The 57671-nt window shown below is 45.5% G+C and carries 43 protein-coding genes and 1 tRNA gene (1 of these 44 cut by a window edge); 25 read left to right on the top strand and 19 right to left on the bottom strand.

Annotated elements, in window-relative coordinates:
• Nucleotides 1–383: 383 nt before the first annotated feature.
• Nucleotides 384–1748, top strand: a complete 1365-nt coding sequence (locus DWB79_RS01985; protein ID WP_016522391.1) for a Na+/H+ antiporter NhaC family protein — start codon at nucleotides 384–386, stop codon at nucleotides 1746–1748.
• A gap of 103 nt (nucleotides 1749–1851) precedes the next feature.
• Nucleotides 1852–3186 carry a tetratricopeptide repeat protein gene (locus DWB79_RS01980; protein WP_016522390.1) on the top strand — a complete coding sequence of 445 codons (1335 nt, stop codon included), beginning with the start codon at nucleotides 1852–1854 and terminating at the stop codon, nucleotides 3184–3186.
• Between the two features lie 401 nt (nucleotides 3187–3587).
• Here the strand turns inward: DWB79_RS01980 and murJ are convergent, their stop codons facing one another.
• Nucleotides 3588–5174: a murein biosynthesis integral membrane protein MurJ gene (gene murJ / locus DWB79_RS01975; RefSeq protein ID WP_016522389.1), complete on the bottom strand. Its 1587-nt coding sequence runs from the start codon at nucleotides 5172–5174 to the stop codon at nucleotides 3588–3590.
• Nucleotides 5175–5245: 71 nt separating this feature from the next.
• Entirely contained in the window at nucleotides 5246–6793 is a 1548-nt protein-coding gene (gene pheS / locus DWB79_RS01970; RefSeq protein ID WP_016522388.1) for a phenylalanine--tRNA ligase subunit alpha, read from the bottom strand.
• Nucleotides 6794–7039: 246 nt separating this feature from the next.
• Here pheS and tyrS point away from each other — a divergent pair, with 246 nt between their 5' ends.
• Nucleotides 7040–8266 carry a tyrosine--tRNA ligase gene (gene tyrS / locus DWB79_RS01965; protein ID WP_040859344.1) on the top strand — a complete coding sequence of 409 codons (1227 nt, stop codon included), beginning with the start codon at nucleotides 7040–7042 and terminating at the stop codon, nucleotides 8264–8266.
• 62 nt (nucleotides 8267–8328) lie between these two features.
• Here tyrS and DWB79_RS01960 read toward each other — a convergent pair whose 3' ends face one another.
• From DWB79_RS01960 to DWB79_RS01925, 8 genes are all read right to left on the bottom strand, one after another.
• Nucleotides 8329–8742, bottom strand: coding sequence for a bacteriohemerythrin (locus DWB79_RS01960; protein WP_016522386.1), 414 nt, complete (start codon nucleotides 8740–8742; stop codon nucleotides 8329–8331).
• Nucleotides 8743–9082: 340 nt separating this feature from the next.
• Nucleotides 9083–11863 (bottom strand): helicase-related protein, encoded by a 2781-nt coding sequence (locus tag DWB79_RS01955; protein WP_016522384.1) that lies wholly within the window; start codon nucleotides 11861–11863, stop codon nucleotides 9083–9085.
• A 41-nt stretch (nucleotides 11864–11904) separates the two neighbouring features.
• The gene (gene murA, locus DWB79_RS01950) at nucleotides 11905–13191 is read right to left on the bottom strand and encodes a UDP-N-acetylglucosamine 1-carboxyvinyltransferase (protein ID WP_016522383.1); all 1287 of its coding nucleotides are present in this window, start codon (nucleotides 13189–13191) and stop codon (nucleotides 11905–11907) included.
• Nucleotides 13192–13368: 177 nt separating this feature from the next.
• Entirely contained in the window at nucleotides 13369–13632 is a 264-nt protein-coding gene (locus tag DWB79_RS01945; RefSeq protein ID WP_016522382.1) for a hypothetical protein, read from the bottom strand.
• Between the two features lie 15 nt (nucleotides 13633–13647).
• Nucleotides 13648–14241 carry a hypothetical protein gene (locus tag DWB79_RS01940; protein ID WP_016522381.1) on the bottom strand — a complete coding sequence of 198 codons (594 nt, stop codon included), beginning with the start codon at nucleotides 14239–14241 and terminating at the stop codon, nucleotides 13648–13650.
• Nucleotides 14242–14302: 61 nt separating this feature from the next.
• Complete coding sequence (gene fliD, locus DWB79_RS01935; protein WP_016522380.1) at nucleotides 14303–16282, bottom strand: flagellar filament capping protein FliD; 1980 nt, start codon at nucleotides 16280–16282, stop codon at nucleotides 14303–14305.
• 288 nt (nucleotides 16283–16570) lie between these two features.
• Nucleotides 16571–17428 carry a flagellin N-terminal helical domain-containing protein gene (locus DWB79_RS01930; protein ID WP_016522379.1) on the bottom strand — a complete coding sequence of 286 codons (858 nt, stop codon included), beginning with the start codon at nucleotides 17426–17428 and terminating at the stop codon, nucleotides 16571–16573.
• Nucleotides 17429–17709: 281 nt separating this feature from the next.
• Nucleotides 17710–18570, bottom strand: coding sequence for a flagellin N-terminal helical domain-containing protein (locus DWB79_RS01925; protein WP_016522378.1), 861 nt, complete (start codon nucleotides 18568–18570; stop codon nucleotides 17710–17712).
• A 530-nt stretch (nucleotides 18571–19100) separates the two neighbouring features.
• Here DWB79_RS01925 and DWB79_RS01920 point away from each other — a divergent pair.
• The 6 genes from DWB79_RS01920 (at nucleotide 19101) to DWB79_RS01895 (ending at nucleotide 28881) form a co-directional block, all read left to right on the top strand.
• On the top strand, nucleotides 19101–20207 hold the full coding sequence (locus DWB79_RS01920; protein ID WP_016522377.1) for a tyrosine-protein phosphatase: 1107 nt from the start codon (nucleotides 19101–19103) through the stop codon (nucleotides 20205–20207).
• Between the two features lie 254 nt (nucleotides 20208–20461).
• A complete protein-coding gene (locus DWB79_RS01915) occupies nucleotides 20462–23377 on the top strand; it encodes a VCBS repeat-containing protein (RefSeq protein WP_016522376.1) in 2916 nt (971 codons plus the stop codon).
• Nucleotides 23378–24084: 707 nt separating this feature from the next.
• Entirely contained in the window at nucleotides 24085–25719 is a 1635-nt protein-coding gene (gene groL, locus DWB79_RS01910; RefSeq protein ID WP_016522375.1) for a chaperonin GroEL, read from the top strand.
• 767 nt (nucleotides 25720–26486) lie between these two features.
• Nucleotides 26487–26753, top strand: coding sequence for an RNA-binding regulator (locus tag DWB79_RS01905; RefSeq protein ID WP_016522374.1), 267 nt, complete (start codon nucleotides 26487–26489; stop codon nucleotides 26751–26753).
• A 273-nt stretch (nucleotides 26754–27026) separates the two neighbouring features.
• Nucleotides 27027–28178, top strand: coding sequence for a tetratricopeptide repeat protein (locus tag DWB79_RS01900; RefSeq protein WP_016522373.1), 1152 nt, complete (start codon nucleotides 27027–27029; stop codon nucleotides 28176–28178).
• Between the two features lie 178 nt (nucleotides 28179–28356).
• Nucleotides 28357–28881, top strand: coding sequence for a hypothetical protein (locus DWB79_RS01895; RefSeq protein WP_016522372.1), 525 nt, complete (start codon nucleotides 28357–28359; stop codon nucleotides 28879–28881).
• A 153-nt stretch (nucleotides 28882–29034) separates the two neighbouring features.
• On the opposite strand, the gene pta is transcribed toward DWB79_RS01895, so the two are convergent.
• A complete protein-coding gene (pta, locus tag DWB79_RS01890; protein WP_016522371.1) occupies nucleotides 29035–30042 on the bottom strand; it encodes a phosphate acetyltransferase in 1008 nt (335 codons plus the stop codon).
• 331 nt (nucleotides 30043–30373) lie between these two features.
• On the opposite strand from pta, the gene trxB reads away from it, so the two are divergent.
• Genes trxB through thyX form a run of 3 tightly spaced genes read left to right on the top strand, consistent with a single transcriptional unit; the run spans nucleotide 30374 to nucleotide 33863 of the window.
• Nucleotides 30374–31300 (top strand): thioredoxin-disulfide reductase, encoded by a 927-nt coding sequence (gene trxB / locus DWB79_RS01885; RefSeq protein ID WP_040859340.1) that lies wholly within the window; start codon nucleotides 30374–30376, stop codon nucleotides 31298–31300.
• Between the two features lie 5 nt (nucleotides 31301–31305).
• A complete protein-coding gene (locus DWB79_RS01880) occupies nucleotides 31306–32994 on the top strand; it encodes a glycoside hydrolase family 3 protein (protein WP_016522369.1) in 1689 nt (562 codons plus the stop codon).
• A 32-nt stretch (nucleotides 32995–33026) separates the two neighbouring features.
• Nucleotides 33027–33863: an FAD-dependent thymidylate synthase gene (gene thyX / locus DWB79_RS01875; RefSeq protein ID WP_016522368.1), complete on the top strand. Its 837-nt coding sequence runs from the start codon at nucleotides 33027–33029 to the stop codon at nucleotides 33861–33863.
• Between the two features lie 293 nt (nucleotides 33864–34156).
• On the opposite strand, the gene DWB79_RS01870 is transcribed toward thyX, so the two are convergent.
• Nucleotides 34157–36181 (bottom strand): putative glycoside hydrolase, encoded by a 2025-nt coding sequence (locus DWB79_RS01870; RefSeq protein WP_016522367.1) that lies wholly within the window; start codon nucleotides 36179–36181, stop codon nucleotides 34157–34159.
• Between the two features lie 81 nt (nucleotides 36182–36262).
• Here DWB79_RS01870 and DWB79_RS01865 point away from each other — a divergent pair, with 81 nt between their 5' ends.
• A complete protein-coding gene (locus DWB79_RS01865) occupies nucleotides 36263–36928 on the top strand; it encodes a CAP domain-containing protein (protein ID WP_016522366.1) in 666 nt (221 codons plus the stop codon).
• A gap of 172 nt (nucleotides 36929–37100) precedes the next feature.
• On the opposite strand, the gene DWB79_RS01860 is transcribed toward DWB79_RS01865, so the two are convergent.
• Nucleotides 37101–38162, bottom strand: coding sequence for a helix-turn-helix domain-containing protein (locus tag DWB79_RS01860; RefSeq protein WP_016522365.1), 1062 nt, complete (start codon nucleotides 38160–38162; stop codon nucleotides 37101–37103).
• A 183-nt stretch (nucleotides 38163–38345) separates the two neighbouring features.
• Between DWB79_RS01860 and DWB79_RS01855 the strand changes: the two genes are divergently transcribed.
• From DWB79_RS01855 to secF, 12 genes are all read left to right on the top strand, one after another.
• The gene (locus DWB79_RS01855) at nucleotides 38346–40571 is read left to right on the top strand and encodes a SpoIIE family protein phosphatase (protein ID WP_016522364.1); all 2226 of its coding nucleotides are present in this window, start codon (nucleotides 38346–38348) and stop codon (nucleotides 40569–40571) included.
• 244 nt (nucleotides 40572–40815) lie between these two features.
• Nucleotides 40816–40888, top strand: a tRNA-Met gene (locus DWB79_RS01850).
• 355 nt (nucleotides 40889–41243) lie between these two features.
• Nucleotides 41244–41399, top strand: a complete 156-nt coding sequence (gene rpmH, locus DWB79_RS01845) for a 50S ribosomal protein L34 (RefSeq protein ID WP_006188846.1) — start codon at nucleotides 41244–41246, stop codon at nucleotides 41397–41399.
• Nucleotides 41400–41411: 12 nt separating this feature from the next.
• Complete coding sequence (locus DWB79_RS01840) at nucleotides 41412–41798, top strand: ribonuclease P protein component (protein WP_016522363.1); 387 nt, start codon at nucleotides 41412–41414, stop codon at nucleotides 41796–41798.
• Nucleotides 41770–42015 (top strand): membrane protein insertion efficiency factor YidD, encoded by a 246-nt coding sequence (gene yidD, locus DWB79_RS01835; protein WP_084762258.1) that lies wholly within the window; start codon nucleotides 41770–41772, stop codon nucleotides 42013–42015. The genes DWB79_RS01840 and yidD overlap by 29 nt, the downstream gene beginning before the upstream one ends.
• An 11-nt stretch (nucleotides 42016–42026) precedes the next feature.
• Nucleotides 42027–43784 carry a membrane protein insertase YidC gene (yidC, locus tag DWB79_RS01830; RefSeq protein WP_016522362.1) on the top strand — a complete coding sequence of 586 codons (1758 nt, stop codon included), beginning with the start codon at nucleotides 42027–42029 and terminating at the stop codon, nucleotides 43782–43784.
• Entirely contained in the window at nucleotides 43781–44461 is a 681-nt protein-coding gene (gene jag / locus DWB79_RS01825; protein ID WP_016522361.1) for an RNA-binding cell elongation regulator Jag/EloR, read from the top strand. The genes yidC and jag overlap by 4 nt, the downstream gene beginning before the upstream one ends.
• A gap of 3 nt (nucleotides 44462–44464) precedes the next feature.
• On the top strand, nucleotides 44465–45268 hold the full coding sequence (locus DWB79_RS01820) for a DUF6675 family protein (RefSeq protein WP_016522360.1): 804 nt from the start codon (nucleotides 44465–44467) through the stop codon (nucleotides 45266–45268).
• Between the two features lie 10 nt (nucleotides 45269–45278).
• Nucleotides 45279–46349: a peptidylprolyl isomerase gene (locus DWB79_RS01815; RefSeq protein WP_016522359.1), complete on the top strand. Its 1071-nt coding sequence runs from the start codon at nucleotides 45279–45281 to the stop codon at nucleotides 46347–46349.
• 85 nt (nucleotides 46350–46434) lie between these two features.
• The gene (gene yajC / locus DWB79_RS01810; protein WP_016522358.1) at nucleotides 46435–46872 is read left to right on the top strand and encodes a preprotein translocase subunit YajC; all 438 of its coding nucleotides are present in this window, start codon (nucleotides 46435–46437) and stop codon (nucleotides 46870–46872) included.
• A gap of 157 nt (nucleotides 46873–47029) precedes the next feature.
• Nucleotides 47030–48775, top strand: a complete 1746-nt coding sequence (gene secD, locus DWB79_RS01805) for a protein translocase subunit SecD (protein ID WP_016522357.1) — start codon at nucleotides 47030–47032, stop codon at nucleotides 48773–48775.
• Complete coding sequence (secF, locus tag DWB79_RS01800) at nucleotides 48772–50010, top strand: protein translocase subunit SecF (RefSeq protein WP_016522356.1); 1239 nt, start codon at nucleotides 48772–48774, stop codon at nucleotides 50008–50010. Before secD ends, secF begins: the two co-directional genes overlap by 4 nt.
• Before the next feature lie 70 nt (nucleotides 50011–50080).
• Here secF and DWB79_RS01795 read toward each other — a convergent pair whose 3' ends face one another.
• The 6 genes from DWB79_RS01795 to glgX all read right to left on the bottom strand — a co-directional run.
• Complete coding sequence (locus tag DWB79_RS01795) at nucleotides 50081–50863, bottom strand: ComFC family protein (protein WP_016522355.1); 783 nt, start codon at nucleotides 50861–50863, stop codon at nucleotides 50081–50083.
• 120 nt (nucleotides 50864–50983) lie between these two features.
• Nucleotides 50984–51715, bottom strand: coding sequence for a hypothetical protein (locus tag DWB79_RS01790; protein WP_016522354.1), 732 nt, complete (start codon nucleotides 51713–51715; stop codon nucleotides 50984–50986).
• Between the two features lie 100 nt (nucleotides 51716–51815).
• Nucleotides 51816–53141 carry a signal recognition particle protein gene (gene ffh / locus DWB79_RS01785; protein ID WP_016522353.1) on the bottom strand — a complete coding sequence of 442 codons (1326 nt, stop codon included), beginning with the start codon at nucleotides 53139–53141 and terminating at the stop codon, nucleotides 51816–51818.
• Between the two features lie 113 nt (nucleotides 53142–53254).
• Nucleotides 53255–53698 carry a nucleoside-diphosphate kinase gene (gene ndk, locus DWB79_RS01780; protein ID WP_016522352.1) on the bottom strand — a complete coding sequence of 148 codons (444 nt, stop codon included), beginning with the start codon at nucleotides 53696–53698 and terminating at the stop codon, nucleotides 53255–53257.
• Nucleotides 53699–53757: 59 nt separating this feature from the next.
• Nucleotides 53758–56208, bottom strand: coding sequence for a glycogen/starch/alpha-glucan phosphorylase (locus tag DWB79_RS01775; RefSeq protein ID WP_016522351.1), 2451 nt, complete (start codon nucleotides 56206–56208; stop codon nucleotides 53758–53760).
• Nucleotides 56209–56218: 10 nt separating this feature from the next.
• A protein-coding gene (gene glgX, locus DWB79_RS01770) for a glycogen debranching protein GlgX (protein ID WP_040858943.1) crosses the window boundary here: on the bottom strand, nucleotides 56219–57671 show its 3' portion. The gene runs 692 nt beyond the window's last position; 1453 of the gene's 2145 nt are visible here — the last part of the coding sequence; its start codon lies off the right edge, out of view — the gene reads right to left on this strand; the stop codon is at nucleotides 56219–56221.

Raw genomic sequence — 57671 nt, 5'->3', positions numbered from 1 at the left:
TACGCGCCGGCTTAATACAAACAACAGCTAATCCCGGTGATAGTCATTGTACGGCCTTTACATCTCTCCTTTAGCCGTACCGTGATTATCACCTTTTTTTTGCCTTGATGAGGTTTTGCCTTCCTTTTGTGCGAAATTTTGAATAAAATTTCGCACACTTTATTTTTGAGAAAAAGGACAATTGCATCAGACAAATACATCAAAATCGCAGAATAATGGAGATTGGGTAAGCATTTGAACCGCGAAGAGGTTCAACTCTGCTTGGACGATCTCCATTATTCTGCGGGCTTGCCAAGAACCACCTGATGCAATTGCCTTGCGCCTTCCTCATTGACAGATAGGTATCTCTGCATAATAATGACAGAAAGGAGCGTAGAACATTTATGCTCGAATTATGTATTCTATTGCTGTTTTCCGTCAGTTTAATTATCTGCGTTATTCTTCACTATTCAATTTTATATGCACTGATATTCGGCTATGCGCTCTTCTTTGCATTTGGTCTTATCAAAGGCAAAACACGGAAGGAGATGCTTTGCTATTCCTTCCGTGGAATCCTCACCGTAAAAAATATTCTGATAATCTTTGTGCTGATAGGTTGTATCACTGCAATATGGCGTGCATGCGGTACTATCGCCTTTATCGTGTACTATGCGTCTATGTTTGCGGTACCACAGGCTATGGTGCTGATTTGCTTTTTACTATGCTGCTTTGTGTCGTTTTTGATGGGTACCGCCTTCGGAAGCGCCGCCACCATCGGTGTTATCTGTATGACATTGGCAAACAGTATGAATATTCCCGTTATATATGCAGGGGGCGCTGTTATTTCGGGGATATTTTTTGGAGATCGCTGCTCGCCGATGTCGTCGGGAGCGCATCTCATCAGCGGATTAACGCATACTGATGTCTTCAATAATATCAAAATGATGGTGAAAACCGCACTTATCCCCTTTATCGTAACAGCTGTTCTGTATGGCATCATCGGGATTATCATCAATCCCAGCGCGGGAAATAGTATTATTGAGACTATCATTAATTCCGGCACAGAAAGCAATATGACTTTCCGTATCTTCACCGATTATTACAACCTTTCGCTTTTTACGACTATCCCTGCTGTTATCATCATCCTTTTTTCGTTATTTAAAATCGATGTAAAAATAACGATGGCGATAAGCTGCCTTGCAGGGTTGTTCTGCGCCGGATTTTTGCAGCATATACAGGTGGCAGAGCTGATAAAAATAGTCTTTTTCGGTTTTCATCCTCAAGATACGGAACTGGCAAAACTTATGGCCGGCGGAGGGATTGTTTCGATGATACGGGTATCTGCAATTATCTGCATTTCGTCTTGTTATTCGGGAATGTTTAAGGGAACTCATTTTTTCGATGGAATGCAGCGAATTATGCGGTGGCTCAGCAGCCGTATTACCGTATTCGGCAGTGTTCTTACCGCCTCCGTATTTGCTTCGGCGATTGCCTGCAATCAAACATTGGCGATTATGCTGACTCATCAAGTGTGTGATGATCTTATAGAAGATAAAAACATCCTTGCATCTTACTTGGAGAATACCGCCGTTGTCGTAGCGCCGCTGATGCCGTGGTCGATAGCGGTAAGCGTTCCGTTGACTTCAATCGGTGCACCTGCAACAGTGCTTTTAGCGGCCTTTTTTCTTTATTTAATCCCGCTGTGGAATCTTTTTCTTGAAATTCGACAATCGAAAAGATTATCAAATCTTGAAGATTGCCGAAGTTAAACCTTGGTGAATATCGTACGACACCGCACACGTAAATAAGCAATACTTCAGAAACTAGGCTTGTCTTGACAGTTATCCAAATAGATAAGATAATACCTACAGTATGTCTGTTGTAATTATCTCTCTTTTCATCATTATCGCAGTTGTTGCTGTCGTAACGGTTGTTATGACGGGGCTTAAAGGTCACGGAACGTTATCGATCGGCAAAAAAAATAAAGCCGCAGTGATACGCGAGGCAACAAAACGGCTTGCGCAAAATCCGAATGACAGCACCGCTCTTTTAATGGTTGGAGATATATACTTTCAGGATCAAGATTGGGAAAAAGCCTATGCTTCGTATGCGCCGCTTTTGGATCAGATGAGTGGGCGTATTCCGTCGGAGCAATTTGAAATCAGCTTACGGTACGGTATCAGCGCACTGAAAACAGACCGATTCGTAGAAGCTAAGAAAGGGCTTTTACTGGCAAAAAATATCAATCCCAATCATTTTGAGATAAATTATAACCTCGGATATATTTACTATATTCAAAAAGAATATGAAAAAGCGGTTCCGTTTTTGCGGAAAGCCCTGCTTGGTCAGCCCGATAACGTGATGGCGTTAAAATATCTTGGCTATACGCTTCAAAGTTTACGAAAATATCAAGAGGCACTTCCCAGTCTGAAAAAAGTATTGGATGTGCAGCCGGATAATAAAGAAGCACTTTTTGCGATGGGGGAATGCTTTTATGAAGTCGGTTCAAATGATCAGGCTTTAAAGATATTCACTCATTTGCGGGTATCTCCCGAAGTAGGACCGCGCGCTGCGCTCTATGCGGGTTTAATACGGATGCGTGCAGGTCAATTAGAAAAGGCAATCGAAGATTTTGAAATCGGCTTAAAACATGACAGCATCCCGTTGGATATCATGAATGAACTGCGCTATAATTTAGCTGCTGCGCGGATTAAGACGCAGGACTTGCAAAAAGCACTGATTCAATTAAAGGAAATTCAGAGCATCAGTCCGGGATATAAAGATGTCGCATCTCTTATTATGCGCTATCAGGAATTAAATCAGAATAAAAATCTCCATACATATTTGATGGCAGGACAAAGTGAATTTGTCGGATTATGCCGCAAAATCGTTTCGCGTTTCTTTCCTAACGCTAAAGTGAAGATACTTGATATCAGCGTTCTTGCAACCTATACCGATATTGTTGCTGAAATTGATACTTCTAAATGGGCGGATCTCGTGATATACCGTTTCTTCCGGTCACAAGGCTCGGTTGGTGAGCTGGTACTGCGCGATTTTCACGGTAGGATTAAAGAGATGAAGGCCGGTAAGGGGATTTGTATGACTGCCGGTACCTTTACCGAAGAAGCACGCCGCTTTACGGAAGGTCGCCCGCTGGATCTTTTTGATAAGAACCGCTTGAACAAAGTCTTAAACGCAATCGGATAGTTTCCCAGACAAAAACTGCCACGCCCCCAGCAACCACATCATAAGTATTTTAAGTGGGTGTTTTCCTTCTATGCGAAATTTCATAGGTATAAGGTGAGCGTCTACAATGGCGCCGCTCACCTTAACCGTCAAGTTTTCTTTCGAAAACTTGCGCATTGATGTGTGCGCTTTTCGCGCACGAATGCAACAGTTTCCAAAATTCATATTTTGTTCAACCGTTGCATTTTACGGAAATAAAATTTCGCATATTTTTTCTAACAGGTGGTAAATGCATTAGGCCGAGTATATAAAAATCGCAGAAAAATTGAGGCTGTGAGACCATTTGAACCGCGAAGTGGTTCAACTCTGGTTGAACAGCCTCAATTTTTCTGCGGAGCTGTCAAGAATAAGGCCTAATGCGTTTACCGCCGCCGTATTTTTTGTACGGCAGTCTTTAATAAAGAATCTCCCGTTATCAAAAGTAACGTCAAAATAATCAGTGAAAAAAGCGCGGCGCTGATAAAGAGTGGAAGTCCCTGTGCGATAATGCGGGGGTACGCCGCTAACGGATCGTAGAGCCGTGCTCCGAAAAAATACAGCGGTGCGGCGGCAATCAGTGAAAAAAGCAGCATTTTAACGGTAAAACCTGCGGCTGATGTAAGCAAGGTACGCACATCGATTGAATCGCTTTTGGTAAGAAAATACAGCAGAAGGCCGGTGTTGACAGCGCTCGCAATCGTCAGTGCCAACGCGATGCCGCCGCCTTGCATAAAGCCTGCCAGAGCCGTAGCCAGCACAATATTGATTCCGAAACACGCAATACCTGCAATCGTGGGACGTTTGGTATCGCTTTGCGCATAAAAAGCCGAGGTCAAAATCCTGTTTAATGCGATAAAAAATAACCCTGCGATATGCCACTGAAAGGCCTGCAAGGTGAGCCGGACGGACTCGTTGGTAAAGCGGCGGCTCTTATACACCAAAATGATGACATGCTCTCCCGAACAGAGCAGGAAAATCGTTGCAGGAACGGTTACGAGTGCAATAATCTTTGCGGCATTCAGCAAAAGTTTTTGAAATACTTCCCATTGCTTATTAACCGCATGGGCGGAAAGATCGGGCAGGATAACTGTGCCGACAGAAACAGCGAAGATGCCGAGAATAAGTTCTTGTAAACGAATTGAATACTGTAAACTTGCGGCGACCCCAACTCCGGAGTATGTCGCGAGCGCTGTAGAAACGAGGTCGTTGATTTGATACACTGCCGTTCCGATGAGTGTCGGCACAATCAACCGCAGTATTTTTCGCGCTCCGGCATTATGTACACAGCGCCGGAACGGTATCAGCTTAAACGAAAAGCCTGCGCGCAGCACAAAGGGGAGTTGAAACAACATTTGGCAGGAGCCGCCGATTACCACGCCGATTGCCATTGCAAGCGCCGGATTGCCGCAAGGCTTTGCGAGTACAAAGGTGCAGCCGATAACGGACAGGTTAAACAAAATCGGCGTAATTCCCGTTGGTAAGAAACTGCGGACGCCGTTCAATATCCCCTGAAAGAATGCCGCAATGGAGATGAGCAGCAGGTACGGAAACATGATGCGCGTTAAGAGTACCGTTGCGGAAAAGTCGCCGATTTTCGGAAAAAACACCGCAATAATCAGACCGCTGCACAAAATCCCGATGATGACGGTACCCGTTACGGCAAAAGACAGCATGGTGAATGTTGCGGAAAGAAACTCCTTCATCGCCGCCTTGGCATCGGGCGCATTGCACTTCTCACCCTCCAGATAGGTCTGGAAAGTAGGGATAAACGCAACGGTCATGCTGTTTTCGGCAAAGATGCGCCTGAGTAGATTGGGAATCATAAAGGCAACGGTAAAGGCGTCCGCAAGAGGGCCGGTGCCGAGGAAGGCTGATTTGGTCATTTCCCGTATCAGCCCTAAAACCCGCGACACAAGGGTCAGTACGGATAGGCTGATACCGCTTTTGAGTAAAGAAGATTTCCGGTTCATATCGTTTTTGTGTTACGTGCGCTTGGGACTGTCGAAAAAGCAACCGACTTTTGAGGCATCCCTGCCTTGTGCTATCTGCGGAGCCGGACGCCTTCGATATCGGTGCTGAACAGCTCGCGTAAATCGTTGAGCCCCAATGCCATCAGCGCCATACGGTCAATGCCGATACCCCATGCCAGAACGGGAACGTCGATGCCCATCGCCTTGGTAACTTCGGGGCGGAAAATGCCGGAGCCGCCCAACTCGAACCAGCCGAGTACCGGATGCTTGATATGCACTTCTATAGAAGGTTCCGTAAAAGGGAAGTACCCGCCGACATATTTCACTTCGGTAGCGCCGGCAATTTCGACGGCAAACATCTTGAGGATACCGAGCAGCGTCCGCAGGTTGACCTGTTCGCCGAGGACGATACCTTCCGTCTGATAAAAGTCGGAAAGGTGCGTTGCGTCTACCTTATCGTAGCGGAAGCAGCGCGCAATACCGAAGTATTTGCCCGGGATTTTTGCCTTTGCCAACTGATGAGCGGACAATACTGTGCCTTGGCTGCGGAGCAAGAGTTGCCGGGTAAAATCGCGGTCAAAGTGATAGTTCCAGCCGCGGCTGCCGCTGTCCCCGCCCGTTTCGTGAATTTCCGCAACACGGGAAAGGAAGGGTTCCTCGATCGCTTTGGCGTGCGTAGGATTTTTTAGGTAATACACATCGTGAATGTCGCGGGCTGCGTGGAATTGCGGCATAAAGAGCGCATCAGAGTTCCAGAAATCCGTTTCGACCAGCGGCCCATCAAATTCCTCGAAGCCGAGCGACGTGAGTTTATCTTTGACGCTCTCTAAAAAATCAACGTAGGGGTTTGTCCTGCCGGGGATAACGCGGGCTGGCGGCAGCTGGATATTGTAGCTGCGGAAGGTTTGCGTTTTCCACGCGCCTGTTTTAAGGCTTTCGGACGTCAGTTGTCCGGTTTCATCGCCGGTAATACCCGCCGCATTCAACGCCTTCTGTACTGCGGCAACCATATCCGTAAAGGCGTAGACAATCTCGTCCCGTTCAATAATCTTGAATGCGGCATCCGCAGCGCCGCGCTTTTTCGCAATATCGGCAATGCAGGTTTTTTCATCATCCGTTAAAGAGTCCTCAGGCAGACGGCACTCGGCAGCCTCTGCTGCACGTTTCAGCAGCGCTTTTTTCAATAGAAAGTTTTTATCGTCAGGGTCTTTTATATATGCCGCTTTTTTCTCATCATTCATCGCGGCACAGCCCGCTTTTGAAAGCTCCCCGAAGGAAGAGCCGACATCCTTATTCTGCAAACCGAGTTTCTGCGCGATTTCGGGCAGCTTGAGCGGCCCTGCTTCCTTTAACAATAGGATAATCCGCTCGGCAGGCAATCCGTTTTTTGCATAGTCTTTGCCAAGCTCCGTCAATTCATAGACAACGGTTGTCTTTCTCGTTTTTTCTTTTACTAATTCTTTGAGCTTGAGCCATGAAAAGGCCTGATTTGCATGACCTTCTTTATACTGCAAAACCTCCTGCAGTTTTTTCGCATATAATCCTTCGCCTATCTTAAAGTTCTTTAATACCTTGATTTCAAGCGGGTGTAGATTTTTTAATACCGATTGAATATCCATAACGGATTCCCCCTTTTTTTCATAAAACGGCTAAAATGATACCTCATTTAAAGATTTTAGTGAATAGGATAATCGGCTTTTGTAAAGGAGATGTCGAACTACTGATGTAATTTATCATTATGAATTTATGATGTGAATTATCGAAATCATACGTTGAGTATTTTCAGAATCGAAAACCGGTTTTTGTATCGCGCAGTCATGCGGTCAAAAGTTGCATTTATTTATAAAAAAGAGTATCATCCGTTTATGAATAAAGCTTTACAAACGTTAATGGATCGCGGATTTTTTCAGCAATGCACCAATGTGGAAGCGCTGTCCGCGTTAATGGATAAAGGTCCGGTTACGTTTTATACCGGTACCGACCCAACCGGCGGTAGTTTGCATATCGGGCACCTCGTACCTCAATTTGCAGTTCGGCATTTACGTGATGCAGGTCATATCGGTATTGCGCTGCTTGGCGGCGGCACGGGACGCATCGGAGATCCTTCGGGGAAGACTGAGATGCGCAAAATGCTGGATTATCAGCAACTTGATGAAAATGTTGAAAAAATAAAAGCGCAGCTCGATCGGTTTATCGGATTTGACGGAAAAACAGCCTTTGCCGAAAACAATAAAAACTGGCTGGCCGATTTAAACTATATCGATTTTCTTCGAGACATCGGCTCCTGTTTTTCGGTTAACAAGATGCTTTCGTTTGAGGCGTACAAGATACGGATGGAAACGGGACTGTCTTTTCTTGAGTTCAATTATCAACTGCTGCAAAGCTACGATTTTTTAATGCTGCACCAAAAACATCACTGCTGTCTGCAAATAGGCGGAGACGACCAGTGGGGCAATATCGTCGCAGGGGTCGATTTAGTTCGCCGCAAGACCGGTGATGAGGTGTTCGGGCTTACTTTCCCCCTCATTACTCGCAGCGACGGTAAAAAAATGGGAAAGAGCGAAAAAGGCGCACTCTTTTTAGACAAGGAGATGACCCCCGTATTCGACTTTTTCCAGTATTGGCGGAATGTTGACGATGCCGATGTACGCCGCTTTATGCTGCTGTTTACCTTTTTGCCGATCGAAGAGATTGACCGTATTTGTGCAGGCAATATCAACGAGGCGAAAGAGCGGCTTGCATGGGAAGTCACCAAAGAGATACACGGGAAAGATGAAGCAGATACGGCGCTTGCCGGTGCTAAAGCCGCATTCGGCGGCGGCGGCGATAAAAGCGCAATGCCGACCGTAGAAATGAACCGTACCGTTTTTGAGCAGGGGATTTCGATTGTCGATTTATATGTACAAAGCGGTTTATGTGCTACAAAGAGCGATGCCCGCCGTTTAATAGAGCAGGGAGGGGCGCTTGTCGCAGGAGAATCAGTTACTGACTTTAAAGCCGTCATTACCGCCGCCGCCTTGGACGAAACAGGAGAACTCATTCTCCGCGCCGGAAAGAAGCGGTTTAGCCGTATCGTTACCTGCTCAGTTTAGTTTGTTAATGTGCGAAAGGCTGTCCTAAAAGTGTGCAGCTTTTAAGACAGCCCTTTTCTGTTTTATTTTTTAAGTGAGAAGTAATAGCGTGCCCATGCTTTATCATCGATTAAGATATGATTAAACAGCCAGTCACGCAAAAAGCGGACAAATGAGTTGGGAACGAATTGTTTGCCGTTTGTATAGGCATTAACTGATTTTAAAATTTCTTTAACGAACAACTCATGTTTTTGTTTATGTTCTTTTAACCCCGGATAATTCATTTGCTCCATGATAGCTTCTTCATCTTTAAAGTGAATCATTACATAGTCTACCAATTCTTTCATTACATCTCTAAATGTCTCTTCAAGTTCTGCTTTTTCTCCAAGGCAGGCATTATATAAGCTATTGATTAAATCTACTAAGTGGCGGTGTTGTTTATCGACGCTCGGAACTCCCACATCATAACTAACATCCCACGAAACAAATTTCTCCATCATTGACTCCCATAAAAAGTCAAGAAGAAAGTATCAACTTTCGATTGACTTTTTACGCACGTTCGCAACGAAGTGAGAACGTGCATATAATATACAAGTTTGCGTTTGAGCAAACTTGGGTAAATAAAAGCCGTGCTATGTGTACGGTTTTTATTTTACGCTTCTCGTATTCGCAACTATTACACATTTTACCGGTGATGTAAAGACCGTCTGACAGAGCAATCGCATTAGACTGATAGGCAAAACGCCGGAGAATAAGAGGCTGCTGCATAAATGCCTTGTCTGAAAACAGCCTTTCTGTTAGCTTTTGCAAATGGAATCTGATGCAGTTGTCCTTTGCCTATATCAGTTTTGCAATTTTGCTGTAGAGCCTGTTGACAGCTGCTGTTTGCGCTTCATCCAATCCTGCTCCTGCACTGTCGATAAGCTGCTGCAGTGAGGCAAGGTTTTCGTGCAACGCAGTGTGGAAACCTCGTGACGTTTTCAGCCAGAAAGTACCGTTACCGTCGTTGAACAGGGTGATAAAGCCGAGCTGCTTGCTCTTCTGCTTTGCCGCTACCGTGCGGAAGATGAGCGGCAGCTGCTCCAGCAGGGCTACGGTATCATCCGGCAGCATAAAATTTTTAGTCCGCGGGAACGGCATTTCCGAATCAAGGGGCTGAAGCGGAAAGGCTTCAGCGATGCTTAACACCAAGCCGAGTTTTTCTCCGGCAAGCAGCTCGTAGCTGCCGAAGGTAATTTTTGCACGCAGGTTTTTGAGCTGCTCAAGTCGGCCGTCGTAGACTATCGTGCAGTTTTCAAGCTCTGTGCCTCCTTGAGCATTGCCGGAAGTTTTTGCCGGAACTCCGCTTTGTATGTCCCAATCGGTATCCGACTTACCGGCTCTTTGGAGCTGCCGCTCTGCCCGCAGCTGCTCCACCGTATGGCTGAACTGCTCCCACGGTAGCAAGAGCTGCTTTTTCCCTTTTATCTTTTGTACAATATAAGGTGTGCCGCAGATAGATACTGTCTGCGCTTGCTTTTCGTTTGCAGAACCGCCGGTAGCGTTGCCGGAGTTCTTTCCGCCTGCGGTTTCCGATGCAGCTGCGAATCCGTGCGGTACAGCCTTTCCTACGTTGCCGGATAGTTTACCGACCGCACCGGCTCCCAGTGCGTTTTTACCGCCGCCTTTTCCGCTTACAGCCTTGCCGCCACCAGCAGCCCGCTCAGCTCGTGTCCGCGCTTCCTGCGCCGCTTTTTTGTCAAGGAGCGCAGGGGCGACCAGCGCTACAATGCCTTTGGAAAGAGGCGAGACCGACATGGCATACATCCGCGAAGTACGCACAATCTCCCCCGCAACGATAAAGGCTTGGTGTTCCTTATACATACAGGAACCCGGATGGATGGAAATCTTTTCGGTGGTAAGGCTGCGGTACACATCCCGCCCCTGCGCAGCGCACACAAATTGGATCATGCCGCGGGCAACCGCCGTCAAGTAATCCGCCGGTTTTCCGCCGGAGAGGATCGGCACGCCCATATCGGAGACAATCAGCTCCAGCTGCTCTTTGATGTTGGCAATTTCCGCCATAATCCGCTCGTCGAGGTAAAAGCGTTCACAAAACTTCTTTTGGTTTTCAGCCTGCATATATTGCCGGTAGACTTTAAGGAAGGACACAAAGTCGCCGAGCGGATCGCGGAATGCTGCATGGGCTTTTCTCGCTTCAAGCTCATGCCCATCGGGGAAGAGGAAGGGGCTGCGTGCCGATAAAAAGCCCGCGGCAATCAATACATCCTCAATCGATTCGGGATAATAGAGCACCGCCTCTACAATCATACGGGATTGGCGCGGGCTGAGCGGGAAGAGGCACATCATCTGCCCGATTTTACTCAGGCTGTTATCGCTCTCCAACGCGCCGAGCATATTGAGCGTATCCACCGCACCGATAATGCCCTTCTTGCCGGGCGGGGAAATAAAATCGAAGTTCGCAAAGTCGTAGATACCCAGCTCCGCCATCCGCATCACCACCTCCGAGAGGTCGGTGCGGTAGATTTCTTCCGTGGTGTACATAACGCGGGTTTCAAAATCCTTGCGGGTGTAGAGGCGGTAGCATACCCCCTCCTGCGTCCGTCCGGCGCGTCCCCGTCGTTGATTACACGATGCCTTTGACACCGGCGCTTCGTCCAAGCTTGAGGTGTAGGTGAAGGGATTGTAAAAATTCAGCTTTGACAAGCCGGAGTCGATGACGGCGGCAATATCGTTGATGGTGATAGAGGTTTCGGCAATATTTGTTGCGATAACAATCTTTTTTTTCCCGAACGGCGGGGACTTAAATACCCGCTCCTGCTCTTCCTTGCTCAAGCGCCCGTACAGCGGCAGCGGATAGAGCTTGCGGAACCACGACTCATGCGAGAGCCGTTCAATGCAGTTTTTAATCGCCCGCTCACCGGGGAGAAACACAAGAATTGCTCCGGGGCGGCCCTCGCTTAAAATCCGCCCGACAATCACTGCGATTTTATCGAGCAGCGCGGTTTCGGCGGCAAGCGTCTCTGTGGAGGCGGTGATGGCAGGCGGGTCAAAGATGAGCGTAACTGGATAGGTCATCGCATTGATTTTAATCACCGGACACTCGTTAAAATACATCGAAAACATATCGGTGTTGATGGTTGCCGACGAGATAATCACCTTAAAATCCTGCCGCTCCTGCAAAATCCGCTTGAGCAGCCCGAGGATAAAATCAATATTCAAACTGCGTTCATGCGCCTCATCTACCATAATAACGGAATACTTGCTGAGCCATGGGTCAAGTTTAAGCTCCTGCAAGAGAATCCCGTCGGTCATAATCTTTATCTTAGTGTCCGGCGAAGTGTGATCTTCAAACCGCATCTTGTAGCCCACCGTATCGCCGAGCGGAACCTTTAGCTGATGCGCAATAAATTCGCTGACGGAAAGAGCTGCAATCCGTCGCGGCTGGGTAACGCCGATCATACCGGTTTGTGTATAGCCCGCCTCGTGCAAAATCACCGGTAGCTGGGTCGTTTTTCCCGATCCGGTAGGGCTTTCGACAACAATAACCTGATGGCGTTCTAAACTCTCTAAAATCCGTGCCTTTTGTTCATAAACAGGCAGCTGTGTATATTTCATAATCGGAAAAAGTATAGCGAAGTAAGCATTTGTATGCAATGTTATACGCAGAGCGGCTTGCGTTCAATCTGTACGCCGAGCGCTTTAAACCGGTCGACGAGGTGTTCGTAGCCGCGTTCGATCTGGTACACATTCCGGATGAGGCTTTCACCGCGGGCGCAGCAGGCGGCAATAACGAGCGCCATTCCTGCACGTACATCGGGCGAAACCAATTCGGAACCATGCAGGGTACTGGGACCGGTAACGACGGCGCGGTGCGGGTCGCAAAGCGTAATACGTGCGCCCATACCGATCAGTTTATCGACAAAGAACATACGGGATTCAAACATTTTTTCATGGATAAGCACGGTGCCTTCCACCTGTGTGGCGATAACCGCCATAATGCTGGTAAGGTCGGCGGGGAATCCCGGCCACGGTGCGTCATCGATTTTAGGGATCATACCGCCGAGGTCGCAGTTTACCTTTAAACTCTGCTGTGCAGGAACGGTTAGGCTTGTGCCGTCGATTTCCCAACGGATACCCAGCTTGTTAAACGCAAGCTTTATCGGCCGCATATCGGGTGGGTTGATATCGGTAATGGTAAGCGAGCCGCGGGTAACTGCCGCAAGTCCGATAAACGAACCGACTTCCATGTAATCCGCACCGATGCGGTACTCCGCGCCATGCAGCTGCGGTACTCCGTGAATAGTCAGAATATTAGAGCCTATACCGCTTATCTTTGCACCCATCATGTTCAATAGCTTGCAAAGGTCTTGAATGTGCGGCTCGCTTGCTGCATTGGTGATAACGGTTTCGCCCTCGGCGGTTACCGCAGCCATCACCGCATTCTCGGTAGCGGTTACGGATGCTTCATCCAAAAAAATATCCTGCCCGATGAGTTTATTTGCTGTAAATAAAAAATGACCGTTTATTTTTACCTGTGCGCCGAGTTCCGTCAGCGCCAAAAAGTGCGTATCCAGCCTCCGCCGTCCGATAACATCCCCGCCGGGCGGAGTCATCATAACTTTTCCGTGGCGTGCAAGCAGCGGGCCTGCAAACAAAATAGAAGCCCGTATCTTTTGAGCCAGCGGCGCCGGTACTTCATAACCGGTTACGGTTTTTAATTGTAGCGTATATTCATTTTGTGCAACTTTAACAATTGTTCCGCCGAAGGATTCAAATATCTTAAACATTACGGAAACATCTTCGATTTCGGGAAGATTCTTTAAGGTAACGGGCTGGTCGGTAAGGACGGCGGCGGCAATACATGGCAATGCCGCATTTTTATTTCCGCTTGCCTTGATGGTACCCTTTACGGGGAAACCGCCTTCAATATGATATTCATACATGAGCTGCTCCAAACATAATAGGACACGTTGCATCCATCCTAAAAGAAATCGCTTTCAGGATAACTTTATGTCCTTGATAAATTCCCTGCACTCATCGCCTGACGGTAAACTACTTAAAAGGGCAGCGCTATCTTAAAGATAATCTTAAAGCGAGCCTGCATCTTCAGCATTTTTTTCCTAAAGCGGTAGAGCGGCAGAGTCAATTAAATGCTGTATTTTTTCTTTTAATGCAAGACGAATAGGTAATATAGGGTAGTCCGGTTTATCGATAAGCTGTACGAAGAGTTGTTTTTGACCGATAGGATTAACTTCGATTAAAAAGTCTATTTTTCCCTTTTGTTCTCTTTCCAGAATATTGTAAACGGCGGTAGCCTCAAATTCCTCCCGATAATAGATGAGAGAATTCTTTTTTTCAATATCGATAATATCCTCTACAAGCACTGCTTCCGTCTCCGTCTAATTTAGAGTTGATGATACCCCATTTATCAAAGTTTTGACAAGGGGCGCTAATTCATATTCGGCTAAATCGCCGACTTGAATAATATCTTTTTCTTCAATACTCGTTACAATATCGTGCAATAACGCTGTTATTTCTTTCTGATACTCATGAACTGATTTATCTTCGATTTGTATATCGATCGGAAGCTCCGTTACATCAGATAAGAGTAATGATCGATATAACTCTTTGAGTTTTTCCGAAAAGGTTCCAAGTAGATTTAAAACCTGCACATCTTTTCCGGTCTGCATATATACTGGAATCTGCTCAAAGTCTTCTACATATTGGGATAGCTCTTGCGTTAAGCCTTTCATGTAATTACGGATTTCCGCTCCGGAGAATGTTGAAAGTTCAATAGTAATATCAGTATCAACAGGCTGTTTAAAAAGTAGGTCGAGTTCATGGGAACTCAATTCTTTTCCGTCAACCGCAACCTGTACGATTGTTTCATGTTCACGGCAGCATGCTTCTTCAATGCTACCCAATACTTCGCCAAGGGTCTTTTCATTTTCCAGCGTGTATGAAAGTTCTTCGCCGTTAATTTTTATCACCATTTATAGTCATACTCCTCAAATTATCATCTTTCCGGCAACTATGCGGATTATTCAGCGTGCGCTAGTTGTCAGAACCGCCTTTATTCTGTCTGCTGAAATTATTGATCATATCCGATTGCTTTTGCAAATTCCGCAAAGCCCCGTCCATATTCCCATATTTTTGCCGCAGTTCCAGCTCTTTTTTTTCAAGCGCCTTATCGTACCGCGCAATTTTATCTTTGCTCGATTTAATCTGAGCAGCCAAACCGTTTGTTCGGGTTGAAAAAATACCGCCCCGCTGCACATAAGGATCTATCTGTTTAAACACCTGAAATGCAACACCGTCATCGATTAACACATCGTTATCGGTATCATAGCCGAAAAGATAGCGGACATCTTCAATAGAATTTTTTAAAGCCTCATCGAGTTTTTTTTCGTCAATTTCCAAATATCCGCGTAACCGCGCTTCGTTAAGTCCTGAGCTTGTGTCAGACTTTGTTGATATGCCGATTTGAGATAACGTTCTTATCGGGGTATCCGTATTTTTGCGGTACACATTGGCAACGATTTGGCGCAGGTTATTCTTTAAGGAAGATAGTGTCGAATCTCCGAAAAGAGCACCGAGATTTTCTTCCGCCGTCTTACGTTCATCATCAGTGAAATATTCGAGTTCATCAATAACTGTCTGCTGATTACTCGTTACAATATTGATTTCCGCCAAAAGCCGGTTGTATTTTGCAACAAATTCGATGATGGCATTCTTTGCCGGTTGAGGATCCGGTTTAATACTGATACTCTCCGGTTTATCGGTTTTATCTTCAAGCTGAAGCGTTACCCCCGGAATAAGATCGTCAATCTTATTGGTACTCCGCTTTACAGGGATGCCTTCAAAGGTGAGCGCTGCCTCCTGCGCCTGCGAGACGGGATTAACCGGTATGTATTCGCCCGTCGCTTTAGGGTCATATACTTTGATCTGTTCTATCGATACGGTTTTATCGGTATTGTTATTATGCACGGTAATTCCGCTAATGTCGCCGTATTCGCTAAGCGGAATACTAAAGGTTTGAACTTCGGTTGTATCAGCCAGTGCAGGCAGCGGAATAAGTGTCCCGCGCGGAGAAACTAACGAAAGCACATTATAATCTTCTACAGGGGCAGTTGTTTGCTGATTTAAGCCAAGAGTCTCAGGCAGGATGCTTGAATCGCTTGGTGCATTACTAACGGTTACTCCCTTGTATGATGCAGAGCCGACTTGCTCATAAATCGGTTCTCCGCTTGGGGATGTTGTCTCTCCTTGAGAAGAAGGTGTCTCGGAGACTTCGGCATTGTTCTGTAAGGATACAGTATATTCCAACACATACTGTTGCAATCCGCGTACCGGTTTGGAAAACATAATACGTTCGGTTTTCTGTGCAGGAATTGCAGCCTCCGTCTTTTCGGCATCCACCGCAGGGCGGTCGTTCTTTTTTATCAGGCCGTTTTCGAGTGCAAAGGATAACGCATCATCGGAAAACTCCAGTTTATTCGCCTCTCCTGTCAACTGCGATTCAAAAAGCAACGAAACGGCACCGGGCGAAGTTTTTATTTCCGAAATTCGGATAACATCTTTTCCTTTTTTATTAACGGCATCGATAAAGCTCCGGTATTTTCCACCTTGCCAATTCACCGAAAATTTTTTTTCTCCGACGGTAAAAGTGTATACCCCTTTTGGAACTTGAAAATCTTTTGCCACCTCGGTTGATAAAAAAGAATCCGCTTGAGCAATTTGCTTGATAGAAATTTTAAAGGTTTGTTCGCGGGCATCCCGTGAAGCGGTTGCCGTTACCACCCGTTCGTTGGAAGATGTTACAGTCTTTTCCACAAAAGGGTTGTTAAAGGAATAGAGTTCCCGTGTTTTTTCGCGGATTTCGGTAGAGAATTGATTTATTTTTCGCCAAATAGCATTTTGCCGTTCATATTTTTTTAAATCTTCAGCAGCTGAATCGCGCGGGGCACGCTCTTTTTTCATCAGCGTTTCAATGAGATTATCATATTTACCGGCTCCTATGCCGGGAATATTCATATCGGACACTCTAACCCCTTTACCGTTAAGCCGGATAAACCTTTTCTACTACATTTTCGGCTGTAGTATCAATAATCTTTACGAAGTTACATTAGTTACGTGATTTGTATATTAAATTTACGGATTTTAACCGTTTGGAGATTTTTAGATAAAAAAAAGGAAGAAGAAGGGCGCGGCTTCTTCTTCCTTTTAAGTCGCGGGAAAAAGAGATAACATCCAGAAATCTCTCTTACTCAAACCCTCACTGTTGATTTAGGTTTGCGTGTTTTCTCCCGATTCTCTTGAGCACTATTGAAGGAGGCGGATAACCGACTGGGGTTGTGTGTTCGCCTGTGCAAGCATTGCTGTACCTGACTGCATCAAGATTTGATTCTTGGTGTACTCAACGATCTGTTTTGCCATATCAGCATCGCGGATGCGTGATTCAGCAGCCTGCAGGTTTTCAGCAGCAATTGCAACACCATTGTATGCAAGTTCAAAACGGTTCTGGTATGCACCGAGGTCTGCTCTCTGCTTGTTGATCTGCTTTAATGCATTGTCGATAGTACCGATAGCCATATTAGCACCTTCTACAGAGGAGATGGTGATCATATCGCCTTCGCCGCCCTGCATACCACCGGTAAGACCGAGAGCCAAAGCTGTCATCGTGCCAACAAAGAGCTTTTCAGACTGATCCATATTTGCACCGACATGCAACTGCAACTGATTGTCAGCAGCATCTCTTGCGAAGCGTCCGGTCAGCAAGTTCATACCGTTGAATTGGGCATGGCTTGCGATGCGGTCTACTTCATCCACAAGTTGAGAAACTTCAACCTGAATCTGCATGCGGTCTTCTGCGGAGTAAATACCGTTCGCAGCCTGAACTGCTAACTCGCGTAAGCGCTGCATAATATCGGTGGTTTCAGCTAAATATCCTTCTGTTGCTTGGATAAAGGAAACACCATTCTGTATGTTCTGGCCTGCTTGATTTAAACCGCGGATCTGGCTTCTCATTTTTTCGGAAACTGCAAGTCCGGAAGCATCATCGCCTGCGCGGTTAATGCGCATACCGCTGGAAAGCTTTTCTATGTCTTTTACGATGCTGGTCTCGACGATACCTGTGTTGCGCTGTGAATACATAGCGCTCATATTGTGGTTAATAATCATATAACCCTCCTTGAAGTCTGCTCCCGGCATCCATGCCGGAAATGGTCACTGTATAAAAACATTACGGAAATTGGTTGCGCCTTTCCCTTCTGTTTTTTACACAGTATTATTGGCTTTCGATGTACTAACCGAAGACCAATAATACTGTTATACAGGGCTTCTTAAGGGTGTTTTTCAAAGATCATGTTAACGGGATACCGGAGGCATCCCGCCGGTTCTCGTTATTACTGTGGCAAGTATACCCTCTTGTCGAAAAAAAGACAAGAGAGTTATACAAGAAATTACCGCAATAATGAGAGTACAAGCTGGGTGTTTGAATTTGCCTGAGCCAACATTGCCGTACCGGACTGATTGAGTATTTGATTTCTCGTATACTCGACCATCTGCTTGGCCATATCGGCATCGCGGATACGTGATTCGGAGGCTTGCAGATTCTCTGCGGCAATATCGATTCCGACAACGGTCATTTCCAGTCTATTCTGGTATGCACCGAGGTCTGCCCGCTGCTTGTTGATTTTCTTTAACGCTTCATCGATTGTACCGATGCTGTGGTTCGCTTCTTCTGCAGTTTCAATCGTCATTGTGCGGTTATCGCTCAGATCGCGCACGCCAAGGGCATGAGCAGTCATAGTACCGATGTACACGCGGATGCGTTGATCCATGTTAGCGCCAATGTGGAACCACATTGATCCTGTTACGGCGTTTTCTCCGCCTTCACGTGCAAAGCGTCCGGTCAGCATATTCATACCGTTAAATTGAGCTGAACTCGCGATACGATCAACTTCGGCAACAAGCTGGGAAACTTCGACCTGAATTTGCATCCGGTCTTCCGCGCTATAAATGCCGTTTGATGCCTGCACCGCCAGCTCGCGGATACGCTGCATAATGTCAGTCGTCTCCTGCAAATATGCTTCGGCAACCTGAATAAAGCTGATTCCGTTTGATGCGTTTGTCGAAGCTTGATTTAAGCCGCGGATTTGAGCGCGCATTTTTTCGGAAACTGCGAGACCGGAAGCATCATCGCCTGCGCGATTGATGCGCAGACCGCTGGACAGCTTTTCGATGTCCTTACCGATACGTACATCAGTAACACCCAATGTACGCTGTGCAAACATTGCACTCATGTTGTGGTTGATAACCATAGCATTTCCTCCATGAAATGTAGTACTGAAAAGCATCCGTGCTTTTCAGGAAAATAGAGAATCTCTAAAAGTTCGGTTCGATTTTTAGAGATTCAAGGCAGAATATCTCCATATCTTTTATCGGTGGTATAAGCTAAAAACTTTAGCCTTTATGCAAAAATTTTTAAAATTTCGTGTTTTTTCAATCAACATACCCCGACGCAGAGCGTTCGTCAAAACTATACATCCGTGTATAGTTTTGACTGCAATGGTGTGGCTCTGTCACATCATTGCTACTGCGTGGAACAACCGCTATCCGTGGCGGTAGATGAACGGCGGGTATTAAACCCTCCGCATGAATAAAAGGTGAGGACGGCTCAGATAGATCGATTACATTCCGCGGAATAAAGGCTAACCTTTTGACGGTACGGATGTCCGGTATATTGTTAAAAGTCTTGTTTATCACCCCATTAGCATATATACTTATACTCAATATACTAAGAAAGAAGTTTGCACTTTTTCTGCGTGAGGCTTCAATTTTTGGAGGTTTTATGATTCACAAACGTTTTATGCATCTATCGATTGCAGTATTGTTCAGCCTTTCCGTGCTGATGTCATGCGCTACTACGGACGGCGCACGTGCGCAAGAACCGGTCTATGAGCCGCTGCAGGGAACCGTTTCGTCGGTTGACAAGTACGGTAACCTTACAACGGACATTACCGAAGCGGCTTTAAAAGAAAAAGGGTATGAACTCGGTGATGTGCTGCTCGCAAAGCTGGGAGACAAAACCGTAGCAGCTCCCTTTGTTGCAACCTACAGCGATGTTAATAGAGGAGATTACCTGATTAGAATTTCACACGGGTTTACCGCTATCGCGATGAGCTATGATAACTGCAGCGGCAAAACCGGCGCAGTCGAGGGAAGTCCGGTAACGCTATCTCTTTCCAAAAAGGGTGCATATTTACAGGAATACGAAATGCGCCACTTGGTTAAATCCGAAAAACGTGAGGATTATGCTTCCGATGCAATATTTGCAAATTTCCGCGCCGTTCAAGCGGGTTCCATTGCAGCGAATCGGCTGTACAGAGGATGCAATCCGGTACTTGGTGATGCCCGCGCCCCGTATGCGGCAAAGCTCGTTGAAGAAGCAAAAATCGTAACCGTTATCAATCTTGCGGATAGTGCCGAAAGCATGGCACCATATCTTGCCGCAGCGCCTTACTACCAGCAGTTGGTAAAAGACGGACAGGTTATTACCCTTAATATGGGAATTGACTTTAACGACCCTGCATTTATCGCCAAACTGAAGGATGGACTGATCTTTATGGGACAGCACGAAGGGCCGTTCTACGTTCATTGCAATGAAGGAAAAGACCGTGCCGGTATGGTTGCCGCCGTTCTGGAAGCCTTGATGGGCGCCACAGTGCAGCAGGTTGCCGACGACTATATGCTGTCATATATGAATTACTTTAACGTCAAGAAAACCGATGCGCGGTATCCGGTTATTGCGAAGATTATTACTGATATGTTCGTAAAGATGAACGGCGGCAAAGCTATTACCGATGCCAATTTAAAAGCCGTTGCGGAAAATTATCTGACTAAGACCGTCGGGCTGACCGCACCGCAAATTAATGCACTCAAACAAAAACTACAGTAACGAAGCGATCTGAGCAACCGCATCGGAAAGATTTAAAGCGATTGCTTTCCTTTTGCGCAAAATTTTGAATAAAATTTTGCGCAGTTTATCTTAGAAGAAGGGCAAATACATCAGAGAAATAAAGCAGATTCCGCAGAATATATAGGCAGGGCAACCATTTGAGCCGCAATGCAGCGAAATTCTGGTTGAACAGCCTATATATTCTGCGGGCGTACTGTAAAAGCTGATGCATTTGCCCTGCGAAACGAGGCTCTATGGATACCGACGATTTAAATACCAACGAACACATTCACTCAGCAGAAGGGCACGATATGCCGCCCGCTCCGAACCTCGATACGGAGATAAGCCCGGACACCACGGCAAGCGGTACTGCCGAAATGCCGCCCGAAAGGTCGTCTGATATGCAGCCTATTGAAAACGTTGATACGGTAGGCACTCATCCGGCAGAGCGGCAGACGGCGGCGCAGAACGCCGATACGGTACAAGCCTCTCCGCATACCGGAAAAAAGCGGAAGAAGAGCGGATTTTTTAAAAAAGTCGGTATCTTTCTCCTTGTTCTTATTCTGATTATCATGATTCCGCTGGTCGGGTTAATCGGATATTCATTGATAAACCGGACGAATCCTGCGCGGCATATTGCGGATGGATATTACGCTGCGGTTACTATTCGGTCTGCGAGCGATACACTGCAAAAAGGACTGTACCTCAGCGCTGTCGATTCGCTCCTTTCTTCACCCGAAACGGCAGCGTTACAGGGCAATCTCCGTGCGCTGCGGTCGAATACGACACTTCAATCGAATTGGTTTAAGCGGCTACTGAATGTTCCTATTAATATCGCCGTTTATGAGGGGCGTAACGCAGCGATTGTTGCGAATATCGGTATCCGATCCGCTGCCGTTCAGCTGCTTCCCCTTATTACTGCCGTTAAGCCGGAACTGCTTGATTCGGTACCGAACCTTTCGCAAACCGAATTTGACATAGACGGTAGCACAAAAAAAGGCTTTCTTTTTGAACTAACCCAAGATCAGCGGCTCTACATCTGTTTTTATAAAAATCTTATTATTGCGGCAACCTCGGAAGATATGTTGTATTCCTGTTTAGCCGAAAACTCCGAAGCGAGCGGTAAACGGTTGACTGCACTGCTGCGCAATTCAAACCGCGGAGCCGTCAGTGTATATGCGGAACCGTCGTATTTTATTTCCGGTATTGCAGCGAAACAAGATATCGTCGGCAACATGATACGGGAACTCGCCTTCCCCGATCCGGCGGCGCTCAACGTCAATTTTGACGAAACGACCGTTTCCCTTCACAGTCTTATCAATTGGATCTCGGAACGAAGCGAGGTAAATGCCATCCTGCAGCGCCGCTCTACTCTGCCGGCTATTTTATCCCGTCTGCCGGAAGGAACCGCCTATTTGACGCTGCTCAACCTTGGCGATCCTCAATTCCTCTACGAAAACACCAAAGCCTTTTTCTCTCCGGAACTGACAAAGACGTTCAATTCAACGAATAAAAACAGCAAATTCTTTTTTAACAAAGATTTGAATCAGCTTATTTTTGAATGGATGGGCAGTGAGGTCGGTGTATTCGGGCATCGAGATTCTCAAACGCCCGTGTTCTTTATTTCATTAAAAGATGAAGCCAAATGTCGCTATCTGCTTGAAGATTTGTTTAATACGATATTCATCGATCGCAGCACCGCTGCAGTAGTTGACGACAACCGGATCCCGCGTATCGTATTCCCCTCGTGGCTGTTAGGTTTGTTACGCGCTTTTCATATCGACCTGCCGGAACCATTTTATATGATACAAGACGGCTATTTGTATCTTTCTAATAGTGCGGAAGCGCTCGGTATGTGTAAAAAAGAGACTGATACGGGTAAACTCTTGGTAAAAACCGATGAATGGAAGAAGATTTCAAAGACCGTTTCTGCCGAAACGTCTTTCTTAGTATACTATTCACTGGATCGGAGTATTCCGTTCTTCTTGGAACAAAACGCGCTGCTTAAAACCGCCTTTAAGAATTACGGTAAAGGCGTGTTGTCGCTTCGTTTTGCGGCCGGACGCCAAATTTATTTGGATTTCTATACGCAAAAAACCGATGCGCGTAAATTGGAAGAAATACCGGCCTTTCCGCGCTCCCTTTCCCAGCGACCCGAAACCGATATTATCTGCACAAAGACCGCGGACAATGTTCCCTATATCTTTTGGACAAACGGTTCAAATGTGTATGGTATGAATCTTTTAACCGGAAATGAGTCAGCGCTTTCGCTTGACGGAAAAGCGGGAATCGCCGCCGAAATAAAATACTCAAAACTGCAAGCGTTGTGGGCTGTTTCGGCTCGCGGTTCCATTTATCGGACAAATGAAAACTTGGAACCCTTTGCAGGTTATCCCGTATTGACAGCGGAAAAGCTCCTTCCCAAACCGGTTGTTTTTAACGGCGGTATAGCTGCACCGCTTTCTGCTGACTCAGCACTGCTCTTTGCCGATGCAACAGATAATTGGTTTATTTCTGAGCCGATGAACGCTAAATTGCGAGCTGCTCCTGTTATATTTAAAGATGGTATTGCAGCGCTTCCGCGTTCTTTTGAAAGCTGTTTATACCTATTTAATAAAGAAGGAAAAATCGTTGAAGGGTATCCCATTGAGCTTGACGGAATCTTTGCTGCAGCGCCGGTATTCTTTGAAGAAACAAAGGGAAATCCGGCAGTTGCTTTTGTAAGCGAAGACGGCCGGTTTTCTATCCGCAGCTTATCGCAGGATTATGCAGAGACCGCCTCGTGCGACCTTAACACCGTGTGTAAGGCGGATTTAGCGTATTCTGCATCTTTGCGGGCGTTCTTTGTCGTTTCGCAAGACGGGCACCTGTTCAAATTCAACACTGCCGGGGCGATAACCGACTCGCTACCCTTAAAAACAGGCGCTGCGGATGATTATCGTATCACCTTGCTCGATGTAACCGGTGACGGGAAAGATGAAATATTTGTTTCCGGCGGAGGAAACGCCCTTTACGGGTATACCTCCGGCTTTGCCCCGCTGGATGGCTTCCCCCTTGCCGGTACGGGAACCCCATATTTACTCGACATTGATGGAGATTCGATCCCTGAACTGATTACGCATGGTATCGATTCAAAAGTTCATGCATATCGGGGCGCGGCACTAAGGTAAAACTAATTTGCGTATAACAAGGTATTAGACCTATTCGATAACTGCGTTTTCGAATAGGTCGACGAGTTCTAAATCGCACAAATAGCACCCTAAAATGCAACAGTTGAACAAAGTGTGAACTTTGGAAACTGCTGCATTGATGCGCGGAATGCGCATACGTTAATACGCGACAAACGTCAATTTACAACATCCGTGTTGTAAATTGACTTGCGAGTTTTACAAAAATATGATTTTTGTAAAACGTCGGGGCTTCTTTATTAAACTGCCCTCCGTGGCAGTTCTGTGCAAACTCGACGTGTTTTTCAGCCGCGCTATTTCAGCGGCTGAAAATAAACCTACGATTTAGAACATCGCATTTCAAGGTAACCTGTTCAGAAACGGAAGTTTCCGAACAGGTTTATTCTTAAAATTCAGTGGATAACTCTAAAAACTGATTCGAAATCCGTATTAGCGGATACGATAATTACGTCATTACAGAACAAGCCGATAAACTTGCGGTTTTTAGAGGTTATCCGATAAGATTTTTAGGAATACCCGTCGATTTTATAACTGGTTTCTGGAATCACTTGCCGGTTTAGCTTTTTTTTTGTATGTTACTATCATATCTTTTTAAACGTTTACGAGATTTTTAACCCAGTGAACGTTGAATCGTTAAAAACTACAGTACGTAGCATAATTTCAGTTATAATGATGAAGGAGTTCATAAGATGGCAAAACAACTGCTGTTTAATGAAGAAGCACGGAAAAAGCTGCTTTCCGGTGTTGAACAAATTTCAAGTGCGGTAAAAGTTACATTAGGCCCCAAAGGGCGCAATGTCTTACTGGATAAAAGCTTCGGCGCTCCGACCGTTACCAAAGACGGTGTATCGGTTGCCCGTGAAGTTGAATTGGAAGATCCGTTTGAGAATATGGGAGCACAGCTCTTAAAAGAAGTTGCCACAAAGACCAACGATGTCGCCGGTGATGGAACCACAACTGCGACTGTTTTGGCTTATTCTATGGTACGCGAAGGCTTAAAAGCCGTTGCCGCCGGTATGACCCCGCTTGAATTAAAGCGCGGTATGGATAAGGCTGTTGCAATTGCTGTAGACGACATTCAGAAAAACGCCAAAGAGATTAAAGGCTCCGAAGAAGTTGCGCATGTTGCTTCCGTTTCCGCAAACAACGATCAGGAAATCGGTAAAATCCTTGCCGATGCCATTGCCCGCGTAGGAAAAGACGGTGTTATCGATGTCGGCGAAGCGCAGACAATGGAAACTGTTACCGAATATGTTGAAGGTATGCAGTTTGACCGCGGCTATATTTCTTCCTATTTTGTAACCGATCGTGACCGTATGGAAACCGTATACGACAATCCGTATATCTTAATCCACGACAAGACGATTTCTACAATGAAAGACTTGTTGCCTCTTTTGGAAAAAGTCGCACAGTCCGGCCGCCCGCTTTTGATTATCGCAGAAGATGTTGAAGGCGAAGCATTGGCAACTTTAGTTGTAAACAGCCTCCGCGGTGCGTTAAAAACTTGTGCGGTAAAGGCTCCCGGTTTCGGCGACCGCCGCAAGGAAATGCTCGAAGATATCGCTATTTTGACCGGCGGACAGGTTATCTCCGAAGAATTGGGATTAAAGCTGGAAACAGCCGATATCAGCCAACTCGGTCAGGCGAAGAGCGTCAAAATCGATAAAGAGAACACAACGATTATCGACGGTGCAGGCGATAAAAAGCATATCAGCGACCGTGTCGCTCAGATTAAGAAGCAGATTGAAAATTCTTCTTCCGAATATGACACCGAAAAACTCAAGGAACGCCTTGCGAAACTTGCAGGCGGCGTTGCGGTTATTAAGATCGGCGCCGTTACCGAAGTGGAAATGAAGGAAAAGAAGCACCGCGTAGAGGATGCCTTGAACGCTACTCGCGCTGCTATCGAGGAAGGTATTGTACCGGGCGGCGGTCTTGCATTGATTCAGGCTGCTGACGCACTCAATAAGGCTGATATTTCCAAGCTGACTGAAGATGAAAAGATCGGCTTTAAGATTGTAAAGCGCGCTCTTGAAGAACCGATCCGCCAGATTGCGGAAAACGCTGGAGTTGACGGCGCTGTTATTGCGGAAAAAGCAAAAGAGAAGCGCGGCGTCGGTTTTGATGCTGCAAAAATGGAATGGGCAGATATGATGAAGGTCGGTATTATCGACCCCGCCAAGGTTACCCGCTCCGCATTGCAGAACGCCGCTTCTATTGCGAGCCTCCTGCTGACCACCGAGTGCGCTATCACGAACCTTCCTGAAAAGCACGCTCCGGCAGCTCCCGCTCCCGACATGGGCGGTATGGGCGGAATGTATTAATCAATCTCCCCGACGCAGCGCATTGACGAAGAGCGCCGGGGGATAAAAATCTCCGCACACATCAATTCTGTGCATAACACAAAAAGGCTTACACACAAAAGTGCGTAAGCCTTTTTTTATGTATGCGTCATTCGTCTGACACACGTGTTATGACAACCACATCAAAAATATTTTAAGAAGTTGTTTTCTTTCTGTGCGAAATTTCACAACCGTTACATTTTACGGAAACAAAATTTCGCACATTTTTTTCCAACAAACAGGCAAACGCATCAGGTAGAGTAGACCATAATCGCAGAATAAAGAGGTTATGAGACCATTTGAACCGCGAAGAGGTTCAACTCTGGTCGAATAATCTCTCTTATTCTGCGGGGATGTTAAAAAAACGGACTGATGCGTTTGCCTGCGTGTCAGGGATTCCGCATTATAAGCTTTTGTAGATAAAATTCAGTGAAACCACTGCTATACGTAACAAAAAACCAAGTTTTTAATCGTAAAAAAGGCTTCATACCTTCAAGTGTAAAGACTTTTCTATGGTTTAGAACATAGATTTCATGTGTTTTTATTTATAATGCGGAATCCCTGGCCTGCGTGTATTGGTTGGTTGACCGCTTAGCGAAACTATGTTACAGTAGCTCATCTACGTGATCGTTGTTTCCATTAATGATAGAGCCGAAAGTTCAGCTTACATAATCAAATAAAGGTCTCATAGAAATTGTTTCCGTATGGATTCATTATTTAGTACCGCAAAAGGTAAAAAGGATTTGAGTATGGCTCAGAAAATCTATGTAGGGAATTTAAACTACGCAACCACGGAAGAAGGTTTGTCAAACTTGTTTGGCACTTACGGCGAAGTTGTCTCGGCAGTTGTAATTAAAGACAAGTTCAGCAATCGTTCAAAGGGATTCGGATTTGTTGAAATGGCTGATGAGGGAGCTGCGCAAAATGCTATTGCAGAATTAAACGAAAAGGAATTCGAAGGACGCCGTCTCCGTGTTAATGTCGCTCAGGAGAAACCCCGCCGCACCTATCCCTAATCGATTTATACAAAGGATCGGGGCATCCCTAAAAACCGACATTTTTAGAGATGCCCGATATAATAAGTTTTTTAATTTTTAACCTGTCGCCCATGCTGCGACCACAGTGTAGAACGGTATCAGTTTCTAAAAACTACTGCGTTCGTATGTGGTTGCGTATACCTTCCTTTTGAACGAAATTGCATCATTGAAAAAAAATCCTTTCCTCTATAAGATAGAAGTTAATGAAAAATTGCGGCAAAGTCTGCCTATTATATGGAAAGGAGCCGAGCTATGAGTAACCATAACGCTCAATTTTTTTGGTACCAGATTGTTAAGGATGCTGCTATAACAAAGCCTCGGAGACGGTTAACGCTGGTTATATCACCGATTATGGCTGCGATGATCCTTTTTTGTACCCTATGCAGCATCTCTTGCGCTTCCATACAAACGGATATCCGCTATTCGGGTGATGCGGGAGCTGCCCGTGAAAAAACACTTGAAACGCTTGAAGCAGCTATCGTTTCGCAACGGATACGGTACAACTCGGAACAGCTCAAGCGGATACAGGCCAATATCGATGCCGTGTTGCGGGAGCCGTCTACCGATCCTTCGTATTTGGCGCGGCTGTATGCACTTTCTGCAGACGTATACCTATTGCAGCAACAACCGAATGAAGCGCGGAAGCGATTAGCTGTGGCAAAGCAACAAAATGAATATGATGAATATGTCCAATTGGTTTCAGCGCGGCTCATTTCCGATCAGAAAAAGCGGAGAGCATATTTGGAAGAGCGGCTCATACAAAATCCAACCTATTATCGGCTGAAAGCAGAACTCGGAGGGTTATACTTTTCGGTAAAAGATTATCGGAATGCACTCGCAGCTTTTGATGCTTCACTCTCATTTTTGCCTGAAGAATATCAACGGCTCTACAGTGAACAGCGCGAGCAAAGTCTACAACTTTACACACTAGACGGCGCTTCCATTCGAAAATCTTCCGAAAAGATATTACAAGCATCCCCTCTTTCATTGGTAGAAATGGCGATACTGACACAAGATTCTACAAACGCACTGGATTTTATAACCGGTACTGCAGAGTGGAAGCCGCCGCTCCTTGCCGATTACCTGCAAAAAAACGGATGGTATCATCCGGAGCGGGATGTCCTCAACGACTTTGCATCAAAAAAAGATGCTGCGTTGTTTTTATGGCATTTAATTGTGGGTAATGATGAACTTCGCTTAAAGAAATACACACGCTATTACACCAGCAAACGGCGGCTGCCTATCCCTGATGTGATGATGGACGGCATTTACTTTGATGCTATTGTCGGTACGGTAGAAGAAGATGTTGTGCCGCTTACAGACGGTAAAAACTTTGAACCCGACAAACCTGTTAGCGGCATGGAGTTTTACCGCTGGCTTTTAAAAGCTGATGCCCTTCGGTGAATATCAGGGAGGTCGAACCTGAAGCGTTTTTGTATTTCTCCACGTAGAATAACCGCCCTTTGTGACGGTTGTGGTGTGGGCTGCCCGTCTTTCTTAAAAAAGTATAAAATTTAAAAAAATTGTGTGCAAAAAGAAGATAGGCTGGTTTTTTATTGCCCTTTCGGTTATACTAAAAATTATGGAAGCCATAGATATTTTAAAGCCGCTTTTGGAAAAAGGACTGTTAAAGGAAAGCCTTACTTTGGCAGAAAGCGAAGGTAAGGAACTAAGCAAAATCAGCCAAGAAGGGCTTAATTTTGTAACAGCTTCTATATTAGCTGATGTTCCATCTGTTGAAAAAACCGAACTGATTAGAAAAACCGGTGCCTTTTTCTCTGCCGAGGATTATTGCAATCTATTAAATGAAAAGGTGTTTACTATTCACCCAGTGACCCGCGATCGGTTAAAAGATCAAGGGGCGTTGTTAACCGATGAAAATATGAAGCAATACTATGCATGGTATAATATTTTTGATATTGCTTTTCCATGGCTTCCATTATCGGTATTTGAAGATTTGGTCGTTTATCTACGGGACGAAAAGAGGCTGGTTTTAGATAAAGAAACTCGAGAACTGGTAAAAGAAAATTTTTTAAATTCCAAACGGTACTCTGAACGAGAGTTAGACCGTTTATTCGAATCGTCTATTTTTGATAACGAATTTTAATCCGTACAACAGCATAAATACATCAGATATTACACCTATTACACCGCGGTATTGCTGTAGCTGTGTGATGTGGTCGTCTTCCTTCTAAAATCAACATACCCCGACGCAGAGTGTCGGGGTAGTCAACTCTTTGCACGAATAAACGGCTCAGGTTTATTTTTTACCGGCCTGTACGAGTGTTACAACTGCCGTTACGACAATATCTTCGGTTGAACAGCCGCGGGACAAATCCGATAACGGTTTCGCAAACCCCTGCATAAAGGGGCCGTAAGCATCTGCTTTTGCAAAGCGCTGTACCAACTTATACCCGATATTTCCGGAATTAAGATCGGGGAATATCAAGGTATTTACCTTATCGCGGATAGGACTGCCGGGCGCTTTCCTATCGGTTACTTCCGGTATGAGCGCTGCATCAAGCTGCAATTCACCGTCATAGCAGAAATTGACCTTTCGTTCATCCAGCAGCTTAACCGCTTCACGTACTTTGATGAGGCTTTCATCTTTATCACCGCCGGAACCTTTTGTCGAATATGAAAGGAGTGCAACAACAGGTTCATGGCCGACAAAGGCACGATAACTTTCGGCTGCCGCAGTTGCGATATCCGCTAACTGTTCGGCGGTAGGGTTGGGTATAACCGCAGAATCCGAGAAAATCAATACACCGTTTGTCCCCCATTCGGTACTCTTTGTATCCACGATAAAGCAGGAAGAAGCAGTTTTAACGCCTTTCTTTACGCCGACGATGGTAAGACCTGCACGCAATACGTTTGCTGTGGTGTTTTCCGCACCGGCGACCATCGCATCGGCCTTGTCCTGTGCGAGCATCATCGCGCCAAACCGTAAAGGATCGTGCATCTCTTTTTTTGCTTCCTCAGGCGTCATTCCCTTAGCCTTCCGTTTTTCGTATAATGCTACAGCAAAATCTTCCGTCCATTCGGAATGTTCAGGATTGATAATAGTAAAACCATCGGTTGTAACCCCTACTTTTTTGCAGGCTTCTTCAACCTCGGCTTTCTTTCCGACTAAAAATAATTCCGCGGGAATTTGTTGATCGACAAGCATACGAGCTGCACGTAAAGTACGAGCTTCCGTTGCTTCAGGCAAAACCAAGCGATTGTGATATTCTTTCGCCTTGTCTTTCATTATTTGAACAAACCGCATAATAAAACCTCCGGATCACATAAGAAAAGTAAAAGCCCCTAAAGATACTGTCTTTAGAAGCATTTGGCGGCTCCGAAAAATTAAAATTTTTAGATCCATCCGCCGCAATTTGTGCATGAGTGTACTATTTTGTCCCCTCTTCTGCAAGCTTGCGCATTGCCTTTTGTGCAAAACTTTGTTTGTTATGAAATTTTGTGTAATTTATTAACAAAAAGGACAGATGCATCAGTCTTCTGATTTTGCAGGGAGATGTAAAAAGATGCTAATGAGTTTGCCCCGTATATGTTCAATTGACCAAGGGGGGCTTTTTTCGTACATTATAATAATGAATATGAATACAAATTATGATATTATCGTTATCGGTGCGGGCGCGGCGGGTATGGCGGCGGCGCAATATGCGTGCCGATCAAACTTAAAAGTATTAGTGCTGGAAGAAAAAGCGCCGGGCGGACAGGCGATTTTAATAGATTCACTTGAAAATTATCCCGGCTATGCCGAACCGATTAACGGCTTTGAATTTTCCGAAAATATGCGTAAACAAGCGACAAGCTTCGGGGCGGAGTTTGAGTCCGATAAGGTGGAAGCCGTTACAAAAAACGGAGATAAAACTTTCACCGTGCAAACCGCCGGAACAACCTACACGGCGCTTGCCGTTATTCTTGCGACGGGGGCGGAGCACCGCAGCCTCGGCGTAAAGGGCGAAAAAGAGCTACAGGGGAAAGGCGTTTCGTACTGCGCTACCTGCGACGGTCCCTTCTTTCGGAACAAACATATCGTTGTGGTTGGCGGAGGGGATGCCGCTTGCGATGAAGCGCTCTTTCTTGCCAATCTGACGGATACCGTTACGATGGTGCACCGCCGCGACACTTTCCGTGCGCAAAAGGCGCTCGTTACCCGGACATTGAACAATCCTCATATAACCGCGGTATTCGATACGACCGTCACGGAAATAAAAGGAGCTGATAAGGTAACGGCAGTTGTACTGCGGAACGTAAAAACGCAGGAGGAGCGGGAACTTTCCTGCGATGCAGTCTTCCTTTTTGTCGGTATGAATCCCAGAACGGAATTATTCCCCGACGCAACGAAGGATGCAACGGGCTATATCGTTACCGATGAGGATATGCGTACCTCTATCGAAGGGCTTTACGCGGCGGGCGATGTGCGCGCTAAGTCTTTCCGGCAGGTAGTTACCGCAGTTGCCGACGGCGCGATTGCCGCTCATACGGCAGCAGCTTACATCGATACCCTGCGCAGTTAACCGCTTTGCACCGTAAACATCTTTTTGCCGCCGTCTTATTCGGCGCCGCACTGCTGGTAGTACCACAGTTCAACACTCAACTGAATGCTCAAGCTCAAACTACTGTACTTAAAACCCTGCCCGATTTTTACGACGCAGTACCCGCCGCGGAACTTGCCGGCCGGATTACGGAGGCGATGACCGACGAAGAGCTGCTATCCCAAACGTTTATGTTCGGATGGGCGGGGCAGGCGCCGACCGACCTTTTAATGAGCTGGATTACCGAGCGAAGCCTCGGCAGTATCAAAATATTCGGCTGGAATACTGAGGACAGCGTTGAACTAGCGAAAGCTATCAGCCTTTTACAAAAAAAGGCCAACAGTACCCGCTTCCGTATCCCGCTCTTTGTTGCAACCGATCAGGAAGGCGGCTGGATACGCCACGTTAAAGGACGCACGTCGGAAACGCCCGGTAATCTCGCTATCGGCGCCTCCGGTTATCCGATAGACGCCTACTACGAAGGCTTTTATATTGCCCGAGAGCTTTCAGCGCTTGGCATCAATCTCAATTTTGCACCGACAGTAGACCTCTATACCAATCATGAATCTTCTATTATTGGGCCGCGTTCTTTCGGGCAATCGCCGGAGGCAGCGGGAATTTTAGCCCGTGCCTTTATGCAGGGGAGTAAAAAGGCAGGCGTACTGACCACTGCCAAGCATTTTCCCGGACACGGGGACACCGCGCTTGATAGCCACGGAAAGCTGCCGAGCATTGACATCTCCAAAGAGACCTTCTATAACCGCGAACTGGTACCGTTTCAATACCTTATCGAAGCGGAGGTGCCGGCAATTATGACCGGACATTTACACTTTCCCGCCGTATCCGAACACGGAGAGCCTGCCTCGTTCTCTCAATATTTACTGCAAACCGTGCTACGCGGACGGCTCGGATTTAAAGGCTTGGTTATCACCGACGATATGATGATGCACGGAGCAATCCGTTATGCCGGCACAGTTGCCAAAGCGGTACAGCTCGCACTGGAGGCGGGAAACGATATTATCGAATCTTCTACTACGCCGCGTCTCTATGATGCATTTTGGACGGAAAATTTACAGCGGATGCAGACCAACGAAGCTTTCAGGTTGCGGGTTAAGGATGCGGCCTACAGAATTATCGAAACAAAACTCCGGTATTTTAAAAGCGGCAATGCAGTACCGCTGTATCCCGATGTATATGCTATTCCCGAAAAGCTGCCCGACGCCGAAGGACAGGCATTCTTTCTTTCTCTTGCCGCACGAGCGATTACCGTTGTTCGCGGCAAATACATTCCGTATATACCTAAAACCGGGGAAAAGATACTGCTTGCCGGTTCATATTCCGCTTTTTTACAGGCAGGGTTAAAACGTTTTCCCGCCGCCAAAACGAGTAATCTGTCGGACGGCATTTTTACCAAGGCGGCTGCAAGTGATACTGTCATCTTCTGCCTTGCAAACGAGTCATCGCTCCAAGTCTTACAGCGGCTCTATAAAGCCTATCCTAACAAACGGTATATTATTTTCTCCTGCCTTTCGCCGGTGTTCTTGTCGGGTATCCCGGAGATACCCACGGCGATTGCTCTTTACAGCTACGCGCCGGTCTCGTTTACCGCGGGTTTCGGAGCATTGCTCGGCGATTTTAAACCGCAGGGGCATCTCCCGCTTGACGGTATCAATTAAGTACGCAACAGAAAAATACCGATATATGAGATATGGCTCATTGTATTGTTCCCGCAGCGGAAGAAATTCTTGATAAAGAATATAAGGTGTTGGACAAAGGCTTTGTCCGGTTGGTTGATTATCTCGGCGGAGATGCGCGTATTGTACAAGCGGCACGGGTGTCGTATGGAGATGGTACAAAAAGTGTTCGCGAAGATGCGGGGCTGATTGATTACCTCTTACGGCATCAGCATACGTCCCCGTTTGAGCAGGTTGTCCTGACCTTCCATATAAAAATGCCGATTTTTGTTGCGCGGCAATGGGTGCGACACCGGACGGCGCGACTTAACGAAATTTCAGGGCGGTATTCGATTATGCGGGATGAATGTTATCTGCCTGCGTCCGAGGATATCGCGTTCCAAAGTACGGATAACCGGCAGGGACGTATGAGCGAACCGGCGCCGCTTGAGGTGCGGACGCAGATACGGGATACCCTGCACGCACAGCAGGAGACGGCCTACCGTGAATACAGTGCCCTTATCGATACAAAACTGGCGCGGGAACTTGCCCGTATCAATTTACCGCTTTCGGCATACACGGAAATGTATTGGCAAATCGATTTACACAACCTCTTTCACTTCTTAAAGCTCCGTTGTGATAGTCATGCTCAAAAGGAAATCCGCGATTACGCCTTTGTGCTGCTGGAGATTTGCCGAAATGTGGCGCCGTTTGCAACAAAATCGTTTGAAAAGCATATCTTAACCGGTGTGCATTTTTCCGGCGCCGAATTGGAAGCCGTGCGCAATCTACTGCAAGGCAAAGAAAGCGGGCTTAAAGGCAAAGAGCTGGAACGCTTTGAAGAAAAAATCCGCTCAGGCGAACAACTATAGCAAAACTGGGTAAACGCATCAGAGATTTTTTTATATCCCCGCAAAATCAGGAGACCGTCCAAGCAGAGTTGAACTTCTTTGCAGTTCAAATGCTTGTCCAATCTCCTGATTTTGCGATTTATATTTATTCATCTGATGCGTTTACCCGTTTGCTGGAAAAAATGGGTAATTTTTGTTCATACCGTTTAATTTCAGAACGGACAGGGATGTCCGTGGTTCCAAACAGAAGCGACGTTTTTGCGTAGCAAAAACTCGCGTTCGGAAGTGTACATGGAGGTACACTTCCGAACAGGTTATTTCTGCGGTAGTGGGAGGCCGTCGGGGCGGATGTCGGCGTAACGGCCGGAATTATTCCAATAGGCATAGCCCTCATCAATGGAATCCTTGATGCCGATAATCTGCCGCTGCACATAATCTTCATTATAATACTTTTTATCGTAGGACACGGGGATATAAAACGCCTGTGTCCACGGCCGGATAATCACCTTATTGTGCGCAATAATCTTATTCCGATATGAACCCTGCTGATAAATACGATACGGGCGTTCTTCCGCCGGTTGTTGTGCAAGAAAGCTCTGGCGAAAATGACTGGGATAAAACATCGGGCATATCACATCAACGTAATCGGCAAGCACTTCCACTTCTTGACCGGTACGAGCACCCGTGCGGTACCATCCGTTTGCCCCGTAAATGTCTATTGAAATGGGCGCACGGATTTTTTCCCGGGCATAGGCAAGGAATGACATGATTGCACTTTCCTTATCCATGCCCTGCTCCTGTGCCGGAAACCGTGCCGCATAGAGATTTTCCCCGTCGGTGGGAAAGCGGATATAATCGAACTGCACTTCGTCAAAACCTCTCCGAATCAGTTCTTGGGCGATTGCCGTATTGTACTTCCACACGTTTTCGTTATAGGGGTCTACCCAATATTCTTCAATCGGCTCTGCCGTTTCGTCAACGGTTTTATAGCCCTGCCACGGCTTGCCGTTTTTATCCTTTACTGCGTATATATTTTTCCGGTACCGGTACAGCTGCTTATCCTTGAACACAACGATGCGGGCGACAAGATAGACGTTGTGTTCCTTTGCCTTTGCGGTAAAGTCTTCAAGCTGAATAAAGGGTCGAACTGCGCCCACCGCCTGTATTTCTTCATCCTGCGAGTTGTAGCGGACAAAACCGAAATCATCCTTCATATCGATGATGAGCGTATCAAGCTTATTTTGTTCAAGCAGGTCGAAGTAGCGCTGCAAACCGGCTGCCGTCCGTGCCTGATGCGCCGGCAGGTATACCCCTTTTCGTCCCGTAGCGCGGCGGAGATAGTCCGTTTTCCGTGTTTTGTCTCCCTCGTCGAACAGCCACAATTCCGAAAGGCTCACCGCTTTACCGAGCCGCGTCATCCGCTGCGGTATCCACGCCGAAAGCGGCTTTGAGGCAATGCGTTTAAGGGTAAGTTCTATTCCCTTCAGCCGGTTGGGAGCGGGCGTCGGCAGCATCAGTGGTATTTCAAATAGGCCGCCGTTTTTAGTGCCGACGATGGACATTGCAGCAGGGCTGAGTCCGTCGATACAGCGTGCACCTGCAATGCTGTCTGTCCAGTCCGAAACGGCATAGAAGCGTTTTGCCGTCCAATCGAGCTGGTACAATTTGCCGGTAAACGTTTGCGCGGCGTATACCTCTTGTTTTTGCTGGCGGGTATACACGACAATATCGGAAATTTCTTCATCGCTTTCCGGCCCGGGGATAAGCCCCTCGCTCAAAGGCTGCCATTTGTCGGAAACGGACGGCTGTTTCCATGCCACCCCGTAGATGGAGTGCGAGGCAAGGACGGTTAGCTGCAAATTTCCCTGCGCATCCGGCAAATCGAGTACGCAGACGGCTTTTAATCCGTTGACCGGTGTATGACAGCCGAGGTTGCGCCAATGTCGTCCGCCGTCTTCGCTTAAAAACACAGTGCTGTTTGTGGCGGTAATAAGGGTATCTGAGCGGGACGGATGCGCTTCCAAATCTTTCAACATCTGAGGCTTTTTAATAAAGGATTTTTCGCCGTCGGTTATCTTTTTTATCACTTTTATCGGAAGGCCGTCGTTGATATACTCAAACTGCGTTACATTATCCGATCGCGCAATACCGTTATCGGTAAGGAAAAACCATGTCTTCCCGTTTCTGATAATTTTACGCACCGCAGCCGTATCCCAAATCTTTTGTGCGGAAACCGATGTAAGCTTATATAATCCGTCCTGCGTACCTGCCAAAAGGAAATCCTGCGCATGAACCGACATCGCAGTAACAAAGGCAAAAACAATCAACAGCCGTTTCATAGGGGGCAATTATAACCTATATGATAACTGGGGTCTATGGAAATCTTGCTTATTTACTGTAAATTGAATACAGTATAATATATGGAAAAGAGACTATTTGTTTTACTGATGGCATTTGTGCTGTTTTTGTTTTCTTGTACTACCGGCAATAATATGATGGCGCCGGATACGCCGTTAAGTGACACGAGATACCTTGCGGAAGAAGTCGTAAAGGAACTTAACTTTGTGCGGACAAATCCTAAGCGGTATGCGGCGGAAATACTGGAGCCGCGGCTCAAATACTTCGATGGAAATATGTATTCCGAGCCGGGAAAAGTCCGGCTGCTCACCCAAGAAGGTATTGCGCCGGTACAGGAATGTATACGTGTATTAAAGACTACGGTTGCTGTTGAACCTTTAACCTTGGAAAAAGGGCTGTGCCGTTCGGCGCAATGGCTTGCCGATGATCAGGCACGTACCGGAGCACTGGGGCATACGGGGAGCGATGGTTCTGACCTTGTTACCCGTATCAGCCGCTACGGAACATGGGGAATCCTTTGCGGAGAAAATTGTGCTTACGGCAGTGTTACGGCGCGGGAAATCGTTGTTCAGCTTTTGATTGACGATGGAGTGCCGAGTAGGGGACACCGGATTAATATTCTAAAACAAGAATTTAAGAAGGTTGGTATCGGCTTTAACAAAACCGGAAATGCACCTTACGGCGCCGTTACCGTAATGGATTTTGCGGGCAGCTATATTTCAAAATAACTTGACGGGTATCTCTAAGTTCCAAAACAACCTCGACGTAGAACGCCGGGGTATTAAACGCTCTGCATGAATAAATTTTTAGAGATACCCTCAAGATACTTAAATTTTTTTTGTTGAAATTTTACTTTTTTTTTATAGATACTGGGATTTGAAGAGAGATGGTATCCCCGCCCTAAGAGGCAAGCAATCTAAATTCATTTTTATACAGATGAAAGAACGTGTCAACCAGAACGGGTTTAAAGTTCAAAACATCGCGGTTAATAAGAGGTGCAGCCTGTTGTAAAAGCTGTACGGGCGAGCCGTTTTTATAGGTATTAAACCGAGTAAAGTTAAAGTGGTTCTGGTACTGATGCGCTTGTTTCAAAAAGTCTTGAGCACTGGAAAAATACCGGCAGGCGTAAAATTCATCTTCGATAAGCCGATGAGAACTTTCCACATCGCTTTGATAGGTCTTAGCCCCGACGGGAATGGTTTTATGCGTAGAAGTAAAAGAAACTTCAATAACTTTGGTAAAAAGTGTTTTTTTGAGACTATTCCATGGAGCAGTAAACTCAGTACCATTGTCGGTTTGGATTGTTATTTCAGCTGGCTTGATGCCATAGTGCTTGAGATGAGTGAACAGCCGATAGATGAAAATGGCGGTACTGGTACTGCTGTGTTGCTGTGTGTAGCCGATAAATAAAGCCCCTGTTTTGATACAACGAGCGGTTATTTGGTATTTTGGTAAGTGGAACTGCATAAAATCGTGATAAAATTCAGGAATATCATCCAAATATTTGATATCTACCTGTATTTTTTCAAATGCACGATATTTATCTTTAACTTCCCGCATATTGCGCTTTTTTTCTCGATGAGTTTTTTTGCTCGGGAGTTTGTAGTATTGTTTTAAATATTTGACAACCGTCTTGAGGGAGTAAGGAATGCCATACTCACGTTTAATCATTACTCCGTTAATACGTTTATTATCTGCGGTTGCCTTTTCTGCTAGAGCTTTTATTTTGAATTGCCAATACTTTTTCATCATGCGAGGGCTTTTTTCAGGTTTTTTAGACCGGTCTTTGAGTCCTACTCCTTTTTGTTCTTGCCAGCGTTTTCTCCATTTTCTGACTGTTTTTATGGTTGTTTGAAAGTGCTGTGCAGCTTTTTTGTTGCCGTACTTTAGCGCGTAGCTGACCAACTCTTTTCTTAACAACGAGGGGTCTTTACTGTTTTTATAAGATGCGTAATAATCCATTTCGATGGTATCTCCTTTGATGTAAATTTGGCTTAATCTATTTTGCCTAACCGGTTTCGTTTAGGCAAGGGGGATACCATCTCTCTTCTTTGTCCATTTTTTATAGATACCCTCTTTTGTTTGTGGAGTATTTGCTGTATAATATTCTCTATTCAATAACAAAGCATTTTACCAGGAGCGAGCATGGACGCAAGCAAAAAGGCACTTGACAACACAAAAAAATACAAACCAACGGTAAATTTATGGAATAGTGTCCGTATAAAATTTATCGTTATCATCGTTGTTATTTTACTTGTTGTTATTGCCAGTGTCGCTACAGCTCTCGCAATTGCCATTATCCGCCCGTATAAAGATTTACTTTCAAACAGTCTTCTGTTGCAAACAAAAATATTGCTCGATAACCTTGAATTGCGGGTTCAAGCTCATTTTTCGGATCCCAATCAGGAAGATTTTGATCTTTTGTTATTGAATCGCGTTACCTTCCCCGAAGCAAAATATGTCGTTGTTACTGGTAGGAGTACTCTTCCGGGACAGACAGGGCTTCACTATGTCCTTGCGACTGACTATCAGGATATCACTAAAATGATTAATACTCATCGGTATATTCCCGGAGAGTCTCAGTTTTATCCTGAAGGAATTGAAGAAATCTCACAAAAGTTGACGCATATTAATAACGAGGCCTCAATAATCGTTCAGCAGCACATCGATTCGATTCGACTGCTCACGGATGAGATGGAAACGCTGGAAATGCAACGGGATCCGTATGTACTTAAACGCCAAACTGAAATTCAGGCAAACATCAGGCATCTGGAATCAAAGTTGCAAGCTAATCTTTCGGCGTTGGCCGATCAAGGTTTTGGTTCATACCCTGATTATTCAATGCATAATCTTTCAAAAAAACGAACAGAATATTTGTTTTACGAACCGATTATCTATTATAACCCTGAAAATCCGCATGATAGTGTACAGGGTATTGTATTTGTTGATATTTCGGTGGAAAATTTGCTAAAAAAAATAAACGAACAGCAAAATCGATTAATTCGCATTATTGTCAAAATCTCATTGGTCGTGTTGATTGCAGGTATCTCTACCGCATGGCTTTTTAGTTCATTATTTGTACGGCCGCTTGGTCTTTTAGCAGCGCATGTTGCGTTAATCCGCGACACCGAAGATAAAGAGAAGCTGGCCGGTAGATCGGTTCAAGTTACCTCGCGGGACGAATTTGGAATGCTGGGAACAACGATTAACGATATGACTGAAAGATTAGCCGCTGCTGCTGCTATTTCTAAAGATTTAAAGGTCGGGAAAGAAATACAAAAGATGTTTATCCCGCTGGACATCAGTTCCTCCGGTAGGAAGCTGACAACGGGTAGCCACCGTGACCTCTATTCCGAGTTTTTCGGGTATTACGAAGGCGCACACGGTGTTTCGGGGGATTATTTTGATTATAGAAAATTGGATGCCTTCCACTATGCTGTTATAAAGTGCGATGTTGCAGGAAAGGGAGTTCCCGCTGCCCTTATTATGGTAGAAGTAGCGACTTTGTTCCAAAATTATTTTCAAAATTGGAACTACAAACGCGATGGCTATAACCTGAGCGGTATCGTTATGCGAATTAATGATGTTATCGAATCGCACGGATTTGTGGGGCGTTTTGCCGCATTCACCCTTTGTATTATCAATATGCGTGTTGGCGATGCTTATTTCTGTAATGCGGGCGATAATATCGTTCATATTTACGATAAGCAGGCACGACGTTTAAAAAGCTATACACTGCGTTCAGGTTCTGCGGCTGGCGCCTTTTCTTCAGAGATGATAAATCTTAACGGCGGATACCCTGTTGAAAAAATACACTTGAATTGTGGAGATATACTGTTCCTTTATACTGATGGTATTGAAGAATCGAAACGAAAGCTTCGTGTGCCGATTTCGAAGACGAAGGATGGTTCCGATCCTATACTGTTGGAGGATAATGGCGATAGTAGTCATCTGCTGGGTACCGACAGCGAAACATTGGGAAAAGATAGGGTTGAAGCGATTATTGAGGCTGTTTTTGCCCGAAAAAAATTCACGCTGAAAAAACGACAGAGTGATCTTATGTATGAGCAGATGGATTTCGATTTCTCCTCGTGTAACGGAACGATTGAAGACGCCGTTCTGGCACTGATTTCAGTTGAGAAAGTCTTTAGAATGTATAAAGATGCCTCCGCGCAATCCTTTGATTGTGTGCAGGTGGATAAAAAAATCGATACGTTCTTGAGCAAATACTTCCTACAGTACGATATCTATTGTTGTGATAAGGAACCGCATCCTATTTACGATGAATATTTTTACTACAAACAAATAAAAGAAGATATTCAATACGATGATTTGACCATTCTCGGGATTGCACGTCGAGTTCCTGTTTAAACCGGTTTTGCAGGGATTCCGCATTATAAGCTTTTGTAGATAAAATTCAGTGAAACCACTGCTATACGTAACAAAAAACCAAGTTTTTAATCGTAAAAAAGGCTTCATACCTTCAAGTGTAAAGACTTTTCTATGGTTTAGAACATAGATTTCATGTGTTTTTATTTATAATGCGGAATCCCTACCGGTTTTGTAATAACACTTGACATTTTTACGATTGTGGGTTATCTTATGCGCCGTACATCGCAGGGTAGAGCAGTTGGCAGCTCGTCGGGCTCATAACCCGGAAGTCGTAGGTTCAAGTCCTACCCCTGCTAAGTTTGAAAAGGCATCCTTATTTAAGGATGCCTTTTTTTTCAGCGGAAGCCAGAACGTATCAGGAAAATAAACCAAAGACCACAAAGCAAAGGTGCCCATAACCTCTTTATTCTGCGGGCGTGTTAAAGGATCTGATGCGTTTTACCCCAAAGCGATAGATTGACTTTTTTATAGTGCTATAGTATAGTCGTCTGTCTAGTATACTGAGGAAGGTTTATTTTCAGCCGCAACAATCTCCAAAATTGATATTTTGTTCGGTGGTTGCATTTTAAGGAAATTTTGCTTTCTCGCTATCCCAAGATCTTTTAGGCGGGTAATGCGCCTGATAACTATATATAGAAGGAGTCTAGTTTTATGAAACGGACATTTCAACCGAGTAGAACGAAACGTTTGCGCCGTCATGGATTTCGTGCGCGTATGGCAACACGCGGAGGACGCGCTGTTTTAAAGAGTCGCCGTGCAAAAGGACGCTATAAGCTTTCCGTGTCTGACGAAAAAAAGAGTTACTAAGAGTTTTAACACATGGAGCGCTCTTGTTTACCTAAAGAAGAGCGCCTTTGCGGCGCCGTGCGGATACGGGATATGTTTAAAATAGGACACCGCTATAGCTGCGACGGCGCAAAGTTGTTCGTTTTACCGAATAAATTACCATATAATCGTTTTGTTTGTACGTTTAAGCGACATTACGGTTCTGCTGTACAAAGAAATAAAGCGCGCCGTTTATCTAAAGAAGTATACCGGCAAATGAAATCCCAGCTTATAATCGGGAAGGATATTCTTTTGCTTATATTTCCGGGGCGCGATACTTTTTCTCTGCGTACGGCGCAGCTGGATTGTTTGTTTAAAAAAGCGGGTATGTTTTCTATTCGATCTCAACAATATGAAACACAATTATCTGAAAAAGATTGAGCGTATTTTTACGTTTTTATTATGTGCGGGGGTAAAGGTATATCAAAAGTGTATTTCTCCCTTGTTTCCGCCTTGTTGCAGATATTATCCCACCTGTTCTCATTACGCCCTTGAAAGCCTTTCTAAATACGGGCCTTTTAAGGGAGGGTATTTAGCGGTAAGACGAATCCTTAGATGTCATCCTTTTCACAAGGGAGGGTATGATCCCGTTCCCTAGGAGATTCGTTTATGAATAAAAATACAGTTATTGCAATGGTTCTTTCCGGTCTTGTCATTGCAGCTGCGATGTTTGTGCAATACAAATTTTTCCCTCCTGCTCCCGTACAGCAACAATCGTCTGCCGCTGCTTCTACAACGGAGCAGCAGGCAGAAGTTCCGCAAAATACCTTTGTAGCGGAAACCGTTCCTGCGGATTTTGGAGTGCTGGAAACTCCGGATGAAACCGTTATCGGTGAACAGACCGTTACCGTTAAAACCGATATTGCGGAAATTACACTTACAAACCAAGGCGGTGATATCATTTCGTATAAGTTGCTGGAACGCAATAGTTCCAAAGGCGATTCTTATGTGGAATTGGTAAAAAATCTAACCGATCGAAATAGAGCATTTTCGATTGCACTGGGCGGTGCTCAGGCTTCTGCCTTAAATCAATTCTTTAATGTCAAAGAAGAAACAGTAAATGGAAAGCAGATTATCGGCTTTTTTAAGACAATTTCGATAAAGAACCAAGACGGTTCCGTGTCTTCGTTTACGCTTGCTAAAAAATATACCTTTCTGCCAGATGACTATATGTTTGAACTTGCCGTTACGGTTAGCGGCGATGCCGATATGAAAGGGCTAAATTTTGATAATGCAGGTTATACGCTAAGGACAATGCCTCAAATCGGTCCCGACTGGGATGCCAAAGCAGACCGCTACGAATACCGGCATTTTTTTTCTTACATAAATGGAAAGAAAAAAGACACTGCATTAAAAGCCAACCAGACCAAATTGATTACGGATTCCGTTCCATGGGCTGGTATTTCGGGAAAATATTTCAGTCTTATCGTTATCCCTTCGGTTCCTGCACAGCAGATACTGTATTCTGCCGCACAGCCTAATGCGGATACGGTACAAGATGGGCAGCTGTTTTTTTCGCGGCCTGTGATTACCGGTAATAAAGTAACCGACGTATACCGTATCTACCTCGGCCCGTGTTCCGAAAATATTTTAAGTACCTACAATATCCCATCAAAAAACAACTACAACTATGATAATCTGCGGATTGATACTGTAGCCGTTTCCAGCGGTATTTGGCGTCCTTTAGAGGTATTGCTTAAATGGCTGCTCCAATTCTTCTATAAACTTATTCCAAACTGGGGTGTTTCGATTATCCTTGTAACAATTTTGATAAAGGTGATCTTTTTCCCGCTTACCAAAAAAAGCTCGGAATCAACGCAGCAGATGCAAAAAATGCAGCCTAAGATTCAGGAATTACAGGCAAAGTATAAAGGTAAGCCGCAAAAGCTGAACGAAGAAATGGCTAAGCTCTATAAAGAAGCCGGTTATAACCCTCTTTCGGGCTGTCTGCCTTTATTGATCCAATTGCCGATCTTGTTTGCGATGTATCGACTGTTTAATAATTATTTTGAGTTCCGTGGCGCAATGTTTATCCCTCATTGGATACCGGATTTATCTGTTGGTGATAGTGTTTTGCAGTTCCCCAATCCCATTCCCTTCCTCGGATGGACGGATCTGCGTATTCTGCCTATTGTCTATGTGATTTCGCAGATGGTGTTTGGAAAAATAACGCAAACTCCCACAAGCGATCAGCAACAAAACAGCACAATGAAAATTATGCTGTACGGTATGCCGTTGTTCTTCTTTTTTATGTTTTATAATGCGCCGTCAGGATTATTGCTCTACTGGACAAGCACGAACTTCTTGATGCTCGTTCAACAGCTAATCATTAAGGCAATGATGAAGAAAAAGGAGGTTCGGAAATGATCTATGAATTTGAAGGAAAAACCGAACGTGATGCTATAGATAAAGCAATCGCCGAGCTTGGCGTAGAAGCCGATCAGTTCGATGTGGAAATCGTTGAAATTCAAAAAAATTCGCTTTTTAAGAAAGGTTATGCCAAAATTCGCGTGCATATTGACGATAAAGCCGCTACAGGGAAGCCTATTACTGATACGCCCTGCCAACAGCCGCTTTCACGCGAGGCTGCTACGGAAAAAGAAGCTGATTTGGTGAAGTTTATCGGCGAGCTTATTCATGCGATGGGATATACCGCAAATATCGAAATCCTTTCACACGAAGAACATAAGCTGCTTATACGGCTTTCCTCCGAGGATTCTGCTATTTTAATCGGAAAGAAGGGAAAAAATCTGGATGCACTCCAGCTGATTGCCAATGTGTATGCCGGTAAAATCGGTATTTCCGAACGGATTATGCTCGATTGTGAAAATTATCGGCTTCGCCGTGAAGAATCGCTCGTACGGCTTGCCTATACCACCGCTGATCAAGTTGTAACGACAAAGGCTTCAGTCTTACTTGAGCCGATGAATCCCTATGAACGCAGACTGATTCACAGTACGCTTGCCGATATTCGTGATGTCGATACAAAGAGCGAAGGTGAAGGCTTATACAAACAAGTGCGTGTATTGTATAAAGGGCTTTAGTGAATGAGGCGTTGTCTTGTTCTTCTTGCTCTTTTGACAGGCTGTTCTCTTTTTGCGCAGGATATCGGCAATGTACCCGATTCGGTAATTTCGGCACTGGATTCGTTTCTATCCGCTGAGCAACGGATAGAATTGCTTAAGCAAGAACATTTATTCCGGTCGGTGTACAATAAAGAAAACGCTATGCCGCGTCTTGCGCCGCCTTTTGCTGTACCCCAGACATTTGCAGAAAACTGGAACAAGGGTAATCCTACTTTTTTGATAGAGGCGTTGTATTTGCATAAAAAGACGCAAGGTGGCATAAAAGATACGGAGAAAATCTCCCGCATTCTTCGTTCCATTTCAAAGCTGGAAGGGCTGCAATATTATTCGAGCAGTCGCAAGAAGATGCGGACGCTCTACGAAGCATCATATATTATCGATGATCCTAAAACAGAAGGCAGAATTGCCGACCCTGTTGACAATCCTTCTACGGATCTTTCGGTCTATGTGGTGCAAAAAGATTTAACCTTCGATAAAAACATTTATCGTTATCGGTTTTGCTCAGATGCCGATTCTGCCGGGTTCATTTCTACAAATATCGGTGTATTAAAGTATTCGATATTTAAAGCGATTGAACCTGAAAATTTAGAGGCGTCGATTGCCGTAACCGATCTGGGAGAGTATCTGCTGATACACATGTTGACACGTGCCGACTTTACCGCCCCTTCCGTTTTCCGAGAGCGTGTGCAAAATTCGTTTAAAACACGGGGTGAAGCGGTGTACGGATGGTTCATTGCGCAATACGAGAATAGTGCGACACCTTGATGGAGGAACTATGCGGTTGAATAAGATTGCGGTATTGGTTTTACCGATTACTTTTTTGATTATTGCGACAGCGGCTGCTGCTGCAATTATTTTAACGGGAGATTCTGAAAAAGGAAAAAAAATGAATGCGATAAGTGCTGAATTACAAAAGGACGGCGTCTATGCCGTTATTGATACGAACAAGGGTGATATTGTTGTGGAATTGTTCTATAAAGAAACACCCATGACGGTATGTAACTTTGTCGGATTGGCAGAGGGAACTTTGGATGCAGCGAAAGGAAAACCTTTTTATGATGGTTTAATCTTTCACCGTGTCATCGCAAACTTTATGATTCAAGGCGGCGATCCTGACGGCAAGGGTACCGGCGGGCCGGGCTACCGCTTCCCCGATGAGTTTGTTGATAACCTCAAGCATAATACTGCCGGTATCCTTTCTATGGCGAATGCAGGACCGGGAACAAACGGGTCACAGTTCTTTATTACCCATGTGCCGACACCGTGGCTGGATGGAAAACATACCGTGTTCGGTCGTGTTGTAAAGGGGCAGGATGTTGTTAATAAAATCACGCAAGGCGATCGGATGAATTCCGTGTCGATTATCCGCAAAGGATCTGAGGCTCAAAAGTTTACTGCAACCCAGAAAGATTTTAATGCCTATCTTGCAGGAGCCACAGAAAGGGCAAAGCAGCGCGCTGCCCAGAAACGGGAAAAATATGAGGCTTTGATAAAACAAAAATTCCCCAATGCCGTTAAGAACGAAAACGGTATCTTTTATACAATTACAAAGGCGGGAACGGGAGCTAAGGCTCAAACAGGTAAAACCCTGACTATGAAATATAAGGGTTCTTTGCTTGACGGTACGGTGTTCGATGATTCGGATATGCATGAACCGCTGAAATTTGTTGCAGGAGCGGGACAGCTCATTGCCGGATTTGATCAGCAAGCGGTGCAAATGGCTGTCGGTGAAAAACGAACAATCGTTATTCCGCCGGAGCTTGGATACGGTTCACGCGGTGCAGGCGGGGTTATCCCTCCCGATAGCTATTTGGTATTTGAACTTGAGTTGCTGTCGGTAAAATAACCGGTCAGGATAACCTGTGAATTGACTACGCATTTTTTTTGTGTTAGTATTTTAAGGATATTTGTTATAAATAAGGATGTAAATAATGAACGCGATTCCATTGTTGCAGCAAGCCGCATCGGGAGGTAGTTTTATTCCGCTTCTCGCTCTCGGTCTTATCTTTGTAATTTTCTACGTTTTTATTATCGGGCCTCAAAAGAAAGAGCAAAAGAAAACGCAAGAAATGATTGCCTCCGTTCAAAAAGGTGATAAAATTATCACCATTGGCGGTATTCACGGCGTTGTGTCTTCCGTAAAAGAAACAACGATCATTCTTAAAGTTGACGATAATTGTAAGCTTGAAATGAATCGTTCCGCAATCGGTAGTGTTATTTTGGATGAAAAGACAAAGGCAAGCCGTCTGGCAAATGTGCCGGAAAAGACTTCTCCGTTTTCATCTCTCTTTAAAAAGAAAGAAAAGAAAACTGAAGATTCCAGTCCCGAAAAACCGCAGCCGCCCGATTTTTCCGGCGAAGCAGAATAAAATTAAGTCATTGTTGTACAAAGACTTAATTTTAAACTCGATGGAGATGGCGAAAAAGTAACCAATTTTTGAGACATCCCCATATCGGCTTATAAATCGTTCGTGCTGTGCCTAACCTCAGTATGAACGTTTATTTCCGTTAGATGAGGAGATAGACATGAAAAAGCGAACTCGATTCGTGATTGTTCTGGCTGTGTTAGGCCTCTGTTTTGTGTTTTTGTATCCCACCCTTAAATGGTATTTTTGGACAGGTAAAGACGATAAGGCATTGGCGCTCGGTTCCAGAGAAAAAATTAAAGATTATGTCATAAATATGACAAAAACGGATATTGACGCATTAATCGCATCTGCAAAGCAAGGTGATTCCAATCCTGTTCCGGCAAAATATGAGCCGCTTATTAATGCGGCAAAGAAGAATTTAAAGAGTCTCGGTAAAGAGCAACCTTCAGTATGGACGGCAGGAGCATTGCTTGCAGCCTTCCCGGAAAATTCTGAGGATAAAGCACGGGCAGCAATGAGTCCTATAATGGAGGATTCATACCGAAGTAAGATACTAAGCATTAAAAACGCGCAGGCAAATGCGGTAAAGCTCGGTCTCGATCTTTCAGGCGGTATGAGCATCATTATCAAAGCCGATTTAAGTGCGGTAACCGGCGACAGCGGTGATAGCAGCACTTCGGCAAAAAAAGAAGCGATGAATTTAGCTATCGATACCATTTCAAGTCGTATCGATAAGTTCGGTCTGACCGAACCCGTTATCAGACAGCAGGGTGAAGATCGTATTTATGTCGAAATCCCCGGTGCAGCCGATGCCGACAAAATCAATTCTATTATCATGGGTCGCGGCTTGCTTGCATTCCATATTGTAGACGATGATGCGACTCAGGCTTTTTATTCTTATTATAATGCTAATCCTACTCGTACATTTGACGCGGATTATAATCTCATCAATCCTTCGATTATTCCTGCAGACACCAAGGTACTCGGCGTATATAGCAAGGACGCTTATGGACTGGATGAACGGCAAGGCTTTCTTGTTATAAAGAAAGAAGCGGCTCTTGAAGGAAAGCATCTGCAGCGGGTGAGCACGACGACGAGCCAAACCAATGAACCGCTGGTTGTATTCGAACTCGATAAGGAAGGTGCTGATATATTTGCAACCGTTACTACTGCAAATCAAGGTAAACGGTTGGCTATTGTATCCGACGATAAGATTAAATCGGCGCCGAATATCAAGGAACCGATTACCGGTGGTACGGGAACCATCAGCGGTTTCAGCGCGGACGAGGCTGAAAATCTTAAAACGATCTTGCGTACTGCGTGGCTTAATGTACCGCTCGAATTGGAAAATCAGCAGGTAATAGGCGCCAGTATGGGCGAGCAAGCCATCAATCAAGGTTTAATGGCGCTCCAATGGGGCTTAATCGCTGTTTTAGCGTTTATGCTGATTTGGTATCGCGCTGCCGGTATTAATGCTTGTGTTGCACAGATACTGAACCTTTATATCGTATTCAGCGTACTTTCTGCATTTAACCTCACGCTTACGCTGCCGAGTATTGCGGGTATGATTTTGACCATCGGTATGGCGGTTGATGCCAACGTTGTTATCTTTGAAAGAATTAAAGAAGAACTTGCATTGCATAAAAGTAGGGAAGCTGCTATTCAAACCGGTTTTGCTCATGCATTCTGGGCGATTATGGACTCCAATATTACTACCTTTATTGCAGCGCTGTTCTTATCAATATTGGGAACCGGACCGATCAAAGGATTTGCTTATAGCTTAACAATCGGTGTTGTTTCTTCCGTATTTACAGCCCTTTTTGTTTCACGGTTGATCTTTGATTTCGGCACGGAAACATTGCATCAGAAGAAGCTGCATATTACTTGGAGGTCGCTCGTATGAAAAAAACGATAAAATTTAGCAAGCTTTTCGGTGTTATGGTTGTTGTGAGCTGTGCTCTTATTATTTCCGGTATTGTAGGTCTTTTTACTAAAGGAATTAACTTTGGTATTGACTTTCAGGCAGGATTTATCGAGAAAGTGCGGTTTGCGCCTTCTGCTTTTATTTTAACATATAACGGTGAGAAAAATATACAGGTAGCACAAAATTCCCAAGGAATTGATATTACCGTTATTTCGGTAGACGCTGAAAATAAGGTAGTGTCCTTTAAGTATAGCGAATACCCCACAGTTGGACAGTTTATCGAGGCTGTACAGCAGCAAATTGATGGTGTACAGGCTAAAGTGCTTGCAAAGGCCGATACCGCATTACAAAGCGTATTTATTACCTCGGAAACTTCCCGCCTTACAACGGAGCCATTCCGTGCACATTATATTCCTGATCAAATACAGCCGATCGATGCCGATGAAGTGCGTCATGCACTTGCTTCCATTGCTTCGGTTTCAGTACAGCAAGTCGGTGAATCACGTGACCGTGTGTTCCAAATACGGTTACCTGATAACGGCACATACACCAATGCAAACGCTGAACTGCGGGCATTGATTAATACTGCGCTGGTAGCTGCTTATGAAGCGGATAATTTTGCCGTATTGAGTACCGACTTTGTCGGCTCTCGCTTCTCCGGTTCACTTGCCCGCCAAGCGGTACTTCTGGTAATTGGAGCATTGTTCTTAATCTTCATTTACGCTTTAGTCCGTTTCCGTTGGACATTTGCATTAGGCGCCGTACTTGCGTTGGTTCACGATGTTTTGATTATGATTACTTTTATTGTGTGGACGCAGATGGAGTTTAATTCCACTACCATTGCGGCAATTTTGACAATTGTCGGATATTCAATAAATGACACGGTTGTTGTATTTGACCGTATCCGCGAAAATATCCGGCTTAATCCAAAGCTTGCATTGGTTGATGTTTTGGATCTTGCACAAACCGAAGTGTTGAGCAGAACGATTATCACAACCGTTACTACAATGCTGGCCGCTATTTCGCTTTACATCTTTACATCCGGTAGCATGAAAGACTTTGCGCTTGCCTTATTGGTAGGTATGATAAGCGGTGTATATTCGACAATCTACATTGCCGGTGCTTGTATCACTTTCTTTTCCGGTAAAAAGCGCGCAGGTGAGTTAGCGCTCGGCGGCGCTAAAAAAAGACCGGTTGCTGAGGTAACCATATAACCAGTAGATATACCTCTAAAAATTGTGAACCTCTAAAAACATAAGTTTTTAGAGGTTTTTTCTTTCCTTTTTAGTCAAAAAACAGGCAAAGCCCATAGACTTCCCTACATCCGGCATTTTTTAACACGCGGGCACAGGCTTCAAGCGTTGCGCCGGTTGTCATTACATCGTCAAGTAGCATGAGTTTATCCGGGACGGTCTTTGCGGCTAGTCTGATTTTCCCCTGTAAATTAACTGCACGGTCGGTCTTGGACAGCTTCTTTTGCGGAATACCATCCTGTCGCTTTAAGCACCGATATATTGCCATGTCCGAATAAACCGATAGATCCTTTACGAGATCCTCAATTTGATCCCAACCTTTTTCCTGCAATTTTTTGGGACGCGGCGGCACCGGTACGAGCGGAATACTCATAAGTTCCGGATGTTGTGTGAGAAAACTGTGGATAAGCGGTGCAAATACGGTGGAAAAACTGCGAATATTGTTGTTTTTCCAAACGGGTAGTAATTTTTGCCCAAGCCCGATGTATGGGAAAAGTGTAAAAATACGATCACAGGTAGGTTTTGGCTTTTCTGTTGTTCCGTCATCGGCCGGTCTGCAACGGGTACAATACTCATGTTCGGAAATAAGAATCTTCCCACACTGTCTACAACGGGGTTCAGCTTTTTGTGACTGCGCCGAATCGGTAAAACCGATGATATATGGTGTGAATTCGGTTTGAATACAATGATTACAGAGCGGTAATCCCGTTTCATTTATGTTTCTGCAGAGGATACAAGTCTGCGGGCACAAAAGCCCGCTGTAACATTTACGTGCTATATTTTTTGCGTGATGTAAAAATAGGATACGCTTCATATAACCTCCCTATGCAAGGCTGAAATTTTTTGTAAGGAACTGCTAAAAACATCAGTTTATAACAGCTCTCAGAGCCTTGATAAGAAAGTTATATAGCACGAGAAAGAAAATGGCTTGTTTTTATTGACCTTCGGTAGAAGATTCTTCAGAATTTATCATAACGTCTGTGTTTTCGGTTGCCGTTTTTGCCGCTTTTTTCTCTTTTTCAGCTTGTTCTGCTGCAAGGGCGATTTGCAACTGTTTTTGTCGGTTTTCTTCGAGCTGTTCCGTATCGTTAAAAAAGTCATAGACCTTTTTTATATCGTCGTAATGAAACGGAATACTGTCGATATAGTCGTCGATTGCCAATTTCCCGTCGAGTGTTTGTACCTGAAAACCTTCAAGTAATAGGTATTTTTTTCCGTCTTTCAGTAAAAAGCTGAACCGTACATGGTTTGCCATTTTTCCAGTGGCAATAAGTCTGCTTATTGTCTCTCCAGATGATGCATAAGCATAGAGGGTTGTTTCACCAAGATAACGATGACCGTTCTGTCTATGCTGGGAATCGGCCAGAGCGCTTATGGTGAAAAAGCGGTCGAGTATAGCCTTCATTCCATTGTTTACGGAAAAATCAAGTCGATAGGTATACAGCATCGTATCGACTTTGAAACTAATAAAATCGTCTTTTGCTTTGGGCATTACACAACCGTTAATAGCGTATACAACGTCAAAATGATTGTTTTCCGTATTAACCGTAACACCGGTAACTGCCGGTTCCGTGTACAATGCCTTTGATGGCAATGTCGTACAGGCTGTAAAGCAGAATGTACAGACAACTATCGGGAGCCAAACGGTTTTAAAAAAGCTATTCATAATATTCTCCTTTGATTGATAAGCACTGTGAATCCGAATTCATCATAATCAGTACTTTCTTGCTATTATACAAGTAGAAAATTTTTATGGAAGCAGATTGCTACCCCATCAGTCCCATAAGCCGCGCTTGAAGTCCCTTGCTCTTTGCGACTTTCCGCATTGTTTGGCGGGTCTTTTCAAACTGTTTTAATAGTTTGTTCACTTCGGCGACGGAGGTGCCGGAACCTTTCGCAATACGCTTGCGGCGGGGCGGCCCGATGATGTGGTGATTTTCCCGTTCTTTGAGCGTCATTGACTGGATAATCGCCTTTTGCCGCTTAAAGCCTGTCTTATCGATATCCTCGGCGGAAATTTGACCGGCAAGCCCCGGCATCATATCGAGCATAGATTCAATCGAACCCATCTTTTCGACATTTTCAAGCTGGTCGAGCATATCGGAAAGGGTGAACGTTTCCGTCGCCATCTTTTTCTGCAAGCGGGCGGCTTCTTCCGCATCGATATTTTCCTGCGCTTTTTCGACGAGCGAAACAATATCGCCCATACCGAGAATTCTGCCGGCAATACGGTCGGGGTAGAACGGTTCAAAATCTTCGATTTTTTCACCGACACCGACATACAGGATAGGCTTGCCGGTTACGGTTTTTAACGACAGCGCAGCGCCGCCGCGAGCATCGGAGTCGAACTTGGTTAAAATAACGCCGGTCAGCCCCGCCTGTTCATCAAAGGCTTTTGCGACTTCGGCGGCATTTTGTCCTGTCATCGCATCGGCGACGAGGAGAGTTTCTACCGGATTAACCGCTTTTTTTACCGCAGCGATCTCCTGCATCATCGCTTCGTCGATTTGCAGCCGTCCCGCCGTATCGACGATAACGGTATCAAAGTCGTTTTTCCGTGCATAGATAACCGCATTTTGCGCAACCCGTACCGCATCCTTGGTATCTTCTTTATATACGGGGACGTCGATACGCTCTCCTAATGAGGAGAGCTGTTCCACAGCAGCGGGACGAACGAGGTCGCAGGCAACGAGCAGCGGCTTACGGCCTTCTTTCTTTAACCGAGCGGCCAGTTTTGCAGCGGATGTCGTTTTACCGGAACCCTGCAAACCGAGAAAGAGGATAACCGACTGGGTGTCGGGGCCTTTCAGTTGCAGGCTTTTCTTTTCATCGCCTAAAAACGACAGGATTTTATCGTGGACAATCTTGATAAACTGCTGACCGGGATTAACCGATTTTAATACGGTTTCTCCCTTCGCTTCTTCGATTGTTGAGTTGATAAAGCGGCGTACTACGCGGAGGTTGACATCCGCTTCGAGTAGCGCAATTTTTATTTCCTCTACCGCTTCTTCAATATTCTTTTCGGTAATGGTTGCCTTGCCGCTTATCTTGCGGACAATGCCGCTAAACGTATTGGTAATTTTTTCAAGCATTTTTCATCCTTATTCGTACGGGGGTGTTGATTCGTGCGGGGGTACGCTGATTGAGTGTTAAAAGGTGTTCAATATTTATCAGTTAAAGTAAATGGACTGAACACCCGCTCTTGTTAAAACCAATCTTTATTGCCGTCTTCCCAGCTGAAAAATTCTTCCGGCTGAAAAAACAGGGCAAGTTCCCGCGCTGCACTTTCGGCGGAGTCTGACGAATGGACAACATTGATATTGGTATGCAAGGCATAATCGCCCCTGATGGTTCCCGGCTCCGCATTCAAAACCTTTGTCGCTCCGCAGAGTTTCCGCACAATGGCAACGGCCTCATCGCCTTCAAAAGCCATCGCAACTACGGGGTCGGAGGTGATATATTGCACCAGTTCGCCGAAAAACGGTTTGTCGGTATGTTCGGCATAGTGTTTTTTTGCAAGTTCGGGACTGATACGCATCAGTTTTAAGGCAACCAGTTTAAGCCCTTTTTTTTCAAAGCGGCTGAGCACTTCTCCGGCAATCCGCCGCTGAACTACACCGGGCTTCATCATTACAAATGTTCTTTCCATAATCTATTTTCTCCCATTTTTGGCGATGTCTTAAAAGTGTTTTTTTTTCGACATCCCCCTTAATTGACACTCACTTTTTCCAGCTTCCAGATATCCCGCACATAGTCTTCAATAGTACGGTCTGAACTGAATTTACCCGATCGGGCGATGTTCAGAAGACACATCTTAGCCCATTTCATCGGGTTGCGATAGTATTCGACAATCCGCTCCTGCGCTGCTGTGTATGCATCGAAGTCCGCCAGTACGTAATAGACGTCCGGCCGCTGACCTTCCACGCCGTATACCAGCGAATCATACAATTCTCTAAAGCTGTTGTCAAAGGGCGGCGTATACGTCCCGTCGATAAGCTGGGTCAGCGCTCTCGCCAATGCAGGATTGCGGTTCAGGTATTCTTGCGGATTATAGCTGTGCTCGTGCTCGATTTTTTGAATCTCATCGGCGGTGATACCGAAAATAACGGCGTTTTCAGCGCCTACTTCTTCCACAATTTCGATATTGGCGCCGTCCAGCGTTCCGAGCGTGATTGCGCCGTTCAGCATAAACTTCATGTTGCCGGTTCCCGACGCTTCTTTACCCGCGGTGGAAATCTGCTCGGAAATATCCGAAGCGGGGAAAATCTTTTCGGCAGTCGAGACGCAATAGTTTGCCACAAACACCACCTTTAATTTTCCCCTTACGCGGTGATCGTTGTTGATGCGGTCGGCGACGGTATTAATCAGTTTAATGATGAGCTTTGCCCGCCGATAGCCCGACGCCGCTTTTGCGCCGAAGATAAAGGTATGCGGAATAGGATCATACGTCGGGTCTTCGATAATTCTGTTATAGAGTGTCATCACATGCAGGATGTTTAAGAGTTGGCGTTTGTATTCGTGGAGCCGTTTTATCTGTACGTCAAAAATCGAGTTGGGATCGATCACAACTCCCTGCGTCCGTTTGAGGAATTCCGCAAGCCGCTCTTTATTGTGTTTTTTTATTGCGATTAGTTCCTGTAAGGCTTCCTGATTATCCGCCAGTTTTTCAAGCTGCCGCAGCTGGGTAAGGTCTTTAATCCAGCCGTCGCCGATATGTTTCGTGATAAAGGCCGAAAGCGCAGGGTTTGCGGTTAAAAGCCAGCGGCGCTGCGTAACGCCGTTTGTCTTATTGTTAAACTTCTGCGGATATAGATTATACCAATCGGACAGCTCTTTTGCTTTAAGGATTTCGGTATGCAGCGCCGCGACACCGTTGACCGAAAACGAGCCGGCAATCGCGAGCCATGCCATACGGATTTTTCCTTCGCCGATAATGGACATCTTGTTGTGTTTTTTCCAATCGTTCGGATATTTTTCCCGCAGCTCCAGCAGGAAGCGGCGGTTTATCTCTTCTACAATTTGATACACGCGCGGCAGCAGCCCTTGGAATATCTCAATCGGCCATTTTTCCAACGCTTCTGCTAAAATCGTATGGTTCGTGTATGCAAATGTTTGAGTAACAATCGTCCATGCCGCATCCCAGCCGAGATGGTTTTCGTCCATCAAAAGGCGCATCAGTTCGGGGATTGCCACAACAGGGTGCGTGTCGTTCAGCTGAATAACATTGTAACGCGGGAAGTCGGCGAAATTCGTACCGTGTTTATGGATAAATGAACGCACCAAATCCTGTAAACTCGCAGAAGTAAAAAAATACTGCTGCTTTAAACGGAGCGCCTTTCCCGACGGGCCGGTGTCGTTCGGGTATAGCACACGCGAAATATTTTCTGCAGAGTTCTGCTTTGCAACCGCAGCAGTGTATTCCATGTTGTTAAAGAGCTGGAGGTCGAAGCCGTCGGGAGAGGATGCTTCCCAAAGGCGCAGGCGGTTGACGGTTTTGGTGCCGTAGCCGATGATCGCCATATCATAAGGAGTTGCGATAACCTCCTCGGCATTTTCCAACCGGTAGAGTAGGGTACCGTCTTCTTGTTGCGTGCATATCGGGGTACCGCCGAAGCGCACCGTGACCGCTAAATCATCGCGGCGTATTTCCCACGGATCGCGGTAACGCCGCCAGTTGTCGGGGTATTCTACCTGATACCCATTTTCAATCCGCTGTTCAAACATACCGTACTGGTAGCGGATACCGTAGCCGTGTCCGGGGTAGTCGAGTGTTGCAAGCGAATCCAAGAAACAGGCGGCGAGCCTACCGAGACCGCCGTTTCCAAGTCCTGCATCGGGTTCTTCATCTTCAATATCCCGATACGAGGCGGAAAGCTCCGTTAAAAGTTCTTCCATTACGGCGCGCATACCGGTGTTATTCAGATTATTCGAAAGCGCCCGCCCCATCAGAAATTCGGCGGAGAAATAATACATCTGCCGTACATTGGGCTGCTCCTGCGCGGCTCTGGTTGCGGATATGTTCGGCTGGATGCTATCCATAACGCTGCTCGCCGCGGCATCATAGAGCTCACGCTTTGTTGCCTCGGATATGTCCTTGCTGAAATTCCGTTTCAACTTGCCTAGAATACTTGCTCGTAAGGTTTCTTTTAACTGAGACATAATCTACCCCTTATTTCAGAATTAACACGACGGCAGTCGCCGCCAATGCGACATATTTTTGTTGGTTTTCCAAAAGCGGAGCTTGTTCGGGATTGGTAAAATCTTCCCCTGCAGGATAGGACGTATCGATCAGCCGGTACCAATGCTTTCCTTGCGGAGGAGGGCAGATTGTTGCCGTAACGTCTAAAGTACCGCCGTTTAGGATGATGTAAAAGCTGTTATCATCACGTTCAGCTCTCGTTTCCGCCGTGGAACCGTCAAGGAAATATGCTAAAAAAGACGAAGGCTGGTTCCAATCGGGGGTGTCGCCCTGTGCATTGTACCAGCTGATATCCGGTTTACGCCGCTCGCCCGATTGCGCTCCCGTTAAAAATTCCGAGCGCAAAAACACCGGATGCTGTTTACGCAGGCGGATCAATTTTTTTACAAATGCCAATATATCGGCATTGCTCCGGGTGAGCGACCAATCGAACCAGCTTATTTCATTGTCTTGGCAGTAAGGGTTGTTGTTCCCCTTCTGAGTTCGCAATACCTCATCTCCGGCGGTCAACATCGGAGTTCCCAGCGATAAAATGAGCGTTAGCAGGATGTTCTTTGCCTTCTGCTTCCGTATAGTTTCGATATGGCTGTTTTCGGTTTTCCCTTCAAAGCCGTTGTTATAGCTGCAATTGGAATCACTGCCGTCACGGTTGTCTTCGCCGTTCTCTTCGTTGTGTTTTTTATTGTAGCTTAATAAATCGTAGAGGGTAAACCCGTCATGGCTGGTAACAAAGTTGATGGAATGGAAAGGTTTTCGTCCGTTGACAAGATAGAGGTCGGCGGAACCGGTTACCCGCGTCGCAAGTTCTTTAGCATGGGATGAATCGCCGCGCCAAAAAAGCCGTACATCGTCGCGGAAACGGTCATTCCATTCAGCCCACCTGCCGCCGGGGAAATTCCCTACTTGATAGGCGCCGCCCGCGTCCCACGCTTCGGCGATAATCTTTGTCTTTCTTAATATGGGATCTTCGGCAATATGCTCGATGGTTGGCGGATTATCCATAAGCTTCCCTTTTTGATCCCTGCCTAAGATGGAACCGAGGTCGAACCGGAAGCCGTCTACGTGCATTTCGATAACCCAGTACCGCAGGCAGTCCAGAATAAAGGTTTGCACAATCGGGTGATTACAGTTGAAGGTGTTGCCGCAGCCTGAGTAGTTGCGGTAATAACGAGCATTATCTTCCAGTATATAATAGATGGTATTATCCAAGCCACGGAATGAAAGGGTCGGGCCGAATTCACTCCCCTCCGCCGTGTGATTAAATACGATGTCGAGGATTACTTCGATGCCGTTTTTATGCAGTTCGCGCACCATCCGTTTGAACTCGAATACGGCATTAACTCCTTCACGGCCTGAGGCATACGATGATTTAGGTGCAAAGAAGGCGATGGTACTGTATCCCCAATAGTTTTTTAACACGGTG

The sequence above is a fragment of the Treponema medium genome, assembly GCF_017161265.1.
GTDB lineage: Bacteria > Spirochaetota > Spirochaetia > Treponematales > Treponemataceae > Treponema > Treponema medium.
Note: the sequence above shows the minus strand (reverse complement) of the source record. Positions and strands in the feature narration are given on the sequence as shown.

Bases quoted from the DNA above. Each gene is read 5' to 3' on its own strand.
- DWB79_RS01985 (WP_016522391.1), top strand. From the start codon at position 384: ATGCTCGAATTATGTATTCTATTGCTGTTTTCCGTCAGTTTAATTATC.
- DWB79_RS01980 (WP_016522390.1), top strand. From the start codon at position 1,852: ATGTCTGTTGTAATTATCTCTCTTTTCATCATTATCGCAGTTGTTGCT.
- murJ (WP_016522389.1), bottom strand. From the start codon at position 5,174: ATGAACCGGAAATCTTCTTTACTCAAAAGCGGTATCAGCCTATCCGTA.
- pheS (WP_016522388.1), bottom strand. From the start codon at position 6,793: ATGGATATTCAATCGGTATTAAAAAATCTACACCCGCTTGAAATCAAG.
- tyrS (WP_040859344.1), top strand. From the start codon at position 7,040: ATGAATAAAGCTTTACAAACGTTAATGGATCGCGGATTTTTTCAGCAA.
- DWB79_RS01960 (WP_016522386.1), bottom strand. From the start codon at position 8,742: ATGGAGAAATTTGTTTCGTGGGATGTTAGTTATGATGTGGGAGTTCCG.
- DWB79_RS01955 (WP_016522384.1), bottom strand. From the start codon at position 11,863: ATGAAATATACACAGCTGCCTGTTTATGAACAAAAGGCACGGATTTTA.
- murA (WP_016522383.1), bottom strand. From the start codon at position 13,191: ATGTATGAATATCATATTGAAGGCGGTTTCCCCGTAAAGGGTACCATC.
- DWB79_RS01940 (WP_016522381.1), bottom strand. From the start codon at position 14,241: ATGGTGATAAAAATTAACGGCGAAGAACTTTCATACACGCTGGAAAAT.
- fliD (WP_016522380.1), bottom strand. From the start codon at position 16,282: ATGAATATTCCCGGCATAGGAGCCGGTAAATATGATAATCTCATTGAA.
- DWB79_RS01930 (WP_016522379.1), bottom strand. From the start codon at position 17,428: ATGATTATTAACCACAATATGAGCGCTATGTATTCACAGCGCAACACA.
- DWB79_RS01925 (WP_016522378.1), bottom strand. From the start codon at position 18,570: ATGGTTATCAACCACAACATGAGTGCAATGTTTGCACAGCGTACATTG.
- DWB79_RS01920 (WP_016522377.1), top strand. From the start codon at position 19,101: ATGATTCACAAACGTTTTATGCATCTATCGATTGCAGTATTGTTCAGC.
- DWB79_RS01915 (WP_016522376.1), top strand. From the start codon at position 20,462: ATGGATACCGACGATTTAAATACCAACGAACACATTCACTCAGCAGAA.
- groL (WP_016522375.1), top strand. From the start codon at position 24,085: ATGGCAAAACAACTGCTGTTTAATGAAGAAGCACGGAAAAAGCTGCTT.
- DWB79_RS01905 (WP_016522374.1), top strand. From the start codon at position 26,487: ATGGCTCAGAAAATCTATGTAGGGAATTTAAACTACGCAACCACGGAA.
- DWB79_RS01900 (WP_016522373.1), top strand. From the start codon at position 27,027: ATGAGTAACCATAACGCTCAATTTTTTTGGTACCAGATTGTTAAGGAT.
- DWB79_RS01895 (WP_016522372.1), top strand. From the start codon at position 28,357: ATGGAAGCCATAGATATTTTAAAGCCGCTTTTGGAAAAAGGACTGTTA.
- pta (WP_016522371.1), bottom strand. From the start codon at position 30,042: ATGCGGTTTGTTCAAATAATGAAAGACAAGGCGAAAGAATATCACAAT.
- trxB (WP_040859340.1), top strand. From the start codon at position 30,374: ATGAATACAAATTATGATATTATCGTTATCGGTGCGGGCGCGGCGGGT.
- thyX (WP_016522368.1), top strand. From the start codon at position 33,027: ATGGCTCATTGTATTGTTCCCGCAGCGGAAGAAATTCTTGATAAAGAA.
- DWB79_RS01870 (WP_016522367.1), bottom strand. From the start codon at position 36,181: ATGAAACGGCTGTTGATTGTTTTTGCCTTTGTTACTGCGATGTCGGTT.
- DWB79_RS01865 (WP_016522366.1), top strand. From the start codon at position 36,263: ATGGAAAAGAGACTATTTGTTTTACTGATGGCATTTGTGCTGTTTTTG.
- DWB79_RS01860 (WP_016522365.1), bottom strand. From the start codon at position 38,162: ATGGATTATTACGCATCTTATAAAAACAGTAAAGACCCCTCGTTGTTA.
- DWB79_RS01855 (WP_016522364.1), top strand. From the start codon at position 38,346: ATGGACGCAAGCAAAAAGGCACTTGACAACACAAAAAAATACAAACCA.
- rpmH (WP_006188846.1), top strand. From the start codon at position 41,244: ATGAAACGGACATTTCAACCGAGTAGAACGAAACGTTTGCGCCGTCAT.
- DWB79_RS01840 (WP_016522363.1), top strand. From the start codon at position 41,412: ATGGAGCGCTCTTGTTTACCTAAAGAAGAGCGCCTTTGCGGCGCCGTG.
- yidD (WP_084762258.1), top strand. From the start codon at position 41,770: ATGAAACACAATTATCTGAAAAAGATTGAGCGTATTTTTACGTTTTTA.
- yidC (WP_016522362.1), top strand. From the start codon at position 42,027: ATGAATAAAAATACAGTTATTGCAATGGTTCTTTCCGGTCTTGTCATT.
- jag (WP_016522361.1), top strand. From the start codon at position 43,781: ATGATCTATGAATTTGAAGGAAAAACCGAACGTGATGCTATAGATAAA.
- DWB79_RS01820 (WP_016522360.1), top strand. From the start codon at position 44,465: ATGAGGCGTTGTCTTGTTCTTCTTGCTCTTTTGACAGGCTGTTCTCTT.
- DWB79_RS01815 (WP_016522359.1), top strand. From the start codon at position 45,279: ATGCGGTTGAATAAGATTGCGGTATTGGTTTTACCGATTACTTTTTTG.
- yajC (WP_016522358.1), top strand. From the start codon at position 46,435: ATGAACGCGATTCCATTGTTGCAGCAAGCCGCATCGGGAGGTAGTTTT.
- secD (WP_016522357.1), top strand. From the start codon at position 47,030: ATGAAAAAGCGAACTCGATTCGTGATTGTTCTGGCTGTGTTAGGCCTC.
- secF (WP_016522356.1), top strand. From the start codon at position 48,772: ATGAAAAAAACGATAAAATTTAGCAAGCTTTTCGGTGTTATGGTTGTT.
- DWB79_RS01795 (WP_016522355.1), bottom strand. From the start codon at position 50,863: ATGAAGCGTATCCTATTTTTACATCACGCAAAAAATATAGCACGTAAA.
- DWB79_RS01790 (WP_016522354.1), bottom strand. From the start codon at position 51,715: ATGAATAGCTTTTTTAAAACCGTTTGGCTCCCGATAGTTGTCTGTACA.
- ffh (WP_016522353.1), bottom strand. From the start codon at position 53,141: ATGCTTGAAAAAATTACCAATACGTTTAGCGGCATTGTCCGCAAGATA.
- ndk (WP_016522352.1), bottom strand. From the start codon at position 53,698: ATGGAAAGAACATTTGTAATGATGAAGCCCGGTGTAGTTCAGCGGCGG.
- DWB79_RS01775 (WP_016522351.1), bottom strand. From the start codon at position 56,208: ATGTCTCAGTTAAAAGAAACCTTACGAGCAAGTATTCTAGGCAAGTTG.